This window comes from Ruegeria sp. HKCCD7296, assembly GCF_013110775.1.
Lineage (GTDB): Bacteria > Pseudomonadota > Alphaproteobacteria > Rhodobacterales > Rhodobacteraceae > Ruegeria.
On the sequence record NZ_WVRF01000003.1, the window covers coordinates 112,292 to 169,962 of the forward strand.

The 57,671-nt window shown below is 57.0% G+C and carries 51 protein-coding genes and 3 tRNA genes (2 of these 54 running past the window's edge); 23 read left to right on the plus strand and 31 right to left on the minus strand.

All coding sequences use genetic code 11. The annotated features are described in order from the left end of the window. A protein-coding gene (locus GS632_RS05550; protein WP_171237641.1) for a PA0069 family radical SAM protein crosses the window boundary here: on the minus strand, window positions 1-643 show its 5' portion. 425 nt of this gene lie to the left of the window's left edge; 643 of the gene's 1,068 nt are visible here — the first part of the coding sequence; its start codon is at window positions 641-643; its stop codon lies off the left edge, out of view. Between the two features lie 275 nt (window positions 644-918). On the opposite strand from GS632_RS05550, the gene GS632_RS05555 reads away from it, so the two are divergent. Together GS632_RS05555 and GS632_RS05560 are read left to right on the plus strand one after the other, a co-directional pair. Then, window positions 919-1,617 carry a B12-binding domain-containing protein gene (locus GS632_RS05555; protein ID WP_171237642.1) on the plus strand — a complete coding sequence of 233 codons (699 nt, stop codon included), beginning with the start codon at window positions 919-921 and terminating at the stop codon, window positions 1,615-1,617. Between the two features lie 238 nt (window positions 1,618-1,855). Beyond that, on the plus strand, window positions 1,856-2,515 hold the full coding sequence (locus GS632_RS05560; RefSeq protein ID WP_171237643.1) for a DUF1638 domain-containing protein: 660 nt from the start codon (window positions 1,856-1,858) through the stop codon (window positions 2,513-2,515). Between the two features lie 2 nt (window positions 2,516-2,517). On the opposite strand, the gene GS632_RS05565 is transcribed toward GS632_RS05560, so the two are convergent. Then, the gene (locus GS632_RS05565; RefSeq protein WP_171173799.1) at window positions 2,518-2,928 is read right to left on the minus strand and encodes a SufE family protein; all 411 of its coding nucleotides are present in this window, start codon (window positions 2,926-2,928) and stop codon (window positions 2,518-2,520) included. 139 nt (window positions 2,929-3,067) lie between these two features. Between GS632_RS05565 and GS632_RS05570 the strand changes: the two genes are divergently transcribed. Further along, window positions 3,068-3,598 (plus strand): hypothetical protein, encoded by a 531-nt coding sequence (locus GS632_RS05570; RefSeq protein ID WP_171237645.1) that lies wholly within the window; start codon window positions 3,068-3,070, stop codon window positions 3,596-3,598. Window positions 3,599-3,604: 6 nt separating this feature from the next. Here GS632_RS05570 and rnd read toward each other — a convergent pair whose 3' ends face one another. From rnd to purM, 3 genes are all read right to left on the minus strand, one after another. Further along, on the minus strand, window positions 3,605-4,762 hold the full coding sequence (rnd, locus tag GS632_RS05575) for a ribonuclease D (protein ID WP_171721444.1): 1,158 nt from the start codon (window positions 4,760-4,762) through the stop codon (window positions 3,605-3,607). Window positions 4,763-4,876: 114 nt separating this feature from the next. Beyond that, window positions 4,877-5,473, minus strand: coding sequence for a phosphoribosylglycinamide formyltransferase (gene purN / locus GS632_RS05580; protein WP_171237647.1), 597 nt, complete (start codon window positions 5,471-5,473; stop codon window positions 4,877-4,879). Then, window positions 5,470-6,516 carry a phosphoribosylformylglycinamidine cyclo-ligase gene (purM, locus tag GS632_RS05585; RefSeq protein ID WP_171176150.1) on the minus strand — a complete coding sequence of 349 codons (1,047 nt, stop codon included), beginning with the start codon at window positions 6,514-6,516 and terminating at the stop codon, window positions 5,470-5,472. Before purM ends, purN begins: the two co-directional genes overlap by 4 nt. A gap of 107 nt (window positions 6,517-6,623) precedes the next feature. Between purM and GS632_RS05590 the strand changes: the two genes are divergently transcribed. Continuing rightward, a tRNA-Ile gene (locus GS632_RS05590) sits at window positions 6,624-6,700 on the plus strand. Window positions 6,701-7,051: 351 nt separating this feature from the next. Here the strand turns inward: GS632_RS05590 and GS632_RS05595 are convergent. The 4 genes from GS632_RS05595 to GS632_RS05610 all read right to left on the minus strand — a co-directional run bounded on the left by GS632_RS05595 (window position 7,052) and on the right by GS632_RS05610 (window position 10,893). After that, window positions 7,052-7,839, minus strand: a protein-coding gene (locus GS632_RS05595; protein WP_171237648.1) for an IS5 family transposase whose coding sequence is annotated in 2 segments (ribosomal slippage) — window positions 7,052-7,500 and window positions 7,500-7,839 — 789 coding nt in all. Because the reading frame shifts where the segments join, the coding sequence is not laid out codon by codon here. Between the two features lie 160 nt (window positions 7,840-7,999). Beyond that, the gene (locus GS632_RS05600) at window positions 8,000-8,641 is read right to left on the minus strand and encodes an imm11 family protein (RefSeq protein WP_171173790.1); all 642 of its coding nucleotides are present in this window, start codon (window positions 8,639-8,641) and stop codon (window positions 8,000-8,002) included. Between the two features lie 297 nt (window positions 8,642-8,938). Next, window positions 8,939-9,475, minus strand: coding sequence for a hypothetical protein (locus GS632_RS05605; protein WP_171721445.1), 537 nt, complete (start codon window positions 9,473-9,475; stop codon window positions 8,939-8,941). A 98-nt stretch (window positions 9,476-9,573) separates the two neighbouring features. Next, window positions 9,574-10,893, minus strand: coding sequence for an ATP-binding protein (locus GS632_RS05610; RefSeq protein WP_171237650.1), 1,320 nt, complete (start codon window positions 10,891-10,893; stop codon window positions 9,574-9,576). 44 nt (window positions 10,894-10,937) lie between these two features. Here GS632_RS05610 and GS632_RS05615 point away from each other — a divergent pair, with 44 nt between their 5' ends. Both GS632_RS05615 and GS632_RS05620 read left to right on the plus strand, forming a co-directional pair. Next, on the plus strand, window positions 10,938-11,852 hold the full coding sequence (locus tag GS632_RS05615; protein ID WP_171237651.1) for an MBL fold metallo-hydrolase: 915 nt from the start codon (window positions 10,938-10,940) through the stop codon (window positions 11,850-11,852). A gap of 76 nt (window positions 11,853-11,928) precedes the next feature. After that, window positions 11,929-12,003: transfer RNA gene (locus tag GS632_RS05620), tRNA-Asn, on the plus strand. Between the two features lie 529 nt (window positions 12,004-12,532). Here the strand turns inward: GS632_RS05620 and GS632_RS22330 are convergent. Next, window positions 12,533-12,733 carry a hypothetical protein gene (locus tag GS632_RS22330; RefSeq protein ID WP_371809953.1) on the minus strand — a complete coding sequence of 67 codons (201 nt, stop codon included), beginning with the start codon at window positions 12,731-12,733 and terminating at the stop codon, window positions 12,533-12,535. A 365-nt stretch (window positions 12,734-13,098) separates the two neighbouring features. Between GS632_RS22330 and GS632_RS05630 the strand changes: the two genes are divergently transcribed. Then, a tRNA-Asn gene (locus GS632_RS05630) sits at window positions 13,099-13,173 on the plus strand. Between the two features lie 19 nt (window positions 13,174-13,192). On the opposite strand, the gene GS632_RS05635 is transcribed toward GS632_RS05630, so the two are convergent. The 4 genes from GS632_RS05635 to zwf form a co-directional block, all read right to left on the minus strand. Next, window positions 13,193-14,812 (minus strand): long-chain-fatty-acid--CoA ligase, encoded by a 1,620-nt coding sequence (locus GS632_RS05635; RefSeq protein ID WP_171237661.1) that lies wholly within the window; start codon window positions 14,810-14,812, stop codon window positions 13,193-13,195. A gap of 185 nt (window positions 14,813-14,997) precedes the next feature. Beyond that, the gene (gene pgi, locus GS632_RS05640; protein WP_171721446.1) at window positions 14,998-16,602 is read right to left on the minus strand and encodes a glucose-6-phosphate isomerase; all 1,605 of its coding nucleotides are present in this window, start codon (window positions 16,600-16,602) and stop codon (window positions 14,998-15,000) included. Between the two features lie 4 nt (window positions 16,603-16,606). After that, window positions 16,607-17,278 (minus strand): 6-phosphogluconolactonase, encoded by a 672-nt coding sequence (gene pgl / locus GS632_RS05645; RefSeq protein WP_171234357.1) that lies wholly within the window; start codon window positions 17,276-17,278, stop codon window positions 16,607-16,609. Next, window positions 17,275-18,729: a glucose-6-phosphate dehydrogenase gene (gene zwf, locus GS632_RS05650; RefSeq protein ID WP_171721447.1), complete on the minus strand. Its 1,455-nt coding sequence runs from the start codon at window positions 18,727-18,729 to the stop codon at window positions 17,275-17,277. The genes pgl and zwf overlap by 4 nt, the downstream gene beginning before the upstream one ends. A gap of 165 nt (window positions 18,730-18,894) precedes the next feature. On the opposite strand from zwf, the gene GS632_RS05655 reads away from it, so the two are divergent. Beyond that, on the plus strand, window positions 18,895-19,848 hold the full coding sequence (locus GS632_RS05655) for a radical SAM protein (protein WP_171721448.1): 954 nt from the start codon (window positions 18,895-18,897) through the stop codon (window positions 19,846-19,848). Here GS632_RS05655 and GS632_RS05660 read toward each other — a convergent pair whose 3' ends face one another. Next, window positions 19,849-20,544 (minus strand): hypothetical protein, encoded by a 696-nt coding sequence (locus GS632_RS05660; protein WP_171237664.1) that lies wholly within the window; start codon window positions 20,542-20,544, stop codon window positions 19,849-19,851. A gap of 101 nt (window positions 20,545-20,645) precedes the next feature. Then, a complete protein-coding gene (locus GS632_RS05665; RefSeq protein WP_171180035.1) occupies window positions 20,646-20,915 on the minus strand; it encodes an usg protein in 270 nt (89 codons plus the stop codon). Window positions 20,916-21,107: 192 nt separating this feature from the next. Here GS632_RS05665 and gyrA point away from each other — a divergent pair, with 192 nt between their 5' ends. Continuing rightward, window positions 21,108-23,831 (plus strand): DNA gyrase subunit A, encoded by a 2,724-nt coding sequence (gene gyrA, locus GS632_RS05670; protein ID WP_171237665.1) that lies wholly within the window; start codon window positions 21,108-21,110, stop codon window positions 23,829-23,831. A 107-nt stretch (window positions 23,832-23,938) separates the two neighbouring features. Here the strand turns inward: gyrA and GS632_RS05675 are convergent, their stop codons facing one another. The 4 genes from GS632_RS05675 to GS632_RS05690 all read right to left on the minus strand — a co-directional run bounded on the left by GS632_RS05675 (window position 23,939) and on the right by GS632_RS05690 (window position 28,504). After that, the gene (locus tag GS632_RS05675) at window positions 23,939-24,634 is read right to left on the minus strand and encodes a THxN family PEP-CTERM protein (protein ID WP_171180031.1); all 696 of its coding nucleotides are present in this window, start codon (window positions 24,632-24,634) and stop codon (window positions 23,939-23,941) included. Window positions 24,635-25,081: 447 nt separating this feature from the next. Next, entirely contained in the window at window positions 25,082-26,551 is a 1,470-nt protein-coding gene (locus tag GS632_RS05680) for a carboxypeptidase M32 (protein WP_171237666.1), read from the minus strand. Between the two features lie 4 nt (window positions 26,552-26,555). After that, window positions 26,556-27,701, minus strand: coding sequence for a heme A synthase (gene ctaA / locus GS632_RS05685; protein ID WP_171721449.1), 1,146 nt, complete (start codon window positions 27,699-27,701; stop codon window positions 26,556-26,558). 59 nt (window positions 27,702-27,760) lie between these two features. Next, the gene (locus tag GS632_RS05690) at window positions 27,761-28,504 is read right to left on the minus strand and encodes an RNA methyltransferase (RefSeq protein WP_171237668.1); all 744 of its coding nucleotides are present in this window, start codon (window positions 28,502-28,504) and stop codon (window positions 27,761-27,763) included. Between the two features lie 163 nt (window positions 28,505-28,667). On the opposite strand from GS632_RS05690, the gene GS632_RS05695 reads away from it, so the two are divergent. Next, on the plus strand, window positions 28,668-29,288 hold the full coding sequence (locus GS632_RS05695; protein ID WP_171237669.1) for a thiamine phosphate synthase: 621 nt from the start codon (window positions 28,668-28,670) through the stop codon (window positions 29,286-29,288). A 7-nt stretch (window positions 29,289-29,295) separates the two neighbouring features. Here the strand turns inward: GS632_RS05695 and GS632_RS05700 are convergent, their stop codons facing one another. After that, window positions 29,296-30,438, minus strand: coding sequence for a HupE/UreJ family protein (locus GS632_RS05700; protein WP_171237670.1), 1,143 nt, complete (start codon window positions 30,436-30,438; stop codon window positions 29,296-29,298). A gap of 169 nt (window positions 30,439-30,607) precedes the next feature. Here GS632_RS05700 and GS632_RS05705 point away from each other — a divergent pair, with 169 nt between their 5' ends. The 3 genes from GS632_RS05705 to GS632_RS05715 all read left to right on the plus strand — a co-directional run bounded on the left by GS632_RS05705 (window position 30,608) and on the right by GS632_RS05715 (window position 33,166). Then, window positions 30,608-31,501: a PfkB family carbohydrate kinase gene (locus GS632_RS05705; protein ID WP_171237671.1), complete on the plus strand. Its 894-nt coding sequence runs from the start codon at window positions 30,608-30,610 to the stop codon at window positions 31,499-31,501. After that, window positions 31,498-32,409 (plus strand): pseudouridine-5'-phosphate glycosidase, encoded by a 912-nt coding sequence (locus GS632_RS05710; protein ID WP_171180016.1) that lies wholly within the window; start codon window positions 31,498-31,500, stop codon window positions 32,407-32,409. Before GS632_RS05705 ends, GS632_RS05710 begins: the two co-directional genes overlap by 4 nt. A 79-nt stretch (window positions 32,410-32,488) precedes the next feature. Continuing rightward, a complete protein-coding gene (locus GS632_RS05715) occupies window positions 32,489-33,166 on the plus strand; it encodes a DUF502 domain-containing protein (protein WP_171237672.1) in 678 nt (225 codons plus the stop codon). Here GS632_RS05715 and GS632_RS05720 read toward each other — a convergent pair whose 3' ends face one another. Continuing rightward, window positions 33,167-34,192 (minus strand): patatin-like phospholipase family protein, encoded by a 1,026-nt coding sequence (locus GS632_RS05720; protein WP_171180012.1) that lies wholly within the window; start codon window positions 34,190-34,192, stop codon window positions 33,167-33,169. It lies immediately after the preceding gene. Between the two features lie 64 nt (window positions 34,193-34,256). Beyond that, a complete protein-coding gene (locus GS632_RS05725; protein ID WP_171180010.1) occupies window positions 34,257-35,030 on the minus strand; it encodes a 3-hydroxybutyrate dehydrogenase in 774 nt (257 codons plus the stop codon). 301 nt (window positions 35,031-35,331) lie between these two features. On the opposite strand from GS632_RS05725, the gene GS632_RS05730 reads away from it, so the two are divergent. Both GS632_RS05730 and GS632_RS05735 read left to right on the plus strand, forming a co-directional pair. Beyond that, window positions 35,332-37,161: an extracellular solute-binding protein gene (locus GS632_RS05730; protein WP_171237673.1), complete on the plus strand. Its 1,830-nt coding sequence runs from the start codon at window positions 35,332-35,334 to the stop codon at window positions 37,159-37,161. Window positions 37,162-37,704: 543 nt separating this feature from the next. Further along, a complete protein-coding gene (locus GS632_RS05735; RefSeq protein WP_171237674.1) occupies window positions 37,705-37,944 on the plus strand; it encodes a hypothetical protein in 240 nt (79 codons plus the stop codon). Here the strand turns inward: GS632_RS05735 and GS632_RS05740 are convergent. Beyond that, window positions 37,933-38,556 carry a helix-turn-helix domain-containing protein gene (locus GS632_RS05740; RefSeq protein WP_171180003.1) on the minus strand — a complete coding sequence of 208 codons (624 nt, stop codon included), beginning with the start codon at window positions 38,554-38,556 and terminating at the stop codon, window positions 37,933-37,935. The two genes, GS632_RS05735 and GS632_RS05740, sit on opposite strands and share 12 nt — an antisense overlap. 65 nt (window positions 38,557-38,621) lie before the next feature. On the opposite strand from GS632_RS05740, the gene GS632_RS05745 reads away from it, so the two are divergent. The 4 genes from GS632_RS05745 to GS632_RS05760 all read left to right on the plus strand — a co-directional run bounded on the left by GS632_RS05745 (window position 38,622) and on the right by GS632_RS05760 (window position 43,797). Beyond that, window positions 38,622-40,139 (plus strand): class I adenylate-forming enzyme family protein, encoded by a 1,518-nt coding sequence (locus tag GS632_RS05745; RefSeq protein ID WP_171237675.1) that lies wholly within the window; start codon window positions 38,622-38,624, stop codon window positions 40,137-40,139. Next, window positions 40,136-40,795, plus strand: a complete 660-nt coding sequence (locus GS632_RS05750; protein WP_171179999.1) for a DsbA family oxidoreductase — start codon at window positions 40,136-40,138, stop codon at window positions 40,793-40,795. Before GS632_RS05745 ends, GS632_RS05750 begins: the two co-directional genes overlap by 4 nt. 76 nt (window positions 40,796-40,871) lie before the next feature. Then, on the plus strand, window positions 40,872-42,080 hold the full coding sequence (locus GS632_RS05755) for a multidrug effflux MFS transporter (protein WP_171721450.1): 1,209 nt from the start codon (window positions 40,872-40,874) through the stop codon (window positions 42,078-42,080). A gap of 58 nt (window positions 42,081-42,138) precedes the next feature. Then, complete coding sequence (locus GS632_RS05760) at window positions 42,139-43,797, plus strand: hypothetical protein (RefSeq protein ID WP_171237677.1); 1,659 nt, start codon at window positions 42,139-42,141, stop codon at window positions 43,795-43,797. 145 nt (window positions 43,798-43,942) lie between these two features. Here GS632_RS05760 and mfd read toward each other — a convergent pair whose 3' ends face one another. Both mfd and GS632_RS05770 read right to left on the minus strand, forming a co-directional pair. Further along, window positions 43,943-47,401 carry a transcription-repair coupling factor gene (mfd, locus tag GS632_RS05765; RefSeq protein ID WP_171179992.1) on the minus strand — a complete coding sequence of 1,153 codons (3,459 nt, stop codon included), beginning with the start codon at window positions 47,399-47,401 and terminating at the stop codon, window positions 43,943-43,945. A 21-nt stretch (window positions 47,402-47,422) separates the two neighbouring features. Next, window positions 47,423-47,947 carry a component of SufBCD complex gene (locus GS632_RS05770; protein WP_171179990.1) on the minus strand — a complete coding sequence of 175 codons (525 nt, stop codon included), beginning with the start codon at window positions 47,945-47,947 and terminating at the stop codon, window positions 47,423-47,425. Window positions 47,948-48,066: 119 nt separating this feature from the next. On the opposite strand from GS632_RS05770, the gene hemB reads away from it, so the two are divergent. The 4 genes from hemB (at window position 48,067) to GS632_RS05790 (ending at window position 52,924) form a co-directional block, all read left to right on the plus strand. Then, window positions 48,067-49,065 (plus strand): porphobilinogen synthase, encoded by a 999-nt coding sequence (gene hemB, locus GS632_RS05775; RefSeq protein ID WP_171237679.1) that lies wholly within the window; start codon window positions 48,067-48,069, stop codon window positions 49,063-49,065. Between the two features lie 145 nt (window positions 49,066-49,210). Then, window positions 49,211-49,786 carry a YSC84-related protein gene (locus GS632_RS05780; protein ID WP_171179986.1) on the plus strand — a complete coding sequence of 192 codons (576 nt, stop codon included), beginning with the start codon at window positions 49,211-49,213 and terminating at the stop codon, window positions 49,784-49,786. Window positions 49,787-49,956: 170 nt separating this feature from the next. Further along, window positions 49,957-52,419, plus strand: a complete 2,463-nt coding sequence (locus GS632_RS05785; RefSeq protein WP_171721451.1) for a penicillin acylase family protein — start codon at window positions 49,957-49,959, stop codon at window positions 52,417-52,419. Between the two features lie 109 nt (window positions 52,420-52,528). Further along, complete coding sequence (locus tag GS632_RS05790; RefSeq protein WP_171234378.1) at window positions 52,529-52,924, plus strand: nuclear transport factor 2 family protein; 396 nt, start codon at window positions 52,529-52,531, stop codon at window positions 52,922-52,924. Window position 52,925: 1 nt separating this feature from the next. Here GS632_RS05790 and GS632_RS05795 read toward each other — a convergent pair whose 3' ends face one another. The 5 genes from GS632_RS05795 to trkA form a co-directional block, all read right to left on the minus strand. Then, window positions 52,926-53,234 carry a putative quinol monooxygenase gene (locus tag GS632_RS05795; protein WP_171237681.1) on the minus strand — a complete coding sequence of 103 codons (309 nt, stop codon included), beginning with the start codon at window positions 53,232-53,234 and terminating at the stop codon, window positions 52,926-52,928. A gap of 20 nt (window positions 53,235-53,254) precedes the next feature. Further along, window positions 53,255-54,526 (minus strand): GTPase HflX, encoded by a 1,272-nt coding sequence (gene hflX, locus GS632_RS05800; RefSeq protein ID WP_171237682.1) that lies wholly within the window; start codon window positions 54,524-54,526, stop codon window positions 53,255-53,257. After that, the gene (hfq, locus tag GS632_RS05805; protein ID WP_005982826.1) at window positions 54,526-54,765 is read right to left on the minus strand and encodes an RNA chaperone Hfq; all 240 of its coding nucleotides are present in this window, start codon (window positions 54,763-54,765) and stop codon (window positions 54,526-54,528) included. The genes hflX and hfq overlap by 1 nt, the downstream gene beginning before the upstream one ends. 131 nt (window positions 54,766-54,896) lie before the next feature. After that, entirely contained in the window at window positions 54,897-56,435 is a 1,539-nt protein-coding gene (locus tag GS632_RS05810) for a TrkH family potassium uptake protein (protein ID WP_171237683.1), read from the minus strand. Beyond that, window positions 56,435-57,671, minus strand: partial view of a Trk system potassium transporter TrkA gene (gene trkA, locus GS632_RS05815; RefSeq protein WP_171179974.1) — the 3' portion only. Its footprint extends 140 nt past the window's final position; the window shows 1,237 of its 1,377 coding nt (coding positions 141-1,377); its start codon lies beyond the right edge, outside the window; it ends in the stop codon at window positions 56,435-56,437. Before trkA ends, GS632_RS05810 begins: the two co-directional genes overlap by 1 nt.

Here is a 57,671-nt window from a genome sequence, read left to right on the forward strand (position 1 = left end):
TCATGCGCAGACGCCGCTGCGGTGACGGTGCACGAGGTTCCATCCGACGCGACAAAGCGGGATCCAAAGTGGTCAGCGAGATCCCTACGCGCACCAATCCACGGCTGGCCATTTCAGTCAGAATGTCCAGATCCCGCTCGATCAAAGCGCCCTTGGTGACAATTGCAACCGGATGGTTGAACTCGTGCAACACCTTAAGGCAGGACCTTGTAATCAGGCGATCTTTCTCGATCGGCTGATACGGGTCCGTGTTTGTACCTATAGCCAGCGGAGCGACCTTATAAGACTTGGACGACAATTCATTTCGCAGAACACAGCTCATGTTGGGACGCGCTGTCAGGCGGGTTTCGAAATCCAGCCCTGCGGACAATCCCAGATAGGCATGACTGGGCCGGGCAAAACAATAGACACAGCCATGTTCACAACCGCGATATGGATTGATGGATCGATCAAACGGCAAATCCGGAGACCGATTGTACGTAATCGCACTGCGCGCCACCTCGTCCCTTGTTTCGGTGCGCAAAGGCGGTGGGGATTCGTCAATCTCCCACCCATCATCGGTGGCTACGGTTGCAAAACGCTCGAACCGACCAGTGGCGTTCGAATTAGTTCCTCTGGCCTTTATGGTTGGTACAACAGTCATTTTGGCGCTTTGTTCTATTTTTGTTCCCACTTGGAACATAAACCTGCGCCCGGGTTTGTACAAGTCTCCTCATGAAAGCGCCCCAAACAGCCGCGATCAAACCGAATGCACGATTATCATGCGGATTTTTCATTCGAGCCACGTGATTTTTTGACATATAGGTCGGTCCCGAAACGACCGACGTCGCAATCGTCACAGTCAGAATGCGACGTTTTGGCCAAAACGGAAAAAATGCCACCACGGGCCGATGGCCCGCCCAGCACAGGGAATACCCCATGTCCGACGAAGAAGACATCATCCTGTCCGAACTGAACGACGACGAACTTGTCGAGCAGATGTTCGACGATCTCTACGATGGTCTGAAAGAAGAGATCGAAGAAGGAACCAACATCCTGCTGGAGCGTGGATGGACCCCCTATGACATTCTGACCAAAGCTCTGGTCGGTGGCATGACCATTGTGGGCCATGACTTCCGCGACGGCATCCTGTTTGTACCCGAAGTTCTGCTGGCCGCCAACGCCATGAAGGGTGGCATGGCGATCCTGAAGCCGTTGCTGGCAGAAACCGGCGCGCCACGCGTTGGCAAGATGGTTATTGGCACCGTCAAGGGCGACATTCACGACATCGGCAAGAACCTCGTGTCGATGATGATGGAAGGCGCAGGGTTTGAAGTTGTCGATATCGGCATCAACAACCCGGTCGAGAATTACCTGGAAGCACTTGAAACCGAACAGCCCGACATTCTGGGTATGTCTGCCCTGCTGACCACAACCATGCCTTACATGAAAGTAGTTATCGACACGTTGGTCGAACAAGGTGTGCGCGATGACTATATCGTTCTGGTCGGCGGCGCGCCGCTGAACGAAGAATTTGGCAATGCCATCGGTGCAGATGCTTACTGCCGTGACGCGGCGGTTGCCGTGGAAACTGCGAAGGACTTTGTAGGCCGCAAGCACAACCAGCTGGCTGGCTAATCCGCCTTACATTTTCACAGAAGGGCCGCCCGATTGGGGCGGCCCTTTTTCATTTAGAAGCTCGGGCTCATATCTTTGGAACAAGCGCAACCGCCAAGTTGCGCAGGTCTCTGACCACAACCTATTTTGGCGGGACCAAACCGAAGACGTCGGCAGTTTACGATCAGAGGTCGGAACAAGGCTTGCCGGCAGGTCAAATTCATCCTCTTCTGTGAGCAACCCCAGAGGACGCCATACAATGTCAAACGACGTTCTGCCTGATGATGCCAGCCTAACGACCAAAGGCTACACCGACACCGAATCTGGCCGTATCCTGCTGATCGCATGTGGGGCGTTGGCCAAAGAGATTCTGGATATCAAATCGCGTAACGGCTGGGATCACATGGCGCTGACATGCCTGCCTGCGATTCTTCATGTCCACCCGGAACGGATCACGCAAGCTGTGGAAGACGCTGTGGCCAAGCACCGGGACCAATTCGACAAAATCTATGTGGTCTACGCAGATTGCGGGACCGGCGGCCTGCTTCAACAAGCCTGTGAAAAGCTGGGGGTCGAGATGGTCAAGGGCCCGCATTGTTACTCGTTCTTCGAAGGCAACCAAGCCTTTGAGGCGCGCGGCGAGGATGAGACCACGGCCTTTTACCTGACCGACTTTTTGGCCCGGCAATTTGACGCCTTTGTCTGGAAACCCTTGGGTCTGGATCGACACCCAGAGCTGCGGGATATGTATTTCGGCAACTACACCAAACTGATCTATCAAGCGCAGATCGACGATCCGGACCTCACGGAACGTGCGCGAGAATGCGCGGACAGGATGGGTTTGGAGTTCGAGCGGCGCTTTACCGGCTATGGCGATTTGGAAACCACGCTGTCAGATTGGGCAAACCGTCCGACCTGACCTTACGCGTTTTCCTGGGCCACCTGCCGTATGCGTTCGATCATGGCACGAAGGCCGTTGGACCGTTGTGCAGACAGATGATCATTCAGCCCCAAACGCGCCAGTTCTGCTCCAGCATCAACCTTGGGCACTTCGGCTACGGGCAGACCATTATACAAGGAGCGCAGGACAGCAATGAGCCCTCGCACGATCAGCGCGTCGCTGTCGCCATCGAATTTGAAAACACCGGACTCGATCATCGGATGCAGCCAGACTTGGCTGGCACACCCGTTCACTTTTGTTGCTGGAACTTTGAACGCGTCATCCAATGGGTCCATCGCCTTGCCCTGTTCGATGACATGGCGATACCGGTCTTCCCAGTCCTCCAGAAACTCGAAATCCTCGACAATGTCTTCAAAGGCGGGCGTGGCCATGGTGCGGCGATCCTTTTGGTTTCGGTACCAACTGTGACCTATGCCGACGACCACCTGCTGTCCAGCCCCGCGGTGGCTTTTCAACGCGAGGAATTTGCGCTAACCCATTGCCTGTATTCGTGTGAAAAGCTGTGGGTCCATGCAAAAATCTCTGTCCGTTCTTATCATCGCCACGCTGACCTTGACTGCATGCAGCAGCTGGCGTGATTCTCGGGTGAACCCGTCGAATTGGTTTGGCTCAAGCAGATCGGTAGAAGCTGAAACGCCGCCGGACCCTAACGCAGCTGACGCTTTGGTTCCTCAGCAAAGACAAGGCACGGGCCTGTTTTCGCGCCCGAATATCGCGGACACCAGCATTCCAATCGGTCAGATTGACGAGCTGCGCATCGATCCCACCCCAACCGGTGCCATCATTTATGCGTCGGGAACGGCTGTCCGTCAGGGCGCATACAATGCCCGCCTGGTTCGTGTGAACTCGGAAGAGAACGAGAAAAACGGCACAATGGAATTTGAGTTCCTCGTGAACTATCCCAGCGCGCAAACACCTCAAGGATCCGAACGTACCCGCATGGTGTCGGACGCTGTGAATGTCAGTCGTCAGGATCTTGAAGGCATTCGACTGGTGCGTGTGGTTGGACAGCAGAACGCGTTAGAGTCGCGACGGCGCTAAAACCTTCTAAAGCGACACAACCTTGACCGCCTGCCCTTTAGCAGCCAAAGCGATCTTGCCTTCGCATAGCTTCAGCGCGTCTTCGCCGAATACTTCGAACCGCCAGCCAGACATCGCGGGCAAGTCGCGCTCGCCAGCGGCGATCTGATCCAGTTCAGAGCTGGTGGCGATCAGTTTAGCGGCTACGCCGGAGCTCTCTGTCTTGGATTTCAGAAGAACCCGCAGCAAGTCGGCCAATGCCGGGTTGACCTTCAGCTTATCGCGCGACGTATCGACCTTTGGCAGCATATCCGCCGGGCAATTCACCCCGCGTTTTACAGCCGTCAAAATACCTTCGGCAATCGCGCCCTTTCTTGCCTCGCGCAGCAACAGCCGCGATCCGCCCAGATCCGAGGGCGTTTTGGGTTTGGTTGACGCCAATTCGATCAGTGCATCATCCTTGAAAACCCGATTCCGAGGAACGTTGTTTTCCTGCGCATAAGCTTCGCGGAACTGGGCCAATTCCCGCACCACGGCCAGGAACTTGGCCGAGTTTGTCCGCGTCTTTACCCGTTTCCAAGCCTCTTCCGGGCGGATGTCATAGGTGGTGGGTTGCGTCAACGTCCGCAGTTCTTCCCCTACCCAATGGCTGCGCTTTGTCTTTTCAAGTTCAGCCGCCAGGTGTTCATAAATCTTGCGAAGATGGGTGACATCAGCCAACGCATAAGATTTCTGCGCGTCTGTCAGCGGACGCCTAGACCAGTCCGTAAACCGAGAGGTCTTGTCGACGCCCTGTTTGCAGATTTTGCGCACCAATGTCTCATACCCGACTTGTTCACCAAAGCCGCAAACCATCGCTGCGACTTGTGTGTCGAACAAAGGATTGGGGAACACACCTGCCTCAACCCAGAAAATCTCAAGATCCTGACGAGCGGCGTGGAAAACCTTGACGACATCTTCGTTGCGGAACAGCTCGTACAGCGGTTCCAGCGATAGCTCATCAGCCAAGGGATCCACCAGAACCGCGCTGTCTTCGTCTTCGGAAGGGACCGCCAATTGCACGAGGCAGAGTTTGGAATAATACGTCCGCTCGCGCAGGAATTCAGTGTCGACAGTGATATAAGGATAGCTTGCGGCGGCCTTACAGAAGTCGGCCAGCTCTTGCGTCGTCGTCAGGGTTTTCATGCGCCGTACTAGTATCGCTCTTGGTTTTGTGACTGCCCGTTATTTTCTTCGTCCCGAGCGTTACCGACGACCATAGGCCGAATATCGGGCGGGTGTAAATCACCCAGAGCGGGTTCAGGGCAACAGGACGGGCGACCTGTTGCCTTCTGCGTAACGGCGCAACACTTCGGGGTAGAGCACATGCTCCTGAACCAGGACTCGCGCAGCCAGCGTATCCGGCGTGTCACCCTGCTCAACAGGCACACGAGCCTGGCCTAAAATCGGGCCATCATCCAGCGCTGCGGTGACTTCATGAACCGAGCAACCATGCTCGGCGTCCCCGGCCTCAATTGCACGAGCGTGCGTATGTAAGCCTTTGTACTTCGGCAACAAAGAAGGGTGGATGTTCAGCATCCGCCCCTGAAACCTGGACACAAAATCCCCCGTCAGCACGCGCATGAAACCCGCCAGACACACAATGTCCGGCTGTGCCTCTTGCAAGGGCTTCAAGAGCTCGGCCTCAAACGCGGCGCGGTCCCCTTTGAACGGGCGGTGATCGACCACTGCGGTCGGAATGCCACGGTCTGCAGCTTTTTTCAGCCCGCCCGCCTGCGCATTATTAGACAGCACCAAACAAGGCCGCGCCGGATGATCACCGATCATGCTATCGACCAGCGACACCATGTTCGACCCGCCCCCGGAGATCAGGATCGCGACGCGCTTGTGGCTCACAGCAGTTTGCCCGAATAGGCAACGCCGGGCGTCTCAGTCACGGTGCCGATCCGTGCAACGGTCTCACCGGCGTCTTTTAGCAAGATCGACAGCTCATCCGCTTTGTCTGCTTCGCACACGACAATCAGGCCAACACCGCAATTGAAGGTCTTGAGCATTTCGGCTTCGACAATACCGCCAGTTTCCGCCATCCAGCTGAAGACGGGCGGCAATTGCCAGCTGTCCAGATCGATCTCGGCCCCCAACCCCTCGGGCAACACACGCGGCAGGTTTTCGGTCAGACCACCGCCTGTAATGTGCGCCAGCGCGTGAACACCACCGGCGCGGACAGCAGCCAACGCCGGTTTGACATAGAGGCGTGTGGGCGTGAGCAAAGCCTCACCCAAGGTGCCAGCGCTGAAGGGCGACGGCGCGTCCCAGCCCAGCCCAGACAGCTCAACCAGTTTACGCACCAGCGAATAACCGTTGGAATGGACCCCGTTCGAGGCCAGGCCCAGCAGCACATCACCCGACTGAACACCAGCGGGCAAATCCGCACCACGTTCCATCGCACCAACCGAGAACCCGGCCAGATCAAAGTCACCATCGGGATACATGCCCGGCATCTCAGCCGTCTCGCCCCCGATCAACGCACAGCCGGATTGCGCGCAACCCTCGGCAATGCCTTCGATGATCCGCGCTGCCGTGTCGGTATCCAGCTTTCCGGTGGCGAAATAGTCCAGGAAGAACAGCGGTTCGGCCCCCTGACAGATCAGGTCGTTGACGCACATGGCCACCAAATCAATGCCAACCCCATCCACAACGCCAGTATCAATTGCAATCCGCAGCTTGGTGCCCACGCCATCGGTTGCCCCAACCAGAATGGGATCCTGATACCCCGCTGCTTTCAGATCGAACAATGCGCCAAAGCCACCCAGCCCGCTCATCACGCCGGGGCGGTTGGTCCGTTTGGCGGCGGGCTTGATCCGATCGACCAGAGCATTGCCCGCGTCAATATCCACGCCTGCATCGGCATAGGTGATTCCGTTCTTACCCGCTGTCATGGTCGGTCCCTCATGAATGCTTTGCGGGCGGGTTAGTCGATTGTGCATCATGTTGCAACGGTCAGGCTTGACGCGGGCGTTCACCGTGATAGGCAAGACGCCGTGGCGGGCCTGTAGCTCAATTGGTTAGAGCAGAGCGCTCATAACGCTTTGGTTGCGGGTTCAAGTCCTGCCGGGCCTACCAAGATCACCGCTAAGTTATTGTTTTATATAAATAATACACCGGCGGGGTACGATATGCGGCTCAAAATGAAGCAGCCACATATATAATGTACTACCCAACGAACTCAGTAGTTTTTATCGAATCCACCTCAAACCACCCTGGCCGTTTTTCCAGTGCCGGAATGTCATTTCTCTCCAGCCACTCTTTGATAGCCGCCCTATGGTTTTGGGGTTTCGCCACGCATCGGCGAGAACGCAGATCCACGAGCTGAGCTTTGTAATCTTGAATACCACTGGATTCTTCGATTCAACCCGTGGGCTTTTGCCCAAACATGCGCTGCCGCTTCCCAATCTGGAAGCGACCGTGACTAGGTCATGTTGACAAATGGCGGAGCCATATGCGGATTGACGTGATATCGACGAAGCCGAGGAAGCTTTCAGCAGTTTTGTCGTAACGTGTCGCGACACGGCGGGCATTCTTCAGCTTGTTGAAGCATCTCTCAACCAGGTTCCGTAGTCGATACAGTGGGCGATCAACACCGACGCGCTTCTTTCGCGACTTCCGCATTGGGATCACAGGTTGGATATATCGGCTGCGCATTTGGTCGCGAGTGCTGTCGGCATCGTACCCCTTGTCCGCCAGCAGTACTAAAGGTTCCGGCAGATTGTCGTCCATGATGAGATCGAAGCCAAGATAATCGGACGTCTGGCCAGGTGTGATGTCAGTTCTCATCGGCAGACCGGCCGCATTCACCCGGAGATGGATCTTGGTCGTAAAGCCACCCTTTGAGCGACCAAAACCCTGTCGCGGAGTCCCCCTTTAGCGCCCGCTGCCTGATGATGGGCGCGAACCACGGTACTGTCGACCATTTGTAGGGCATCTGGAACGATCCTGCTCTCGATCAGCGCCTCCAGGATCTGTTCCCAGAGGCCGGCAAGTGTCCAACGCCGGAACTGTTGATAGACACTCGACCATTTCCCGAACTCTTCAGGAAGGTCCCGCCACGGCGCGCCGGTACGTGCTATCCAGAAAACGCCGTCAAGAACAAGGCGGTGGTTGGTAGGTTTTCGCCCATTCGGGGCGCGAACGGAAAGAATGAACTGTTCAAAGAACGCCCACTCCTCGTCCGACATCAAATCTCGTGCCAAGCTGGTCTCCATCGCAGATGTTAGCTTGAATCATGCCCAAAGCCCGATGTGAATCCCTTTTGTCAACACGACCTAAACACTTTGCGGGGAATAATATGATGGACATTAAAAGTGTATTCACCCATGGATAAATGCCTTCTGGTTCAAATATTCTAGAGAATTAAGTCAGATATCAGAGCGTGCCGACACGGCAGCGAACAAGACCCCAGCCCTTGTCGACGCCCGCAGCTTTCAAACCGGCAACGAGATGGTCAGACAAAAACAAGAGCTTGGGTACCAGCGGATCAACCCAAATATCAGGACCATCCATTGCCTCCGGCACAACGACGAGTTCAGATTCGCGACTGCTTCTGGGCAGATACCGGATTCCGTTTCCGATGTTATCGAGAGGCGAACGAATATCACCTTCTGGCCCTAGAGCATCGTAGTTGCCCATGGAGCGTTTGTTGCCCACGTTCAGAAAATAATATGGCTCGGATGTGGTCAGATGGGACTCGGTCGAATCCATCAGCTTCAATGGGTGAAAAACAGTATTGCCCAGATCAAACTGCTCCAATACCGCCTTTGTGAATTCAGACACCAAGGGATAGCCACCGCCACTAATGAACGGTGCGGTGTAATATTCAGCTTTGGAGTTAAAGTACCAAACCTCGCCAACCTGTTCTTTTGTCAGGATATCCCCCCGCTTCCAACCAAGAGCGGACTCCTGAACCATCCTTTTTGACCATTCAACATGGTCCGCCGAGCGCTTTTCCCTCCAGCTTAACCCAAACTCCTTGCGAAGGATGGACTGGATCACACCGCTGCGATTCATTGTCGTCGCAATCCACACACAGGGCTCGCCATCTGTTTGTCTGGTTTAATTTGACATCGTTACCTCACTTTCTGTTGCGTGGTTTTAATTCTCGGACAGCATTATTCTTAAAGAGAATTTCTGAACCGTTGCATCCACGCTGTCACACTCAAACTGCCTATCAAAGCGGCGATCAAGTAGCGACTTCCATACCGTCACGGTTGTGGGGTGTTGGTATGGGTATTAGGTGACACATCCTAAGCCCAGCCCCACAATTCGGAGCAACCTGCGGCCTGTCTGCGAGTTAAACCTCGGGCGCTAGTATTTAAGAAACTCTTCTACACTACCAGCCAGCCACCAAGGACTCTGCGTTTCAAAGAACGCGTGTGTCCCAGCTGAATTTGGCAGGTTTCGGATCGTTACAAGATAGTCTTCAAAGTCGATCGGAACGGACCAATGTGATGCGTCATACAGCATGGCCAAGTATTCGTCCGCAGTTGGTTCGAAATAGTCCTGATCCGGATCTGGCGGGCCATAGACTTTCGCAAACTCGGCCTGGAAGTAATCTAGAACATATGAGCAATAGATCACCTGATTTGCTCTGACCTGGACTGGAATTGGTGCGAATTCGTCTGTGTCTTCTTTGACAAAATGCTTTAACTCAAACGCCATACCCTGGATCACTTCTTCCTGCATCCAATTGCTGCATGTGTCGCCAAGCGCAATGAAGCTGGCCATACGTTCGAATTTTCGGTCTTCGGCTTCCCGCGCGAATTGCGTAATCGGAACAAGAGCAAACAATGAAGTGACGGTAACGACTATTTTCTCGATATTGCTGAGAGCTGCTTTAATCATTTTCTCTGAACCCCACGTCGTTAGAAAACTGGGATCAGAATGACATGCTTATACAAAAGCACAAAATTGCATGCACTTTTTAGCAACAAGGCGTGTTGCTATCGACCTATGATAATATCCGCGCAAAGACCGCCCAAACGCTCGCTTTTTGCCAGGCGCAATGTACCGCCATGTGCACGGGCAATGTCCGCCACAATCGCCAAACCAAGACCTACTCCGCTGCCCTTGTTCTGATTCCGTGCCGGATCAAGCCGCGTGAAAGGCTTGACCGCTTCGGTGCGTTCCTCGACTGGAATACCCGGGCCATCATCTTCGACACGGATACGCATGGACTTGGGATTCAGTGTCAAGCTGACGTCAGCCCGTGATCCATAGCGCACCGCATTTCCGATCAAATTTTCAACGGCCCTGCGAATGGCCATAGGGCGCAGCAGCACTGCCCCCTGCCCCTCAACCCCAATCAGCTCGGCCTGATGCCCGGCGCGTTTGGCATCCTCCACGATCTGGCGAATGAAAACATCTGGCTGCACCTCTTCTGGGGAGCCTTCCGCAGCTCCGCGCGTGAAATCCAGAAACGCGTCAAGCAGGGACTGCATTTCCGTCACATCCTGCTGCAAAGGCGCGGCCTCGTCTTCGGGCAGCATAGACAGTCCAAGTTTTAGTCGCGTCAGCGGTGTGCGCAGATCATGGCTGACACCCGACAGCATTAGCGTCCGCTGTTCGATTTGACGTTCGATCCGGGCGCGCATGTCCAGGAACGCATTTCCTGCCGCACGAACCTCGATGGCGCCGCCGGGTGTATAGGGCACGACCCTTCCACGCCCAAAGGCCTGCGCCGCATCGGCCAGCCGTGTGATCGGCCGCAATTGATTGCGCATATATAGAAAGGAAATGGAAGTCATGATCACGGCGAAAAATACCATTGTCACGATCAACTGATGCGGCGCGACTGGGGACAACCTGCGCCGATCAAAGGTCAGCTGCAATACCCCAAGATGTGTCTGCAAATACACCCGCGCTTCGCGACTTGTCGGCAAGGCGACAGCCACAAGATCGGGCAGGTTTGACTGAAGGTCGGACTGGACCTGTGGCGCGATGAAATCATACCAGCGCCGCGCCCCAATCATCGGTTCTTCGTTCACGTCAAGAAAACGCGCCTGCATTTCAAGGGCCCGCAAATCGGGGCGCACAACGGCCAGAGCGTCCTGCTGCGTTTCGGCATCGGCGATCATCGTCGTGATCAAAGTCACTTCGCGTGACGCCGCGCGGGTCATCTGCCCGGTAACGTCTTCCAGATGCTTTTGGATAAAGGCAATACCCACCACTAGCAGCAGCACGATCACCGGAAGAACCAGAATCAGGGCTGCCCGGGCGTAGAGGCTGCGAGGCAGATAGGGTTTGAGCCATTGCGAAGACATGGGCTAAACCTAGCGGGCCGTCCGGATAAGAGAAAGAGCACAGAATGCAGGCACCTGACGATTTCAACCCACCCGCAGGTGTTGCGGTCGATCTGCAACCCGGGTTGAGACGTATTCTGGCCCCGAATCCCTCAGCCATGACCTATCGTGGCACCAATACCTACTTGCTGGGAGACCGAGACATCGCGGTGATCGACCCCGGCCCCAAAGACGAGGCGCATCTGAACGCTATTCTGGATGCTCTGACTCCTGGGCAGAGAATCAGCCACATCATCGTGACGCACACGCATCTGGATCATTCACCGCTTGCCGCCCCACTGGCGAAGCGGACAGGCGCAGCGATCTATGCCTTCGGCGGACCAGAGGCCGGGCGAAGCGATGTCATGACCCGTTTGGTCGCGCAAGGTATGACAGGGGGCGGCGAAGGGATCGACACCGCGTTTCGTCCTGATGTTGAAGTTGCAGACGGCGAAGTCATTGACGGAAATGACTGGCAGTTGGAGGTCATCCACACCCCGGGTCACTTGGGAAATCATATTGCGCTCGGCTGGCAGGACACCTGTTTCACAGCTGACCACGTGATGGGTTGGGCCAGTTCTTTGGTCTCACCCCCGGACGGAGATTTAACGGACTTCATGGCGGCCTGCGACCGCCTGCGCGCCCGCGCCTGGTCAGTTTTTCATGCAGGGCACGGCGCGCCAATCACAGACCCTGCCGGACGTCTGGATTGGTTGATCCAACACAGACAATCCCGCGAGGCACAGATTCTGACGGCTCTGGAACAGGCAGATGGCACGGCCCGGCAGTTGGCCGAGCGTATCTATACCGAAACACCCGCCGCCCTGCTGCCCGCCGCGGAACGCAACGTCTTTGCGCACCTTGTTGATCTGAATGGGAAAAACAGGGTCCTTTCGCGCGGGAAAATGTCTGCCTCGGCGGTTTTTCATCGCGTCGCATAACAGGTCAAAATTTTTTCATGCTTCGCGCGCTTCCCCTCTGGACGCCGGGAATCCGGGTTGCTATACGCGCCTCAGTTCCGGCGTAGCTCAGCGGTAGAGCAGTTGACTGTTAATCAATTGGTCGTAGGTTCGATCCCTACCGCCGGAGCCAATAATCCTGACAATCCAAGAAGTTGACAAATAGATCGGTCGAGAGCCCGTACTTTCGTCCACTGCTATATCAGTTTCCGTTTTCCGGCGCTCTTTGGATTATCAAATCAATTTCCACTTCAGTCGTCGCTTCAGGGTACCGTTAGCAGGCGAATAACCCGAATAAGGCGATCCGCCGGGATTTGCATGGGCTCTACCCTAAATATAGCCATGCGGCCGACAAGTTCTGGTGCATCCAGAAATTCTTCCGCTGCTTGCATTCGCGGTCGATCTCCATAGTCGTCAAAAAGAAGGGTCACGGGCCGTGTAATATTGAATGCGGTGGCCAAAGCACAGCCGACTCGAAACCGGCCATCGACGAGCACAACATCCGGATGCTTGAACCCCTCGCTCTGCCAGATTGACAAAGGATATCTGGGATACCGTCCTGATTTGTCTTGATTTGCCGGAAACCCCCATTTCTTGGTGTCACCGATATCAACCCAGGATACATTAACTTCGGTCCCGGTGTTGGGTGGGTTTTCGCGAAACTAGCGCCTCATTTTTCGGGTCCAGCTTCGGTCACTTTCTACGCTGAACACAGTTTTGTTTTGCATTTCTGAGGCCAAAACAGTCGATCCGCCAGAGCCGTATTCTAGAATCACAGAGGCCGCTTCGTAGTTTTCGCGCAGCACATTTTGCGCGTCTTCCGGCATGGTTAGAACAGGTTTTTCAAGTTCGTTCACTTTCAATGCGTTCTCCTGTTGAATTCCACGATTCAAGCCTAAAGTCCGACAGTTTCAGCGAGTGGGATCAACCGTACTAAGGCGGATTAACACGTATTCCCGTGCAAGTTTCGCTGTAGCGACCGCAACGAGACCTTTTTCGGGAACATGCTATGCCCAGACAGAAGCCACACCAGATTTTGGCGGCATGGCGCTCTTCAAAACACAAAAACGCGCAATTTGATAGCAGCATTTGCACAGTCTCAGCGCCGCCCTGATCCCTCCTGTTTGACAAGTTTTTGGACCTCGCTTTGTTGCTGCTGAATTTTTCGAAAAAACTTGCGGCCTGCACTGGACGACCGGGAATTCGATTGCTATACGGCGCGAACCGTTCCGGCGTAGCTCAGCGGTAGAGCAGTTGACTGTTAATCAATTGGTCGTAGGTTCGATCCCTACCGCCGGAGCCATCTTCTCCCTTAACTGAAGTTAACCCGTCAGGGCGTCTTCGAAATCCGCGCGCAGGTTGCGTTTCAGGACTTTCCCGGTTGCGTTCAGCGGCAGTGCATCGACAAAGACCACCTTGTCCGGGATTTGCCACTTGGCGATCTTTCCATCGAAGAAGCTCAGCAATTCGTCTTCGCTTGGGTCTGCCCCTTCAGCCTTTACAGCAACCAGCAGCGGCCTTTCGTCCCATTTCGGGTGCGGTACGCCCACCACGGCGGCGGTTGCAAGCTTGGGATGCGCGACTGCGATATTCTCAAGCTCAACGGAGCTGATCCACTCTCCGCCGGATTTGATAATGTCTTTGGATCTGTCGCGGATGGTCATATAGCCATCCGGGTCCAGCGTGGCGACGTCGCCGGTGGCAAACCAGCCATCCTGAAGAAGCTGCTGATCTTGCAGCATAAAATAGCTGTCTAGAACCCAATGCCCCCGCACCATCAGATCGCCCTGAGTTTCGCCGTCATGCGGCAGATCATTGCCATCATCATCGACGATTTTCAGCTCGACCCCAAAGGGCGGCCTGCCCTGACTCAGGCGGATCGCATGTTGTTCTTCCAGTGGTAGCTCAAGATGTTTGGCCAGAGGGTAGTTTGTTGTGCCCAGCGGGCTCATCTCGCTCATGCCCCAGGCATGCACAGTGTCGACCCCATAGGTTTCGCGGAAGGTTTCGATCATCGAAGGCGGACAGGCCGCGCCCCCGATCACAGTTCGATCCAGGCTTTTCAACTCGGTCCCGCACTTGGCGGCATGGGCCAGCAAACCTTGCCAAATGGTCGGCACACCCATGGCCAGGGTCACACCATAGGTGTCGATCAGGTTGACCAGCGCCTCGCCGTGCAAATCCTGTCCCGGCAAGACCATCCGCGACCCCGACATGGCACAGGCATAGGGCGATCCCCAGGCGTTGACGTGGAACATCGGCACGACGGGCATGACGACGTCCATCGCAGAATAACCGATCACATCCTTTGTGTTCGACGCAAAGCTGTGCAGCAGGGTCGACCTGTGGGAATACAGCACGCCCTTGGGATTGCCCGTCGTGCCCGAGGTATAACACAGGCTTGATGCCGTGTTTTCATCCAGATCAGGCCATGTGAAGCCAGCATCTCCTGTTTCGATCAGTTCATCATAGAACACTAAACCGGGGATCTGTGACGCTGCCTCTTCATTGCGTGGGCCCATGAGGACAAAGTGCCTGACTTCGGTAAGCGCATCGTGCAGCGCAGCAACCAACGGGATGAATGTTGCATCAAAGAACAGCACACGATCCTGAGCGTGGTTGATGATATAGGTCAGTTGCTCGGGGAACAGGCGCGGATTGACCGTGTGGCAGACATAGCCGGCGCCGGAGGTTGCATAGTAAATCTCAAGATGCCGCCGGTTGTTCCAGGCCAGGGTTCCGATCCTGTCCTGTGGCTCTAATCCCAGTTTTGTTAGCGCTGATGCCAGGCGTCGGGCGTTCACCGCAATCTCGGACCAGTTGGTCTCGGAAATCGTACCGTCTGTTTCGACCGAGATTATCCCGGTTTGGCCGTGGTAGCGTTCCGCATGATCAATAAGTGACGAAATCAGCAGGGGCTGCGTCATCATCTGTCCCAGCATGGACATCCTCCCGTCGTTGGCAGGGTCTTCGATGTCCCCTGCCTTATCCATCTGACATTAACAGCTAGGGGCGTGCCCCATTGCGTCAATCCAGTCGTTTCCTAGGAAGGAACCCTGCCAAGCATTTAATTGTCTGACAATAAAAGAATGCAGCCCACTAGTGCAGCAGGCTGCGTTTTGAGGCGTTAATCCCGGTGTTTCAACGCATAGGCGACCAACGCAGCGGTGGATGCGTCCTTGCCTTGGGCGCTTTCTTTACCATCCACGATGGGGCCAAGCGACGTGGCCAGCTCCTTACCCAGCTCCACCCCCCATTGATCGAAAGAGTTGATACCCAACAGCACACCTTCGACAAACACCCGGTGCTCATACAGGGCAACGATCTGACCCAGTACGAATGGTGTGAGTTTGGGATAAATCAGAGTGGTGGACGGACGATTACCGGGGAAAACCCGATGTCGCGCCTGCCGCTCCAGTTCCGCACTTGTCAGCCCGTTTGCCGCCATGCGGTCTCGGGCTTCGTCCAGTGACCGGCCGCGCATAAGGGCTTCGGACTGCGCCAGACAATTGGCCAAAAGCAAGCGGTGATGATGGGTCAGCTCGGGTTCGTGCCCTTCGGCCGCAACCATGAATTCGCATGGGATAACGTCCGTACCCTGGTGAATCAGTTGGTAGAAGGCGTGCTGACCGTTCGTGCCCGGTTCCCCCCAGACCACAGGGCCCGACGGAACAGTCAGGGAAGAACCATCCATCGCCACCGATTTGCCGTTCGATTCCATTTCCAACTGTTGGAAATAGGCTGGCAGCCGCAATAGCCGCTGATCATAGGGCAGCACGGCGCGGCTGGCATGGCCCAGAACCTGACGATGCCAGATACCGACCAGCGCCAGCATGACGGGCACGTTCTCAGCCCAATCCGCCGAGCGGAAATGCAGATCCATCGCCTGCCCACCACGCAGAAACGCGTCAAACGCGTTTGAGCCAACAGCGATCATGACCGGCAGGCCCACTGGCCCCCAGACCGAATAGCGCCCACCGACCCAATCGGCGAAACCGAACACATGCGCCTCGGGAATGCCAAACGCCTGCGTCTTGTCCAATGCGCTGGATACGGCGGCAAACTGCCGGGACGGATCGCCTCCGCCTTCGGACATCCAGGCGCGGGCCGTGCGCGCATTGGTCATTGTCTCAATGGTCGTGAAGGTTTTCGAGGCGACAATCACCAAAGTCCGTGTCGGATCCAACTGACGCAGCGTGTCAGCGATATGCGCGCCATCCACGTTCGAAACATAGTGCAGACGCGGCCCATCATGATACGGAGCCAGCGCATGTGTTGCCATGACAGGACCAAGATCCGACCCACCAATGCCGATATTGACCACATCGGTAAAGCTGCCCCCTGCCCCCGCAATCGCACCACCGCGCACTTCCTCGGCAAAAACCCGCATCCGTTGCAGCGTGTCCAGAACCTCGGGCATGACGTCCCGACCATCCACGTCGACCGGCCCACCGTCCAGATTGCGCAAGGCCGTGTGCAGCACCGCGCGCCCTTCAGTTTCGTTGATCTTTTCGCCCGCAAACATCGCATCGCGCCGCGCCGCAAGACCGGCGTCTTCGCACAGTTGGATCAGCCCCGCGCGCACGCTTTCGTCGATCTGCGTCTTGGAGTAATCAAAATGCATATCCCCGGCCGAAGCTGAAAATTCCACAGCCCTGTTCGCGTCCGCCTCAAACAGGTCCAAGATACGGCGGTCCGCGTCTGCCAATGCCTTCAAAGCGTCCAGTTGCATGTGTTCACTCCGACCAATGGACAGTCATACCGCTCAGCACAGCGGCGATTGGTGCGTCTTCCGGTGGCAGCGACATGGCTTTTTCCAACGCGTCGCGCTTGGTCTGACCGTAGATAATCAGGTGCTTGGACAATGCCCCATCCAGGACCGGCGCGGTCAGGGAAATGCGCGCCTCGGGCTGCACCTCGGTGCGCGCGACGGTTAATGTAGGCGCATCACTGCCCAATGCCTGAGCCAGCCCTTCCATACCCGGAAACAACGAAGCCGTATGCATGTCATCACCCATTCCAAGAACCAGAACCGACAACGGCAACACCGGCGCAATCAGAGATTCGATTTCGGGCAACGCCGCCTCGGGTTCCGCACCGGGTACATAGAGCGGAATGTAATGCGCAACAGACGCCCGGTTCGTCAGCAGTCTTTCGCGAATCAGACGCTCGTTGGAACGCTCGTGATCGGCAGGTACACACCGTTCATCTGTTGGCAAAACTCGCACACGGTCCCACGCCACGTCCGCTGCACAAAGGCTGTCAAACACTGGCCCCGGCGTTGTCCCACCGGGAACGGCCAGCGCAACAGTGTCATGATGCAACAATGCAGCCTCCAGATCGCCCGCCAAAGCATTTGCCACGTCGATGGCCAGCATTTCGCGGTCTGCATATTCCTGAATATTCATGGCTTGATTCCTTGCCAACGGCGACCATCTCGTTTCATCAGCAGCTCGGCGTCGCCCGGCCCTGTGCTGCCGCTGTCATAAGGTTTCGGCACGTCGCCGCGCGCCAGCCAGCCAGCGATGATTGGATCGGTCCAGGCCCAGGCGGCCTCGACCTCGTCCCCGCGCATGAACAGCGTCTGGTTGCCCCGGATCACATCCATCACCAACCGTTCGTAAGCATCTGGCGGGTCCTGATTTTCGGGTCCCAAGGCTTCGGCAAAGCTCATGTCCAGTGGGACATCGACCAGACGCATCCCACCCGGCCCCGGTTCCTTGATCGTCACCTTCAGGGTGATCCCTTCATTGGGTTGCAAACGGATCGACAATGCATTGGCGTGCCGTCCGGCTTCTTCCCCGAAGATCGAATGCGGCGCGTCCTTGAACATCACATTGATCACCGAAGACCGCGCCACCAACCGCTTACCCGTGCGCAGATAGAACGGCGTCCCGGCCCACCGCCAGTTGCTGATGTGGGCCTTCAACGCCACATAGCTTTCGGTGGTTGAACGCGGATTGCCAACGCAGTCTCGGTATCCCGGACCCTCGGGCCCTGCAGCGAACTGGCCGCGCACAATGTGATGCGGCTCTACCTGGTCAAGCGCCCGGATTACCTTGAGTTTCTCGTCGCGCACCGCGTCGGGATCAAATTTGGCCGGAGGTTCCATCGCGATCAGGCAGAGCAATTGCATCAGGTGGTTCTGCACCATGTCCCGCATTGCGCCTGCGCGCTCGTAATACTCCTCACGCCCGGAAATCCCCACGGTTTCAGCAACCGTGATTTGAATGTGGTCGACATATTGGCTGTTCCACAAGGGTTCGAACAGCATGTTGCCAAAGCGCACAGCCATCAGGTTCTGCACGGTTTCCTTGCCCAGATAATGGTCGATCCGGTAAATCTGGCTCTCGTCGAAATGCGCAGCCAGCGTGGCATTCAGGGCCCGCGCACTGTCCAGATCATGGCCAAACGGTTTTTCCACCACGATGCGGGTGTCGTCCGTCGCCAGATTATGCGCCCTGACCCGCTCGGCCAGCGGGCCGAACAAACTTGGACCAACCGAGAAGTAGAACGCCCTTATGCGGTCCGATGACAGCTTTTGGCCCAGAACATCCCAGCCTTCTGCTGTCATTGCATCCAGAGGCACATAGTCAACCCGCTGCAGAAACCCGATCAGCGCCCGGCTGTCCTGCGCCCGCTTCGGCGCATGTTGGCTCAAAGAATCGGCAACCATCTCGCGAAACTCTTCCGCAGTATGGTTCGCCCGGGCTGCTGCAAGGATTTTCGTGTCATCATGCCATTGCCCGGCACAGAACCTACGATACAGGGCAGGCAGAATTTTCCGCTGCGCCAGATCACCAGTGCCGCCGAAAATAATCAGATCAAAAGGATCAACAGGGATGACGCGTGAAACCATAAGCTGTCCTTAACCCGACCCAACTTGCATGTCCAATGTTAGCGCAACCAAAAATGAAAACTCAAAGATCATCAAAACTCTGTTAGAACCGCCGCGTCACCCTTACCAAATCCCCGACAACACGCTAGTTCGAACCAAAGATTTCAGCAAAAGCCGGACGCGGGAATGAAAGACAATGCCCCTCAGCTTGCCAATATCGGCAAGTTCCAAGACAAACTGGTGACAGCAGACGGGCAGACCCGCGCAACAGTTTCACTGACCCAGCCAGACACGCTTTGGTTTAACACAGGTACGCTGTGCAACATCGAATGCGTGAACTGCTATATCGCCAGCAGCCCGACCAATGCTGCTTTGGTCTATCTGACCGCGGATGAAATCCGTGATTATCTGGACCAGATCGACGAGCGCAATTGGCCCGTGCGCGAGATCGGCTTTACCGGCGGCGAACCCTTCATGAACCCCGAGATGATCGAGATGACTCGTGCCGCGCTGGAACGTGGGTATGAGGTCTTGATTCTGACCAATGCGATGGCCCCGATGATGCGCCGCAAGATGCGAGAAGGATTGTTGGAGTTGCAGAGCAAATACAACGACAAGCTTACGCTGCGCATCTCAGTCGATCACTACCGCCCCGACCTGCATGATGAAGAGCGCGGCAAGGGCAGTTTCGACAAAACCGTTACCGGGATGGAGTGGTTGCGCGATCACGGTTTCAACATGGCGATCGCAGGCAGGTCGGTGTGGGGAGACACGGATGCAGAAAGCCGCGCTGGTTATGCTGCGTTCTTCGCCCGGCATGACTTTGACATCGACCCGAACAATCCAGCTCAGACCGTTCTATTCCCCGAGATGGACGAATCCGTGGAAGTGCCTGAAATTACGACGGCGTGCTGGGGAATTCTGGACAAATCCCCAAATGCGGTGATGTGTGCCAATTCGCGCATGGTGGTCAAACGCAAAGGTGCGGATCGCCCTGCCGTTCTGGCCTGCACGTTGCTGCCTTATGAGCCCGAATTCGAGATGGGGCACAGCCTGGCCGAAGCCGAGGCGGATGTTCACCTTAACCATCCCCACTGCGCCAAGTTTTGCGTTCTTGGCGGCGCAAGCTGCTCGGGTTGATCAGTTCAATTCGGGCGACTTCCAGAACTTGGTGCCGGACGCACCTGCCGATACGCGCCATCCTTTTTTGCTGAGCACAAAGAAAGAGCGCCCATCGCTAAAGCGCACGGTTTCGCCCTTTTTGTCTTCTCCATACATGGCGCCGGTTTCAGCCGTCGCGTCATAGCCATGGAGAATGAAGTTGTCCAAATCTGAACGGCTTTCGAACAGGATCACAAACTTGGTCTCAAAGCCGCCAATGCCGATGGCCGCGCCCACACCACCCGTGCCCATGTTCATATAGGTGTGCTGACCAGTGTCTTTTGAAACGGCCACACCGCGCCCATACCCTGCCGATACCGGAAACACCGAAATCTTGCGCGAGTCGAAGGCCGCATAACCTGCGCTGACGTCATAGAGTGACTGCGCTTCGGGGTTTTCGGCAAGCAACTGATCAAGGATTTCTCCTGCCATCACGTCCAGCTTGGCACGCGTTTCTTCCGGCGTTGCTTCGTTGGACAGCAAGTCCGACGTGGAATCGATGGTTTCATCGACGACCGCAGCGCCTTTGTTGACAGTATCACCGACGCTTTCCGCGCCGCGACCGATCGCTTCTGCGGTGTTTTCAGCACCCTTCTTTATCTTGTCCAGAACGCCTTCGGCACAAGCGGGACCACTTAGGCAAAGCGCCGCAGCAAAAAGAAAGGCTTTTGTCATGGTTTGTTTTCCTGTGGCAGCAACAGATTGGCCGTCACCTTACCCGACTTGCCTTAAATGAAAACGGGTAATTCAATGGTCAGTCAGGCATTACCGACCACTCAATTCACGCGAAACTCGCCAACCATGTTACGCCACTCACCCGGTGCAATCATCTTGCGGTGGGTGAATTTGACCGAATGCAGCGGACCTTCAATCTCTCGCTGCCAGAAATCGATGAATTCGAACAGTTTCGGATGATCCGGCGCCAGGTCGTAGTCCTGCCAGATGAACGTGTTTAGTACGTGGATATAGTCGGGCATATGGTAGAAGAATTCCGCCGTTGTCAGACCGTACCCCTTTAGCATCAATTCGGTTTCGCTTGGGTTCATGCGGACCTCTGGTTTGTTGCAGGGTCTCTTCAGGCTAGCACAGAAACCTTCTAATTCTTGGATAACAATATGTTACCGGGACGTTACCGTGGTTTTTCGCACTCAATGCGCTGCTTGCTTGCACCTTATGTGCCGGGTCTGATAAGGTGCATCCACAAGATATAGACCCAAGCCAAAGATCGGGCAGTTTACGTGAGCGATACGCCAGAAATTCCTGAAAACATGGACGAAACCCCGCCAGAGCGCCCAGTGTATGACGGCCCGACGGTCTCCATCGAATCCGAAATGCGCACATCCTATCTGGACTACGCCATGTCGGTCATCGTATCCCGCGCGATCCCGGATTTGCGTGACGGCCTGAAGCCGGTGCATCGCCGGATTCTGTATGCGATGCACGAAACCGGGAACACCCATGACAAAGCCTACCGCAAGTCTGCGCGCCCGGTTGGCGACGTAATGGGTAAGTACCACCCGCACGGGGACTCAGCTATCTATGACGCGCTGGTGCGGATGGCGCAGGATTTCTCGATGTCGCTGCCTTTGCTGGACGGTCAGGGCAACTTTGGTTCGATGGACGGCGATAACCCAGCGGCCATGCGTTATACCGAAGTGCGGATGGACAAACCGGCTGCCGCACTGCTGGCTGATATCGAAAAAGAGACGGTTGATTTTCAGGACAACTACGACGGCAAAGACAAAGAGCCAACCGTTCTGCCCGCGCGTTTCCCGAACATGCTGGTCAACGGCGCCGGTGGTATCGCCGTGGGTATGGCGACCAATATTCCGCCTCACAATCTGGGGGAGGTGGTCAACGCCACGCTGGCCCTGATCGACGATCCTGACCTGACCTCAGAGCAGTTGATTGAATACGTCCCCGGCCCCGATTTCCCAACGGGTGGCGTCATGCTGGGCCGATCTGGTGCGCGCAAGGCCTATCTGGAAGGTCGCGGCAGCGTCATCATCCGCGCCAAGACTCGTGTCGAAGAAATCCGCAAGGATCGCTATGCGATTGTCGTGGATGAGATCCCGTATCAGGTAAACAAAGCCTCGATGATCGAAAAGATCGCCGAAGCGGTGCGCGAGAAACGTATTGAAGGCGTCAGCCACGTGCAGGACGAATCCGACCGCAACGGTGTGCGTGTCGTGGTCGAACTGAAGCGCGATGCCACGCCCGAGGTGGTTCTGAACCAGCTTTATCGGTTCTCTCCGATGCAGACTTCCTTTGGCTGCAACATGCTGGCGCTGAACGGCGGCCGACCCGAGCAGTTGACCCTGCGCCGATTCCTGACGTCCTTCATCGACTTCCGCGAGGATGTTGTTGCCCGTCGGACCGCCTACGACTTGCGCAAAGCGCGCGAGCGTAGCCACATTCTGTGTGGTCTGGCCGTGGCCGTGTCGAACGTGGACGAGGTAGTCGCCACGATCCGATCCTCGGCAGACGCCGCCGAAGCGCGCGAAAAGCTGATGACCCGCCGCTGGCCTGCTGCTGAGATCGAAGGTTATCTTCGTCTGATCGACGATCCTCTGTCCAAGATGAACGACGATGGCACCTATAACCTGACCGAGGTTCAAGCCCGCGCAATTCTGGAACTGCGCCTGCAACGTTTGACCCAGTTGGGTGTCAAAGAGGTCACGGACGAGCTGGAAGAACTAGCAGCCAAGATCAAGGAATATCTGGATATTCTTTCCTCGCGCGAACGCATCATGTCGATCATCGGTGATGAGCTGCGCGACGTCCGCGAAAAGTTCGCTGTCGACCGCCGCACCGAGATCGTCGACTGGTCCGGCGACATGGAAGACGAGGACTTGATTGAGCGTGAGGATATGGTCGTGACCGTAACCTCAGGCGGTTACATCAAGCGCACACCGCTGGCCGATTTCCGTGCTCAGAAACGTGGCGGCAAAGGCCTGTCGGGAATGCAGACCAAGGAAGAGGATGTCGTCACCAACCTCTTCGTGGCAAACACGCATACCCAACTGCTGTTCTTCACCACCGAAGGCATGGTCTACAAACTCAAGACTTGGCGTCTGCCGCAGTCCAGCCGGACCGGCAAAGGCAAAGCCATAGTCAATATCCTGCCAATTCCTACCGGTGTATCTATCGCCGCGATCATGCCTGTGGATGTGCCGGATGAAGAGTGGGAAAACCTCCAAATCGTCTTCGCCACCAGCGCGGGTGACGTACGTCGTAACCGACTGTCGGATTTCACCAATGTCCGCCGCAACGGCAAGATCGCCATGAAGCTGCCCGAGGGCGTTGAACTGGTGAATGCCCGCATCTGTTCGGAAGATGAAGACGTTATGCTGGTCACCAATTCAGGCCGTGCAATCCGCTTCCGCACCACCGATGTACGTGTCTTCAACTCACGTGAGTCCACCGGTGTGCGCGGCATCAAACTTACCAATGGCGACCGCGTTGTGTCGATGTCTGTGATCCGGCACTTTGAGGCCGACCCGGATGAACGCGCAGCTTACCTCAAGATGCGCCGCGCCGTGGCTGGCATTGCCGATGACGGTGAGGTGGACGAAGACGAAGCCGCGCCGGGCTCGATTACGCAGGAACGCTATGCTCAGATGTCGGCAGCCGAGAACCTGATCCTGACCATCACCACTGGCGGCGCAGGCAAGCTGAGCTCCAGCCATGACTATCCTGTTCGCGGACGCGGCGGTATGGGCGTCGCCGCCATGGACAAGGCGATGCGCGGCGGTGAGCTTGTGGCGTCCTTCCCGGTCGAGATCGATGACCAGATCATGCTGGCCACGTCCAAAGGTCAGTCGATCCGGGTGCCGGTGGATGGGATTTCCTTCAGATCCCGCAGCGCGGGCGGAGTGCGGGTCTTCAACACCGGTAAGGGCGAAGAGGTTGTCAGCGTGGCTTGGATCGCCGATCAAGGCGAGGACGAGACAGAAGAGTAATCGTTCCAACCTTTGGAAATAGAAAAACCCGAGGTTCGATGACCTCGGGTTTTTTGTATTCGAAAAGTCTACACCGCACGAATGAACGCGTGGTGGAGAAACCTTGCCTAAGCCGCTTTGCGCTTTTGGCGACGTCCGTATGCGAACAGCCCACCAATACCTCCAAGCAGCAGCCACCCGGCTGCTGGCAGCGGAACAGGCGCGATCGTATACTGACCATAAAGCGTTGCGTAGTTCTGCGCCTCTTCCACCGTACTGAATCCAGTGGAAATCGTGTTACCACCGTCCTGTGAAAAGCCAAGCACCGAGAACACATAGTTCTGTCCACCAAAGGTGAAGTTCTGAGAACCAAGTGTGTTGGCAATTGTCACAACATCGTTGCAAGGTGTTGGATCCTGAGGACAATTTGCCGATCGATTCAAGGTCTCATTATGTGTCAGTGAAAAGGTTGATGACACCAGAGGTCCGCCGCCGATCTGAAGATCGACGACAAGATCGACCGAACTCAGTACGTCCCCCGGAATCGGAAAGTTGAGGTGCGTGAACTGTCCCAGGTCAAAAGCTGTGTCCGGCGAAAGATTCAATATTGGTGTTCCCGTCGGCGTAAAATCATAACCACTTGGGTTACTGCCACCGCCCCAACGCAGCGAGATCGTAGAACCAGAACTGCTTTCCGTAATACCAGTCGTTGGATTCACGTTCTGCCATGAAGGAGAAATAGCTGTCACACTCAACGCCGAGGCGGCGCTACCAGCCAACACCCCAACTAAGGCAACCGCGGCCACATTACGTTTCAGTGCCATGTGTTTAACCCCTACCCTTGAAACACTTTTTACAAATTCGCACTCCAACTAGAGTGCTACATAGACTTGAAAATACGTAGTATCCCGGACACAATTTGGCCACCCTTTTTCCTCATTTAGGGCAAATCCCCTCAACATTGTTACCTATGTTGAAACGGTGACGCTGACTGGAAGTATTTTCAGCTTTCTATAATACAATTCCTTACACCCCAAAAATCGATCCGGGCCTATCTTATAAAGGCCTGTCAAGCGTGAACACCAAGTCAATGATGCCTCACGTACTGGATCGCGATATGGTGTCACACGCGCGGTATTGACGTCGCCAACGGCAATCATCTCTGGAACGGTCCGTCTAAGGTGAAATACGAAAAAAATCACCGTTGTCGCGGCCGCATTACCAAAGAAATCCGGCCTTTCTGCACGCAGTCCGGAGACCGAATTCTCAGGTCACAGCCCGTACAAAGCCCCAAACTTCTTTTCCAGATACGCAAGCAAAGGCTCTGGCCCCGGCTCTACACCGCTGGCGCGTGCAATGACATCGCGGGGTGCATAAAGCCCGCCATGTTGTTGAACTTGTTCGCGCAACCAGCCCGTCGCACCCGAGGTGTCACCCTCGGCCAATCGGTCATCCAGCCCTGGCACTGCCGCACGCAGCGCCTGAAACAAGCATCCTGCATAAACGTTGCCCAGCGAATAGGTCGGGAAATACCCGAACAATCCAACCGACCAATGCACGTCCTGCAAACAGCCATTCGAAGGTTTGTCGACCGCATAGCCGAAGTCGGCTTTAAACCTGTCATTCCAGGCGGCCTCGAGCTCGCTCACTTGCAGGTCTCCGGCCATCAGTGCGCGTTCCAGATCAAAGCGCAACATGATGTGAAGGTTGTACTGCACTTCATCAGCCTCGGTCCGAATATAGCCGTTATGAACACGGTTTACCGTAGCGTAAAACGACTCCGCGTCAGCGATACCGAAATCGCCGAATGCCTCAGTCATCTGTCCGAACAGCCACCCAGTAAAGGCACGCGAACGACCCAATTGGTTTTCGTATATGCGGCTTTGACTTTCATGCACGCCCATTGACACGCCGTTCCCAAGCGGGGTCAGCAAATAAGCTTTGTCGATACCCTGTTCATAAGCGGCGTGGCCGACCTCGTGTATCGTGGAATAAAAGCAGTTGAACGGGTCCGTTTCACTGGTTCGCGTGGTGATGCGCACATCCAGCCCACTGCCCGAGCTGAACGGATGCACCGCCTTGTCAACACGGCCATTGTTCAGATCATAACCAAAAGTCGTCGCCAGCTTTTGCGTCAGGCGCATCTGGGTCCGTTCATCAAAACTGCCATTCAGGGCTGCCGGTTCCGGGCGATCCAATACTGCGGCGCGTAGGGCAACCAAACGTGGGCGCATCTCATCAAAAATGGCCGCAATCTGCGTGCCGGTCGTGTAGGGCTCGTAATCTTCGACCATGGCGTCATAGACGTCCCCGCCCTGCGCAAGGGCTTCGCCCTCCTGCCGTTTGAGTGACACGACCTCTTCAAGCACCGGCAGAAAGGCCGAGACGTCTTCATCCGCCCGCGCCTGCGCCCAAGACCCCTGCGCAGCGGATGTCACACGGGCGATCGCTGTTGCCAGATCAGCAGGCACTTTCACCGCACGCTCATAGGCCCGGCGGATTTCACGCAACTGGGCCTTACCCACTTCGTCCTGTGGCGCGGCTTGCTCAAGCCATTCCGCCACACGCGGATCGGAGCGGCGCGCATGCAGCACCGCCTCAATTGCAGCCATTTCTTCGGCCCGTTGTGGGGCAGCCCCTCGCGGCATGACAGTTTCCTGATCCCAACCCAGCCGCCCAGCAATCTGGCCCAAAGCCGAGGTTTCACGCTGAAAGGCCATGAGTTCATTGAAAGCGGTCATTGGATCAAACTCCGCGCAGGGATGTTGCGATGGGATAAGCGGTCAGGAACCGGGCACGCAGGATCAGGGTCCAGACGACAACGGCCATGAATTGGTGGAAGATCGCAATCTGCCAGGGTGCGCCGTAGACCACGGTCACGATGCCGACGACAACCTGCAACGCCAGCGCGGCAAAGGCGGCATTGAAGGCAAAACGTGTCTGCGGATGCGCGCTGGACCCGCCACGACGCCAGACGATGAAAGCGAAGATGAACAGCAGATACCCCGCGCAGCGGTGAATGAACTGAACCAATCCGGGACTTTCAAAGAAGTTCCGCCACATTGGCTCCAGCGCTGTGGCATCGGGTGGGAATACTTGCCCGCCGATCAAGGGCCAGTCGGTGTAAGACCGCCCGGCGTCAATCCCAGCAACCAGCGCGCCGATGAGTATTTGTAAAAAGGCGAAATGCATCAGACCGGTGGACAGTGAGAACAGTTTGGCCTCTTTCGCGCGGCGCGCCTGCATCAGGTCGCGTTCTTCGCGGCCCAATTCAAAGATGTACCACGCCAGAAAGCCCAGGATCACAAAAGCCAGACCCAAATGTGTGGCTAGACGATAACTGGCAACGGCGGTCATGCCCTCACCCTGCGTCACGCCTGAGGCGACCATCCACCAGCCGACCGCACCCTGAACACCGCCTAACAGGCCCGGAATCAACAGCTTACCAGTCCAGCCGGTTGGAATTTTGCGCGCTGCAAGAAAGCCAAAAAAGCCAATGGCCCAGACAAGTCCGATCACGCGGCCCAGTTGACGATGGCCCCATTCCCACCAGTAGATGAACTTGAAATCATTCAACTCCATCCATTGGTTTTGGATGCGCCATTGGTCGATCTGCTTGTATTTATCGAATTCCGCTTGCCAGTCCGCCTCATTCATCGGCGGGATGGCCCCGGTGATCGGACGCCATTCCGTGATCGAAAGGCCGCTGTCGGTCAGGCGTGTCAGGCCACCAACCGCAATCATCACGACGACCAGGGCAAACAGGATCATAAGCCAAACGCGGATCGCTTGACGCGCGCCGCCGCGTCCCCGGTCGATCATTCCCGGTTGCACGGCTTGTTGTTTTTCGGTGTCCGAGACCTCTTCGAAGATGCTGCGCTTACCGCTCATGCTGTCCTCATGTCCTGATTTTGTCGCAAGCTAGGGCTTGGTGGAAGATAGGTCCAGCCTCAGCTTTTGTCTTTCCAGCGGACCATCTGCCGCATGATCCCATGCAGCATCTGCACATCGGCGCGAGTCATCCGCATCCGCGACCACAGGTTGCGCAGGTTTACCTTCATTCCTTCCGCTTTTTCGGGGGGATAGAAGAACCCAGCCTCTTCTAGACGATCCTCATAATGCTCGACCAGTTTTTCCACTTCGATCCCTGTGGCCCAGTCGCCCTTGCCCAGATCGGTGGCCTCATGCACCACGTCTCCGGTCTGGCGCATCCACTCATAGGCGGTCAGCAACACGCATTGCCCCAGGTTCAGCGAGGCGTATTCCGGGTTCACCGGAACCGAGATGATCGCGTTGGCCTTTGCGATGTCCTCATTCTCAAGCCCTGCGCGTTCAGGACCGAACAACACGGCGACTTTTTCACCTGTTGCGACTTTCTCAGCCGCGATCTGCATCGCACGTTCTGGGCTGTAGACCGGCTTGGTTAACCCGCGCTGTCGGGCTGTTGTTGCGAAGACAAACGTGCTGTCAGCCAGCGATCCTGCCAGATCGTCAAAAAGCTGCGCCTCATCCAGCAACCGCCCTGCCCCGCTGGACATGGCCACGGCCTTGGGATTCGGCCAGCCGTCGCGTGGGGCCACGATGCGCATACGGTCCAGACCAAAATTCCACATCGCGCGCGCGGCGGCGCCGATATTTTCGCCCATCTGCGGGCGCACGAGCACGAAGGATGGCTGAGATGTATCGCTGGGCATGGCTGTCTCCGAGAAGTTCCGCCCGCTCTAATCCGACGGCGTCAACAGGGCAACCCGATCCTTTTCTTCTGTTTCCAAATACCGCCTCGGCTGGCATAAAAGTTTGCTTCCCCGCCGCAATCCGCTAAACCGCGCCAAAGACCAAAAACCGAAGGACGCGCCCATGGACACCCCCGAGCAGCCGCAGATTTACCTGATCACGCCTCCGACCATCGAGTTGAGCACCTTCACAAACAAGCTGGCAACGGTACTGGACGGGGCCGACATCGCCTGCATCCGCCTGGCGCTGGCCGGAAGCGACGAAGACACAATCGCCCGCGCGGCCGACGCTTGCCGGGAAGTCGCCCATGCGCGTGATGTGGCCATAGTTATTTCGAACCACGTGCTGCTGGCCCAGCGTCTGGGTCTGGACGGGGTGCATCTGGACGACGCGGCTCGGTCCGTCAGGGCTGCGCGCAAGGAATTGGGCGCAGATGCAATTGTTGGTAGTTTCTGCGGTGCCTCCAGCCATGATGGCATGACAGCAGGTGAAAGCGGGGCTGATTACGTGGCCTTCGGACCTGTTGGCACGGCCACGTTGGGCGATGGTACCCGCGCAGAAAAGGACCTGTTCCAATGGTGGTCCGAGATGATCGAAGTTCCGGTTGTGGCCGAAGGTGGGCTAACGCCCGACCTGATCCGCGACCTTGCCCCCTGCACCGATTTCTTCGGCATTGGGGACGAAATCTGGAACAGCGACGATCCGCTTGGCGCGCTTAACACTCTGACAGCAGGGATGTCCTAACCCTGCATCAACGCAGCATCCAGGGCTCGGCCAGCCAATACACCCCGAGCCCTGCAATCAGGATTGAGGCCAGAACTGCAATCCGGCTGCGGGTCCTGTGCGAACGGCCAGCAAACAACAGCGCCAGTCCAAACGCAGCCGAGGCAGCCAAAACCAGCGGCACCACAACCCCAGACCCAAACCCCAACAACGCTGGAAACTGATGGTCCGGCGGCACGCCGATAGCCCTAAGAGCCCTGGCCAAAGCCAATCCAAACACTGTTCCGCCAGCAAACACCGTCAACAGCCGCGCGACCTGCAACCGTCGTGCCACGAGGTTCCACAACGCCAGCCCGATGAAGAACGCCGTCGGCGCATGTAAACCAACATAGGTCGGCACGTTCAACACGTCGTAGACAGCCAAGCCAAGCCCAACGAACACGCCAACTGACAGAAACACCACCTGCGCCACGACTGCTCGCAAGGACAAGGACAGAAACACAAGAACCAGGGCAAGCAAGCACGGTGTGAACGGCGTGTTTATGACGTGATCGATCCCCAACGCAAAAAACGTCTGTAGTGTCTGTTGCGGCGTCAAGGATGCCCCTCCGCGCAATGGTATGAGAGGGCTGGCTTCACCAGCCGCCAAGTAACTGGTATAGGGGGCGGCAACGCCCTGCTGCCGCAGCACAATCGGCCCGCCATCAACCGGCCAGCGCAGTTTCAGGTTCGAAGCTTGATCCGGAAAAGGTGCTGTTAGCAGCAGTTTGGTAACACGCGCTTCTTCCTGACCACCGCCTTCAGAGACAACCACGCGTTCCAAAGTCAGTTTCAAATGCTCGGGAACCTGGACTTCGACGTCCTGCACCCACGTTTCAACAAACGCTCTGATCTGTGGCTCCAGTTCCGATGCCGCCATCTGCCGCAGTGTCAGATACTGCGGATCCCCGGAAAGAACTTCATGCCGTGTTGGATCAAACCCAAGCAACAGTGCTTCAGCATTCAATCCAACCTCAAGGAACAGCTTTTCATCAGCGATCCAGAAATCAATCAACGTAGGTTGGTCAGATTGCGCCCTCACCGCGCTTGAAGAAAGGAACGCAAAGACGAAACAGCTAAGTACAAAGAGGGCAAAGACACGAAGGATGGCCCGAAATACACGAACGTTCATAAGAAACGCTCCGGAAAAAGAAACAAATCACCAATCATTGTGGTCAATTGTTCCCATGCAGGTCTCGGATCGCAAGCGCAAAAGGCGTAAATGCCGGGTGGTTCGGGAATATCTGACGGTGGTTACGTTCTGACTTGCACGGGCATCACCGCTGCGGCATGACATCCCCATGACTCAGACCAGCAATATCCTATGTATCGGATCGGTCCTTTGGGACGTGATCGGGCGGTCGGCCAGCGCAATGCGGCAAGGTTCCGACGTGCCGGGGCGGATCACGCGCCTGCCTGGCGGCGTTGCTATGAACATCGCCATGACGCTGGTGCGCTTTGGTATGACCCCCACTTTGCTGACAGCCATCGGGCGCGATCCCGAAGGCGATGAACTTGTCCACTCTTGTTCGCGTCTTGGTATGGTGACGGATCACATCTACCGCTCACAGGATTTGCCGACCGACCGCTACATGGCGGTCGAGGGTGCGAACGGGCTGATCGCAGCCATTGCTGATGCGCATTCACTGGAAGCGGCAGGCGCAAAGATCCTGCGCCCTTTGATGCACGGACCTTTGGGCTATGAAAACCAACCATTTGAAGGCCCCATTGCACTGGACGGCAACCTGACGCTGGACCTTTTGGAAGAAATTGCCCAAAGCCCTGCTTTTGCCCGTGCCGATTTGCGCGTGGCCCCGGCCTCACCCGGTAAAGCCGAACGGCTGCTGCCCTTCCTCAAGCACGCCCGCGCCACGCTTTATGTCAACCTCGAAGAGGCTGGCATCCTGTGCCAGCGCGAATTCACCGACTCCGAATCCGCTGCCAAGGGGCTGCTGGATCGCGGTGCGCTACGCGTTCTGGTGACTGACGGCGGAAACTCAGCCACCGTCGGCAGTTCCGACGAAATCCTGACCCAAACACCCCCGTCCGTTCTGGTCACCCGCGTGACCGGTGCAGGGGATACCTTCATGGCGGCCCATATCGCCTCAGAATCCGGTGGCGCATCCAGTGATGAGGCCCTGACCCGCGCTCTGCACGCCGCTGCAACCTATGTTTCCGGAGAAACCCCACTGTGATCGACATTCAATACTCAGCCGAGGTCCGCGCCGCCAAAGACGCAGGCCAACCCATCGTCGCGCTGGAAAGCACCATCATCACCCATGGAATGCCTTATCCGCAAAACGTCGAAGTTGCGGCTCAGGTCGAACAGGACATTCGTGATGCGGGCGCAGTTCCGGCAACCATGGCGGTGATTGAAGGCAAACTGCACGTGGGGCTCGAGCCCGACCAACTGCAATGGCTGGGCCAGGCGCAAGGTGTCGCCAAGATCTCACGTGCGGACATGGCAGCTTGCATTTCGACCGGGGGCACCGGGGCCACCACCGTCGCCGCCACGATGATCGCCGCGCATTACGCCGGGATCGAGGTTTTTGCCACCGGCGGCATCGGTGGCGTGCATCAGGGGGCTGAGACGACGTTCGACATTTCTGCCGACCTGCACGAACTTGGCCATACTCCGGTCACGGTGGTTGCTGCCGGGGCCAAAGCCATCCTTGACCTCGCCAAAACGCTTGAAGTGCTAGAGACTTTGGGCGTGCCTGTCATCGCATTTGGGCAGGATGAATTTCCAGCGTTCTGGTCCGCTAAATCGCTGTTTGCTGCGCCCCTGCGCATGGATAGTGCCGACGCCATCGCCAAAGCCCACGCCATGCGCCGCGCGCTAGGTCTGCCCGGCGGACAACTGGTTGCCAATCCAATCCCTGCCACCGATCAGATTCCGGCCGAGGAACTGGCCCCCATCATCGCCGAGGCTCAGGCCGACGCAGATGCCCACCGCATTACCGGCAAGGCCGTGACCCCATACCTTCTGCAGCGCATTTTCGAAAAAACCGAAGGCCGCTCGTTGACCGCGAACATCGCGCTGGTCCGCAACAATGCACGTCTCGCTGCCAAAATCGCGCAATCGCTGGTGCATCAGGGCTGACGCAGCCCTATTGTACCAAAGCGAGGGATTGACTACCTAAACCACGGAAACCATTCGGAACTGCTCACTCGGACCTGCAATGAACACACCTTTCGACGAAGAGCCCCACCGCCGCCCCGGCCTGCTGTCCCGGCTGCGCGCATCCTTTCTGACGGGCATCGTCGTCATTGCACCTGTCTGGTTGACGGTCTGGCTGATCTGGTCGGTGGTCGGATGGATCGACAGCGCCGTACTGCCGCTTGTGCCGCAACAGTTCCAGCCGGAACAATATGTTGGCATCAACCTGCGCGGCGTGGGTGTGGTGATCTTCCTGATCTTCACTGTGCTCGTAGGCTGGATCGCCAAGGGAATACTGGGCCGTTCACTGATCCATTTCGCCGAAGGTCTGGTCGATCGGATGCCCGTCGTGCGGTCGGTTTATTCCGGGATCAAGCAAATCTCGGAAACGGTCTTTGCTCAGACTGAACGGTCATTTGAAAAAGCCTGCCTGATTCAGTACCCGCGTCGCGGTATTTGGGCCATTGGTTTTGTATCAACAAACGCGCGCGGTGAGGTCAGCAAACGCGCTGAAACCGGGGGCGAACTGCTCAGCGTTTTTGTGCCAACCACGCCCAACCCAACCTCAGGCTTCCTGCTGTTTTTTCCCGCCGAAGACGTAATATTGCTGGATATGAGCATTGAAGATGCCGCGAAACTGGTAATCTCGGCAGGTCTCGTTTACCCCAACGAAAAAGATCCGACGCAGCCGCCCGAGTGATCAGCCAAACATTGCGGGCAGATCAACTGTACTGTTCTGCCCCAAATCCGCTTTGTGTTTGACAAGAAAGTCATCCGCTGCCCTTCGCCCAGCCTCTTTCAACTTGTGCAGGATGACCGGGTTGGGCACGGTTTTGGTTGCTACAGACAAGCTGTTCATCAATTCGTTATCCGCAATCATGTGAACCAGTACACGGTTCATTTCCCCGGGTTTCAGTTTTCCCTCTTTCAGCAACCGCTGCACAAAACTGATCGCCCTGAGTTCGCGAAACAGGGATGAGTTGAAGCTGATCTCATTGATCCGGTTCTGGATCTGCTGCGGTGTGACAGGCACCTCATCGCGTTCCAGCGGATTGATATTAACGATAACCACATCGTCGGGCAGATCGTCATTGAACAACGGGTAAAGCGCTGGGTTCCCTGTATACCCACCGTCCCAATACGCCTCGGTCCGCTCGGTTTCAGGATCGTATATCTCAACGGCCTTGAACAAGGTCGGCAAACAGGCCGAGGCCAGGATGGCGTCGGTTGAAATTTCATCACCCGTAAAGACGCGGATTTTCCCGCTTCGCACGCAAGTGGCACAGACAAACAGGCGCGGGCCTTCATCTGCGCATACTTCGGCGAAATTGAACCGATCAACCACCGCCTCCAACGGATTGCTGTAAAACGGACCATAGGCGTAAGGCGACACCATTCGGGACCACGCCTCGCCTATGGAATAAGGGACTGAATACTCCATAGCTCTGGAAATCGCTGCAGGCTCCACTCCTCGGAACCAATGGGCCATACGCAAATCGCCAATCGCACCCATACGCGCCCACACCGCATCCAGACTTGCGCGTGCGCCGTCGCGCCCGGCGTGCACCATACCCGACTTGAACGCTGCCCCGTTCAACGCCCCCGCTGACGTCCCGGTAATGGCCGCAACCTCGACGTCTTCTTCATCCAGAAACCTGTCGAGCACACCCCAGGTGAACGCCCCATGCGCCCCGCCGCCCTGCAATGCCAGATTGATCCGTTTCATGCCTCGGCCCCTTCATCTTTTCAGAAATACTCCGGGGGTATGGGGGCTGCGCCCCCATGGAACCTCAAAGTGCGGTCCAGCCACCATCGACCGAAATCGTTGTCCCGGTAATCTGAGCCGCCGCGTCCGAGCACAGGAACTGCACGGTGCCGCCCAACTGTTCGACAGTGGCGAATTCCTTCGAGGGCTGACGTTCCAGCAGGATGTTCTTCACAACATCTTCACGGCTCATGTTGTATTCCTTCATCGTATCCGGGATCTGCGCCTCGACCAGAGGTGTCAGAACATAGCCCGGACAGATGGCGTTGCAGGTGATCGGCTCTTGCGCGGTCTCAAGCGCGACGGTCTTGGTCATCCCAACCACACCATGCTTTGCAGCAACATAGGCCGCTTTGTAAGGCGAGGCGGTCAGACCATGAGCCGAGGCAATATTGACGATCCGGCCCCAACCCGCCTTACGCATCATCGGCAGTGCAGCAGCTGTGGTGTGGAAAGCCGAGTTCATATTGATCGCAATAATGGCGTCCCATTTTTCGGTCGGGAACTTGTCGATCGGAGAGACATGCTGAATGCCCGCGTTGTTCACCAGAATATCGCAGGCCCCTGCCTGCTCGATCAGTGCACGGCACTCATCGCCTTTGGACATGTCCGCTTTGATGTAGCGCGCGTTGGTTCCGGTCTCTTTCGCTATCTCTGCGGCCAGCGCATGATCTTCATCCCGATCGGTAAAGGAATTCAAAACCACGTTGGCCCCCGCCTTGGCCAACTCGCGCGCGACCCCCAGACCGATGCCTGAATTTGATCCTGTAATGATTGCCGTTTTGCCGGAAAGGCTCATGACCGATCTCCCTTATGCGATGTCCTGGCGCACCATGCCATGCTGCACCTGCAAAGAAAACGGGGAAACTATGGAAACGATACCCAGGTCCTGGACATCCCGATCTGCTCAAAAAAAAACGCCCGCACGAAGCGGGCGTTAAGTTATTGAGGCAGGTTTCATACAGGCAAGAAACCTATCGAGCAGTAAGACCTTTATAAGCAATTCTATGCCTTCGTCCAAGCTAAAAGTTTGATAATAAGAAAAATCATCACTACGGTGATCCCCAACAAAATAAGGCCAGAGCAGGATTGTTTCCAAAATGAGCCCGGATTTTCTCCGACCGTTTCGACAATTTGCGGCGGGAATCGCCAGCATTTTTCTCACGTCTGTCGCCCATGCAGAATCGTCTCATGGCATAGCTATGTATGGGGAACCGGCCCTACCACCGGATTTTGTGTCTCTCCCCTACGCCAATCCAGATGCGCCCAAAGGCGGCAAAGCGGTGTTCGGAAACACCGGCGGCTATAACAGCTTGAACCCGTTTTTGCAAAAAGGCACCTCTCCGTGGCAATTGCCGTTTTGGACCCATGAAAGCCTGATGGGGCGGTCTTGGGATGAACCTTTCACGCTTTACGGGCTGTTAGCCGAATCAGTTGAGGCAGCACCAGACCGGTCCTGGGTCGAATTCACCCTGCGCGAAGAGGCGCAGTTTTCCGACGGCAGCCCTGTTACGGTCGAAGATGTGATCTGGTCCTATGAGACCCTAGGGACCGAGGGTCATCTGCGCTATCGCGGGCTGTGGGGCAAGATCGACAGCATTGAACAGACCGGACCGCGCTCGGTTCGGATTTCATTCAACGAACCAGACCGGGAACTGGCCTTGCTGGCTGGGATGCGCCCCATCCTGCAAAAGGCGCAATGGGAGGGAAAGGATTTTGCAAACGCCACGTTGCAGGATATTCCAATCGGCACCGGCCCTTATGTGATCGACGATTACGAAGCAGGCCGCTATGTGAACCTGCGTCGAAACCCGAACTATTGGGGTAATGACATCCCGTTTCGCCGCGGCACCATGAACCTCGACGATCTACGGATCGAGTTCTACGGCGACGGCTCTGTCGCATTTGAGGCGTTCAAAGCCGGAGAGCTTTCGGCTGTACGCGAATTCAACGCCGACAAATGGACCAAGCAATACAACTTCCCGGCCGTTCAGCGCGGAGATGTGATCAAGACCGAAATCCCCCATGGCAAACCGTCCGGGATGACCGGCTTTGTGATGAACACTCGCAAACCACCGCTGGACGATTGGCGGGTGCGCGAGGCGCTGACCCTTGCCTTCAATTTCGAATTTATCAACGACACTGTCACAGGTGGCGCGCAGCCGCGTATTTCGTCGTATTTCTCTGGATCTGATCTGGCGATGCAACCCGGACCTGCCCCTGCACCAGTGCAGGCTTTGCTGGCACCTTTCGAAGCAGACCTTACACCCGGCACGCTGGAAGGCTATGAACTGCCGCAAGGTGATGGATCAGAACGGAACAGGCGCAACATTCGCAAGGCCGTCAAGCTTCTGGAAGACGCGGGCTGGACCGTTCAGGATGGTGTGTTGAAAAACGTGGAAGGCCAGCCGTTCAAGATTGAAATGGTGATCAGCCAGGGCAGCCTGAATGTCGTGCAGGACGTCAGCACAATTGCCGAGATTTACGCCCGCGCCTTAGAACGTCTGGGCATCGAGCTGGTGGTCGAAAAAGTCGATGACGCGCAATACACCTCGCGCATGAACGAGCTTGATTTCGACATGACGCCTTTCCGCCGCGCTCTGTCCTTGTCACCAGGAAACGAACAAAGGTTCTATTGGGGCAGTGAATACGTCGACACACCGGGCACGCGCAACCTGATGGGTGTATCCTCGCCTGCCGTTGACGCGATGATCGATGCCATGCTGGCATCTGAAACGCGCGAAGACTTCACAACAGCCACCCGCGCACTGGACCGCGTCTTGGCTGCCGGCCGCCTTGTGATCCCGATCTGGAGCTTTGATGTCGGGCGCATCGCGCATGTCCGCGAGCTCAAGTTTCCCGACACGGTGCCGATCTATGGTGACGGTCCGCAGTACATGCCCGACGTTTGGTGGTACGACGCGAATTAAACACTCTTTAACCAACCGGGGTCAGCTGAACCCGGGTTGGTTCGATTTGCCTGGTGAAAATGCACGGGGTTTGGCAAATTTCTGCTGATCACACCTTGCGGCACCCGGCGCCCATTTGCCGATCGCTGCACACCGGAAGATCGTCACAGTCACACAAGTCTGCCATTTGACGTTCACAAAGCTCGTTGAGGTCTATCAATACTTGGTGAGTAAATCGAGGCGCCGTTCAAAATCCTTTATTTACTGGGCAAAACGTGTATACACCCTGTACTTACCAGGTCAGGTGCAGAACTGGCTTCACGCATTTCGGCACTGCACCTGAACAATCCGGCAATGCCGGACAAAGCATAACCGGGCCCGCCACCACTCACACCAAATGCAGGCCCGTCCGCCCGTTGCGGATGTTTCGCAGCGGGCAACAAACCTCTGATCAATCGCGAAAGATAGGTGCGACATTTTGTCATGTCTTACCTTGCGGCAGCCTTTCCGTACCCTGATGTCGGGGGAGAGCAGTCCTAATGGCTACAAAAGGAAAGCTCATAGATGATGAACTGGACGGATCTTACACAAGACTGGAGCGCGGCCTACGCACGTGCAAAACGGCGCTTTCCGAACTTGCGGGATCAGGACATGATGCGCGTTTCTAAGGATCGAAAGGGGTTCGAAGCCTATCTGGCCGAGCGCCACCAACTCACAATTAACGAAGCGCATGAAGAGGTCGAAGATTTCCTGTTTACCGAAGGCCTGAACCGCGAATTCGCTCACGCGTCTTTAAGCAAGTGATGTGACCCAAAGGATCGTCGCATCTTCGTCACTGACGGAGATCACATTGTGACCCATGCTGCCATCGTAATATGCGCTGTCACCACGGCGCATTTCGACGGGTTCATAAAACTCGGTAAACAACCGCACGACACCGGTGAGGACATACATGAACTCTTCACCGTCGTGACGTACCCAGCCTTCAAATTCCTCCATTGACCGCGCCCGTACACGCGCACGGTAGGGCAGCATGTGTTTCTTGGTCAGCGTCTCGGCCAGCAACTCATGTTCATAGGTGGCAGTTGCATGGGCTGCCCCATCGCCGGATCGTGTCACGGCCATACGGCCAATCACCTGATCGCGTTGTGGCGGCGTAAACAGTTGCGGCACTGATATTTCCAAGCCAATCGCCAACTTCTTGAGCGCATCATAGGTAGGCGACATCTGCCCATTTTCTATCTTGCTGAGGGTCGAACGTGCCAATCCCGCCTGCGTGGCGGCTTGTTCCAAAGTCCAATTCCGCGCTTTGCGCAGCTCGCGCACCCGTGCGCCAAGGTCCAGTGGTTCGACTTCGGTATGATCACCTGTGTCACGGGCAATTCGGATCAGGGATTTGGGATCTTGAGTGCTCATGCCCCTCTCTATAGGCCCGGTCCGCCGCGCTTGCAACGCGGCAGGCTCCGCGATAGCCAAAGGCCATGTTGTCCATCTTTGATAAAGGGGCGCCTGAGCCCTGCCCCACACCTTTCAATCTGGCGGCGCATGTCCTGGGCCAAGCGGATCGCATCCCCGAAAAGGTTGCCCTATCCGTGCTGCGTGAGACGGGCGCTCAGGATTGGAGCTTTCGCGATCTGAAAGCAGCCGTATTGGGAACTGGCGCTGGGTTGTTGCAAGCAGGCTTGAAGCCCGGCGACATTGCGTTGATGCGGCTGGGCAATACAGTGGATTTCCCGATCGCATATCTTGGCGCAATTGCAGTGGGCATCGTTCCTGTGCCGACATCGTCGCAACTGACCGAGCCTGAAACGGCCAAAATGATCGCGGAACTTTCCCCAGCGGCCATTCTGCGCGACCCCGACGTTGCCTGCGCCGCGCACCCCAATCAGATTGGGTTGGATGCGTTGAATTCCATGCGAAGCCTGCCTGCAGCCCATTTTGCCATGGGCGACCCCGAACGAATGGCCTATGTCGTCTACACCTCTGGAACGTCAGGCAAGCCACGTGCGGTGGCCCATGCCCACCGGGCAATCTGGGCGCGGCAGATGATGGTCGATGGCTGGTACGGTCTGCGCGACACCGACCGATTGTGCCACGCGGGCGCGTTCAACTGGACTTATACGCTGGGCACCGGGTTAATGGACCCGTGGACCATTGGTGCAACGGCCCTGATCCCGGAACGCGGCACCAGTATTGACGCGCTGCCAACCTTGTTGCGCCAGCACCGTGCGACGATCTTTGCCGCAGCCCCCGGAGTCTTTCGGAAGATGCTGCAAATGTCCGAACACATGGAATTGCCCGACCTGCGCCATGGCTTATGCGCGGGTGAGAAACTCTCGCGCGCTCTGCATGAGAAATGGGTTTCCAGCACCGGCACCGATCTATTCGAAGCCTACGGCATGTCCGAATGCTCGACCTTTGTTTCCTCAAGCCCGACCCACCCCGCGCGTAGCGACGCGCTGGGGCAGCCGCAACCGGGGCGTCGCGTGGCGATCCTGGGGACGGATGGCCCAGTACCACAAGGACAGGAAGGCACCATCGCCATACACCGCTCGGACCCCGGTTTGATGCTGACCTATCTTAACGCACCCGACGAAGCTGAGGCGCGGATGCAAGGCGACTGGTTTCTGACCGGAGATCAGGGCGCAATGGCAGTGGACGGCCAGATCAGCTATCTGGGCCGCGATGATGACATGATGAACGCAGGCGGCTATCGCGTGTCGCCAGTCGAGGTTGAAGCTGCCCTGTCCCGCTTTCCCGGCATCACGCAGGTCGGCGCAGCGGCAATTGAGGTCAAACCGGACACATTTGTGATAGCAGCCTTCTATACCGGCCCGGAAAAGCTGGACGATGCGGCCCTGCGCGCCTATGTCGAGGCCAATCTGGCGCGCTACAAGCAACCGCGCGCCTTCATCCACCTGCCTGCCCTGCCAACCGGCGGAAATGGCAAACTCCTGCGCCGGGCGTTGCCGGCCTATTTCGAGGCACCAAGCAAATGACCCAGACCGTCAAGCTCGACATCCTGTCCGACCCGATCTGCCCGTGGTGCTATATCGGCAAAACCCATTTGGACAAGGCTTTGGCCAATGTCCCTGATCACCCCTTTGTCATCGAATGGCATCCGTTTCAGCTGAACCCCGAAATGCCGGATGCGGGCATGGACCGGCGTGAGTATCTTGAACGCAAGTTCGGCGGCAAGGACGGTGCGGTACGGGCCTATGCTCCGGTGGTGGAGCATGCAGAGAATGCGGGCCTGAAGATCGACTTCGAAGGCATGAAGCGCACGCCCAACACGTTGGACGCCCATCGCCTGATCCATTGGGCCGGAATCGAAGGCAAACAGAACGCTGTCGTCGATGCCTTGTTCGATGCATATTTCGTGCAAGCCCGTGACATCGGTGACCCCGAAGTGCTGTCTGACATCGCCGACAGCGCCGGTATGGACGCCGCCGTCGTCATGAAATTGCTGAAATCTGACGCCGACCGCGAAGATATTCGCAACCGGGACAGCCATTCGCGTGATATGGGCGTCAGTTCGGTCCCCACCTACATTGTGGCCAATCAACACGCTGTTCCAGGGGCGCAACCCCCTGAGATGTGGGAAAAAGTGATCGCCGAGATCATGTCTCAACTTGAGGCCTCCTCTGCAGAATAGCACAGAGGTCTGTGCGAATTTCCAGTCTGGCTTAACCTGATCCGCCGTGATAGCGCGAACAGGTTAGGAGTTCTTCATGACCAACCGCATGTCGAAGGCGGAATTCATTGCGCTAATCGCAATGATGTTCGCCACTATCGCCTTTTCGATCGATTCAATGCTGCCCGCCCTGCCAGAAATCGGCGCACAGCTCAGCCCCGATGACATCAATCGGGCACAGTTGATCCTGACCTCGTTTGTGCTGGGCATGGGGATTGGCACATTCTTTACCGGTCCGATCTCGGATGCGCTGGGGCGCAAACCTGTAATTTTCGGCGGCGCAGTTCTTTACATTGCGGCATCTGCGGTTGCGTGGGCCAGTTCCTCGCTCGAGCTGGTTCTGATCGCACGTGTTGTGCAAGGTTTAGGCGCAGCTGGTCCGCGGGTCGTGGCTATGGCTATTATCCGAGACCTTTATTCCGGTCGTGAAATGGCCCGAATCGTATCAATAGCCATGATGATCTTCACGCTGGTTCCAGCCATCGCACCAATGCTGGGTGCGGGTGTGATCGCCCTGTTCGGCTGGCGCGGCATCTTCGTCTCTTTCATCCTGTTTGCACTGATCGTTGTCAGTTGGATGGGTGTTCGCCTGCCCGAATCCCTCGCCGCAGAAAACCGTCGCCCCTTCCGCCTGCCCCTGATGATCGCCGCCGTGCAAGAGATGTTTGCCCACCCCACAGTGCGTCTGTCGATCTTTGTTCAGACACTGTGCATGGGGATGCTGTTTACTATTCTTACCATGGTGCAGCCGGTTTATGATGTGATTTATGATCGGGCCGAAAGCTTTCCCTTCTGGTTCGGCTTCGTCGCCCTGATGTCAGGGTCGGCAAGTTTGCTGAACGCTGCATTGGTCGTGCGTGTCGGAATGCGACGTATGGTGACATTTGCCTTTGGCGCTCAGATCGCCATCACATCGCTGGTCATTCTTCTCAACATGACGAACCTGCCGCCAAACGCCTCATTTGCGCTGTTCGTCTTTTGGCAAACCATGGTTTTCTTCATGGCTGGCATGACAATCGGCAACCTGAACGCCATCGCAATGGAGCCTATGGGCCATATTGCAGGCATGGCAGCTTCGGTGATCGGGGCAATTTCGACTGTGCTGGCAGCCGTCATCGCCGCCCCGATCGGATTGCTGTTCGACGGTTCCATCGCACCTTTGACTTTCGGCATCCTGACCATGTGCGTTCTTGCCTTCGGCCTCATGCTGCATATGGGCCGCTTGGAAGAGCGCCTGCCCGCCTGACCTGTGCAAGCCGTTGGAAACGCGCTACCCTCCGCTCAAGCTGAGGGGAGGGTTTTCAATGAGCGACTACTACGATCTAGGTACATACACCTGCCCAGTTTCCACTTCGAACCCCGAAGCACAACGGTGGTTCGACCGGGGCCTGAACTGGACCTACGGTTATAATCACGAAGAAGCCGTCGCCTGTTTTCAACGCGCGGTCGAGCATGACCCCCAATGCGCCATGGCTCATTGGGGTGTGGCCTATGCGGCGGGTCCGAATTACAACCTGCCCTGGGACTTACAGGACGACCGAGGACGCAAAAAGGCACTGACGCTGGCCCATGACGCAATGCAGAAGGCTTTGGAAAATGCCGATAACTGCACGCCTGTTGAGCAGGCTCTGATCCACGCTCTGCCCGCACGTTACCCGCAATCCGATCCAATCGAGGACATGCACCAGTGGGATCATGACTTTGCTGACGCAATGCGCGCGGCATTTGCAACGCACCAAGATCACCTCGACCTTCGTACAATCTATGTCGAAGCGTTGCTGAACCTAACACCATGGCAGATGTGGGATCTGAATACCGGCCAACCCGCAGAAGGCGCAGCCACACTTGAAGCACAAGAGGTGCTTGAATGGGCCATAGCCAACGATCCCGACGCAATGTCCCATCCTGGCTTGTTGCATCTTTACGTCCACCTGATGGAGATGTCGCCAACGCCAGAAAAGGCACTGAAAGCCGGGGATGTTTTGCGCACATTGGTACCGGATGCGGGCCATCTCGTGCATATGCCGACGCATATCGATGTGCTGTGCGGCCATTACCAAAATGTGGTGCACTGGAATGAAAAAGCCTCGGAAGCTGACTTGAAGTATTACGAACGTGAAGGCGCGTTCAACATCTACACTGGCTATCGTCAACACAACTATCACTTCGCGATTTACGGTGCCCTGTTTCTGGGACAGATCGAACCCGCCCTGCGCGCCAATCAGGGCCTTTGGGATACAACGCCCGAAGAGATGCTGCGTATCGAAAGCCCGCCCATGGCTGATTTCTTCGAAAGCTACATGTCCATGGGGCCGCACATCCTGATCCGGTTTGGCCGCTGGGAAGAGGCCAAGGCGCTGGACCTTCCCTCCGATCCGGACCTTTACCGCACCCTGACAGCCACGACCCACTACGCCCGCGCCATCGCTCATGCCGCAACCGGCGATGTCGTCCACGCCGAAGCTGAAGAGAACCTGTTTCTCGCAGCCAAGGAATGCGTCCCCGAAACCCGCAGACTGCACAACAATCGTGTGGTCGATCTGCTCGAGATCGCGCAGGAAATGCTGCGGGGTGAGATCGAATATCGCAAGGGCAACTTTGAAATCGCCTTTGCTCATCTACGCCGCTCGGTCGAGTTGGACGACACCTTGCCCTATGACGAACCCTGGGGCTGGATGCAGCCCACCCGCCACGCGCTTGGGGCATTGCTGTTTGAACAAGGCCATATGGCCGAAGCCGAAGATGTATATCGCGAAGATCTGGGCTTGTGCGGTGCGCTAAGCCGCGCCTCTATCCACCCCGACAACGTGTGGAGTCTGAAGGGGTTGCACGATTGCCTCGCGGCTAGGCAGGAAACGACAGAAATCCGCCAAATCAAACAGCGGCTCGACCTGGCCTTGGCACGGGCCGACCAGATGGTGGCGGCCTCTTGCTTCTGTGCGCAGGCCGCGATGCGTGATTAGTGGGATAGATCGCGCTGCAGCGCGATGCCTCCGGCGGAGGTATTTTTAGCCAGATGAAGCGGGGATCCGTCTCTTCATCTGGCCGCAAATACCTCGGGGGAGATGCGCGGAACGCGCAGCGGGGGCAGCGCCCCCTGCCCACAGTTCAACCGGCTTTGGCCTTTTTCTTTTGCGCGACCACTTTTTCAGCAAGGTCGCGGGCGATCGCAAAGGCACCTTTGATCTTGTCACTGTCTTTCTTCCAATCGCGCCGCACAACGATCTTGTTGTCCTTGACCTTGGCCATACCACGCTGATTCTGGATGAATTCGACCAGCCCCTGAGGCGAAGCAAACTTGTCGTTGTGAAACTGAATGGTTGCGCCCTTTGGGCCGCCATCCAGCTTGGCAATCCCGGCGCGCTTGCACATAGCCTTGATGCGAACGACCAGCATCAGAGTGTTGACCTCTTTTGGCAGTTTTCCGAACCGGTCGATCAGTTCGGCGGCGAACCCTTCTAGCTCCACCTTGGTCGACAGCGAGGACAGGCGGCGATACAAGCCCAAGCGCACATCCAGATCGGGCACGTAATCCTCCGGGATCAGAACCGGCACGCCCAAATTGATCTGCGGGGCCCATTGATCGTCGGCATCCGACAGCCCCTCCATCTCACCTGCCTTGATCTTGGCAATCGCCTCTTCCAGCATGGATTGGTAGAGCTCGTACCCCACGTCGCGCATCTGGCCGGACTGTTCCTCACCCAGAAGGTTACCTGCTCCGCGAATGTCCAGGTCTTGCGACGCTAGTGTGAACCCCGCCCCCAGCGTATCCAACGAGCCCAAAACGCGCAGGCGTTTTTCAGCCGTGGCGGTCAGCTTCTGACGCGGCTTGGTAGTCAGGTAAGCATAGGCACGAGTCTTCGACCGCCCTACCCGCCCCCGTATCTGATAGAGTTGCGCAAGACCGAACATATCCGCGCGGTGAACAACCATTGTGTTTGCGGTCGGAATATCGAGCCCGCTTTCGACAATGGTCGTGGCCAGCAGCACGTCATATTTGCCGTCGTAAAACGCATTCATTCGGTCGTCGAGTTCACCCGCTGCCATCTGACCATGCGCCACCACATAAGTCAGTTCGGGCAGTTGGTCCTTCAGGAACTCTTCAATCTCCGGCAGGTCCGAAATACGGGGTACCACATAGAAACTCTGACCGCCGCGATAGTGTTCACGCAGCAGCGCCTCTCGGATCGTGACGGCATCGAACTCGCTGACATATGTTCGGATGGCTAAGCGGTCGATGGGAGGCGTTCCGATGATCGACAGATCGCGCACGCCGGTCAGCGATAATTGCAGCGTCCGAGGTATCGGAGTCGCGGTTAGGGTCAGCACGTGAATGTCGCTGCGCAGTTGCTTCAGACGTTCCTTGTGACCTACGCCGAAATGCTGTTCCTCATCGATGATCAGCAAGCCCAGATTGTTAAACCGAATGGTCTTGGCCAGCAGAGCATGGGTGCCGATCACAATATCCACCGTTCCGCGTGCCAGCCCATCACGGGTTTGCTGAGCTTCTTTCGCGGACACAAACCGCGACAGCTGCCGCACTTCCAGCGGAAAACCGCGGAACCGTTCCTTGAAACTGGCCGCGTGTTGGCGGGCTAACAGGGTTGTTGGTGCCACGACGGCCACCTGTACGCCGGACATGGCCGCCACAAAGGCGGCCCGCATGGCGACCTCGGTTTTGCCAAAGCCCACGTCGCCACAGATCAGGCGATCCATTGGGGCACCAGAATGCATGTCTTCCATCACATCCGAAATGGCCCGCAGCTGGTCATCGGTCTCCTGATACGGGAAGCGTGCGCTGAACTCCTCCCACGCGTGCGGCGGCGGGTCCATCACCGGAGCCTTGCGCAGGGCACGTTCAGCGGCGATGCGGATCAGTTTGTCCGCCATCTCGCGAATGCGTTCTTTCAGCTTGGCCTTCTTGGCCTGCCAAGCGCCACCACCAAGACGGTCCAGCAAACCTTCGTCATGGCCGTATTTCGACAGAAGTTCGATGTTTTCGACCGGCAGGTACAGCTTGGCTTGCTCGGCGTATTCCAGCAGCAGGCATTCGTGCGCGGCGCCTGCGGCTGTAACGACCTCCATCCCCATATAGCGACCGATCCCGTGGTCCACATGCACCACCAGATCACCGGGGCTAAGAGATTGGGTCTCGGTCAGGAAGTTCTCGGCCTTGCGCCGCTTCTTGGGCTGGCGGATCAGGCGGTCACCCAATACGTCCTGTTCGGCGATGACTGTCAGGCCAGGGGTTTCAAACCCGTGCTCCAGTGCCCAAACAGCAAGATGCAAACCGCGTTTACCGATGCGGGTGCCGTTCGTCACCGGGATGGCCTCGGCCAGACCTTCATCTTCGATCAAACCGGTCAGACGTTCGCGCGCACCTTCTGAATAAGAGGCGATCAACACAGGGCCTTTGTCGAGCTTGGCTGTGATATGGCTGGCCAAAGCGCCAAACAGGCTGATGTTCTCCTGCTGACGTTCCGGGGCAAAGTTGCGCCCAATTCGCCCGCCTGCGTCAATGACACCGGGCCCAGATGCCTGCGGCAAAGGACTGAACTGCATCACCCTGCGATCTGCAACTGCGGCCTCCCACGCGGCATCGTCAAGGTACAGCAGCCCCGGAGGCGTCGGTTTATAAACCGTGTCCATGCGGGACCGGTTTTCCAGCGCCAGACGCCGGGTTTCGTATTGATCGGCAATCGTATCCCACCGCGCCAGACGCGCTGGTGTGACCTGATCATCCAAGGTGATTGTGGCGTTCGGCAGATAGTTAAACAGCGTCTCAAGCTTGTCGTGAAAAAACGGCAGCCAATGCTCGATGCCCTGATGTTTGCGACCGGCACTGACCGCTTCGTAAAGCGGATCATCTGTACCTGCCGCGCCAAATTCGATGCGATAATTCTGACGGAACCGGGTGATAGCGGCCTCGTCCAAAATGACCTCGGATACAGGCGCAAGTTCCACTACATCCAGCTTTTCAGTGGTGCGCTGAGACACCGGATCAAAGCGACGCGCACCGTCCAGAACGTCTCCGAAAAGATCCAGACGGACAGGACCGGATTCGCCCGGCGGGAAGATGTCGATGATGCCGCCGCGAATGGCATAGTCGCCGGGCTCCATCACCGTTGGGCTTTGGGTGAATCCCATACGCACCAGAAAATTCCTGAGCGCGGTCTCGTCGATGCGCTGATCAACACGCGCGGTAAACGCCGCTTCGCGCAGCACCTCGCGCGCGGGTACGCGCTGGGTCGCGGCATTCAGCGTGGTCAGCAGTACGAATTTCTGCGGCATCTGATGGACCAGTGCCGCCAAAGTGGCCACTCGTGCCGCTGAAATATCCGCGTTCGGCGACACACGGTCGTAAGGAAGACAATCCCAGCCGGGAAACACAAAAACCGGAATGTCGGGGGCAAAGAAGGCCAACGCGGCGCGCATCGCCTCCATCCGTTTGTCATCTCGTGCGACATGGGCCACCGGCCCGTTGCTGCGGGCGATTTCGTTCAGTACGAGCTGCGCGTCAAACCCTTCGGGGGCACCGCCAACTGTCACGTGGTTCGGAGCCTTCATCGCCTCGCCTTTCAGATTTTTCTACCCAAGAACGCCGATCGAGATGTTCTGATACATGCCCCAGAAAGAAGTGACCAGTATCGAGATCATGCCGATGATCTGCGTGTACAGCCTGCAGCGTGAAATGGTCTTGGAAACAGTTTCCAGCGTCAGTTCCTGCCGGCGCAAACGTCTAGCTTGCGATATGTTCACAAGCAACACCAAAGTCATTGGAAACGCCAACAAAAACACCGCCTGTGCAAACTCTACGTCATAGTAGAAACCCAGCATGGCCAAACCTGTGAGCATAAAGCACGCAAGCGCCAGGAGGATCGCACCCGACATATCTACGATCAGCAAAATCCGGTTCGTGTGGATGCGCACAATGTCCAGAAGGTCGATTTCAACCTGCCCGCCAATCCGACGCGCACGAACAACCAAATCATACGGAATGCCCATCACCCAATGACTGGCGGATGACCAAAATACCGCCAGCACAATCCAATACCACAGATTCGAAAAGCTGCGCATGTCAATGAGTTCAAAGATCGAAGAGTACCAGTCCAAACCCAACCCTTTATTCAAACCACTCAGGGGGGTTCATCGCGGTGGCGCGTCCATTGATACCCTTGAGACCTTTGTGAATTCATGCCACCCAATGCACGAATGTTCAAGGAGAACGCGCCATGAAGCTGACTATTGCCCCCTACCCTATGACCCGCTTTCGACGGGCGCGTCAGTCTGAGGCAATTCGCGGGCTGGTGCGAGAGAACACGCTGACCACAGATGACCTGATCTGGCCGGTCTTTGTGCGCGATGGCGACGGAATTGAAGAACCGGTGCCCTCGATGCCGGGTGTGGTGCGCCGGTCGGTTGACTTGATTGCCAAGGCTGCGGTCGAAGCCCAAGCGCTTGGGATACCTGCGATTTGCATCTTTCCCTACACAGATTCCGCACTGAAGACTGAAGACTGTGCCGAAGCCTGGAACCCGGACAACCTGTCCAATCGCGCCATCCGCGCAATCAAAGCTGCTGCCCCCGACATCGCCGTGATGACCGATGTTGCGCTGGACCCCTACAACATCAATGGCCATGACGGGTACGTTGTCGACGGTGAGATTGTCAACGATCAGACCGTAGAGGCATTGGTCAAAATGACTCTCTCTCAGGCCGAAGCCGGTGCTGACATCATCGGCCCATCAGACATGATGGACGGTCGGATCGGAGAAATGCGCCGCGCGCTGGAAGGTGCGGGCCATCACAACGTAATGATCCTTAGCTATGCAGCAAAATACGCCAGTGCCTTTTACGGGCCTTTCCGAGATGCCGTTGGGGCCTCGGGCGCGCTGACGGGTGACAAGAAGACCTATCAGATGGACCCGGCCAATTCGGACGAGGCTCTACGTTTGATCGAGCGTGACCTGTCTGAGGGCGCGGACATGGTGATGATCAAGCCCGGCATGCCTTATCTGGACATCTGCCGCCGTGTGAAAGACGGCTTTGGCGCGCCGACATATGCTTACCAGGTATCCGGTGAATACGCGATGATTCAGGCGGCCGCGCAGAATGGCTGGATTGATGGCGAGAAGGTGATGCTGGAAAGCTTGCTGGCCTTCAAGCGGGCCGGATGCGATGGAATTCTGACCTATTTCTCGCCGCAGGTTGCGCGCATCCTTCAGGGCTAAAACCCCAAGGACTCGCAATTTTTCGCCGACGAACTGGCGTTGGCGAGCAGCTTTCCCGTGACACATGGGGCCAATCGGCGTATCCTTGCCCACAAGATCGGGTTCACCCGACAACATCAGGCACAGTTACAGAGATATAAAAACCATGAGCAGTTCCCCTTCCCCCCGACTGAGCCGTCGCGGCTTTGCCTTTGGCATGGCAGGTCTGACCCTGACGGCTGCCTGCGGCAACGGCGTCGGCAATTCGAACGCGGCAACAATCGACGCCCGCGTGGACGCCACGCTGACCGAGATGTACGCGAAATATCCCAACACGGTTGAGATTGCGAACAAAGCCAACGGTATGTTGGTCATGCCCCTGATAACTGACGCCGGGTTGATCATTTTTGGCGGTGCCTACGGGCAAGGCGCGCTGCGCATCAACGGGGCGACGGTCGATTACTATTCCGCAATTTCCGGAACCGCCGGCCTGCAATTTGGTGCGCAGCAATATGCGCATGTCCTGTTCTTTATGACCGAAGCTGCACTGAACGATTTCCGCCGTTCCAGCGGATGGACAGCCGGCGCCGATATTGGCTATGTGGTTGACTCAACTGGGAATTCTTTGTCCACGGACACAACTACACTGCGTACGCCAGTGCTGGCGGCGGTCTTTGGTCAGGCCGGTCTGAAATTCGGCGCGACCATCGAAGGCACGAAATACACGCGCATTATTCCATAACCCAAATTACCACTTCCCCCACACATGGCACCCGTCGCAGCACAACACTGCGGCGGGGCAATTATTTATAAGCGTTTCCAAGCAGGTTCTTGCCGCGTTCCTCTTTCGGTCAGACCGACCATCCTCTAATCTCTGCGCAACCTTATTCCAAAAGATAATATGGGGCAGTAATGGGTCTTGTTTTCCGCTGGCTGGTGCGCATCGCGTCGGGTCTGATTATTCTGATCCTCGCCGCGATAGGCCTTGTCTATTTCCTGGCAAGCCAGTCCCTGCCGGATTACGACCAGACCCTTGAAGTTGATGGTCTTACCGCCCCTGTCGAGATCGTTCGCGACACCGCCAACGTGCCGCATATTCTGGGCCAAACCGATCCGGATGTGTTCTTTGGACTGGGATATGCCCACGCACAAGACCGGCTGTGGCAAATGACTGTGATGCGCAGGACTGCGCAAGGCCGTTTGTCCGAAGTCTTCGGGACACGCACGCTGCGCATCGACAAGTTGCTGCGGCGGCTGGATCTCTATGGCCTCGCCCATCGCTCGGTCGAGGTGCAGGATGACTATACCAAAGCCGCCTTGCGGGCTTATGCCGCCGGGGTCAATGCAAGGCTGACCGAAATCAATGAGGAGGCTTTGGGTCGCGGTGCACCGGAAATGTTCCTGTTCAACGCCCCCGTCTCGCCCTGGCAACCGGGCGACAGCATTGCGGTCATCAAGCTGATGGCTTTGCAACTTTCAGGCCACCTGAGTGATGAGGTTCTGCGCGCCCGCACCTCTTTGATATTGAACAACCCCGAGCGTCTGGCCGACATCCTGCCTGACGTCCCCGGTCCTGGCATCGCGGCCCTTCCGGAATATGCGTCCCTGTTTCCCAATCTGCCGCGCTACGCCGCCGGCACTGAAATACCCGAAACACCTCTCTCACCGCTTCCCAAACGCGGCTTGGCCGGAGCGTCCAATGCTTGGACCGCCGCCCCATCGCGGTCGGCAAGTGGAGGCACTTTGCTGGCAAACGACCCGCATCTGGGTTTCACAGCCCCCGGTGTGTGGTATCTGACCCATCTTGATCTTAAAAAAGGTGGTGTGATCGGAGCCTCGATACCCGGTGTTCCTGCCATTATGACCGGACGCAGTGACAGGTTGGGATGGGGGCTGACCTCATCTTATCTGGATGATCAGGACCTGCACATAGAACAGCTGAACCCGGACAACCCAGAGGAATATCTGACCCCCGATGGCTACAAAGAATTTCTGACCCGCCCATCGATCATCTCCATCAAAGACGAGGCGCCAGTCACACTAACGCTGCGCTGGACAGATAACGGCCCGGTGCTGCCCGGCACGGATTACAAGCTGGAGACCATCACTCCGCCCGGCCATGTGGCGTCTCTGTCCTGGACGGCGCTCAGCCCGCGCGACACTTCGATGACCGCTTCTATGGCGCTCATGAATGCGGACAACGTGCGTCAGGCCATACAAGCGGGCGAGCAGTTCATCGCCCCATCCCAGAACCTGTCTCTGGTAGACCGGACTACAATTGGGATGAAGTTGATCGGTGCCATGCCCAGCCGGGATCTGCAAAACCAAAGCCGCGGGCGCATCCCAACGCCCGGCTGGATCGAGGCAAACCGCTGGCAGGGCCGCCTGCCCTATGCGGACAATCCGGAATTTGTTGCCCCGGTCGGTGGCATTCTGGGTAATACGAACAACAAGATTATCGACCGTCCTTTCCCCAACCATGTCTCCTACGAATGGGGCGATACACAGCGTGTGCATCGCTGGGATCGCCTGATGCAATCGCGTGAGGTGCATACCCGTGACAGCTTTGTCGAAGCGCAACTTGATACCGTCAGCTTCACGGCGCGGTCCCTGCTACCGCTCATCGGCGCAGACCTGTGGTTCACCGGTGCCTCGGCCCCCGAGGGCACACCGGAACGTCAGCGCCAGATCGCCTTGTCACTGCTGGCAGACTGGAATGGTGAGATGAATGAACACCTGCCCGAGCCGTTGATCTATGCGGCATGGTTGCGCGCTCTTCAGATCCGCCTGATCGCGGATGAGCTTGGGCCACTGGCCAGCGAATACAAACACGTCGAGCCGCTGTTCATCGAACGCGTTTATCGTGACATCGACGGAGCAAGCGTCTGGTGCGATGTACGACAAAGCGCCCCGGTTGAGACGTGTACCGAAATGGCCCGACTGGCGCTGGACGACGCCCTGATCTGGATTTCTGAGCGCTATGGCAGCGCGTTGGAATCCCTGCGCTGGGGCGATGCGCATCAAGCCACGCATGATCACCCGGTCCTGGGCGACGTGCCTGTCCTGCGCTATTTCGTGAACATCCGCCAATCGACCAGCGGTGGCGACAATACGCTGCTACGCGGGCGCACGTCAGGCGAAGGCCCGGATCCGTTCCAGAACGTACACGGTGCCGGGTATCGCGGGGTGTACGATTTTGCTGATCCCAACAGCTCGGTCTTTATCACAGCAACCGGTCAATCGGGTCATTTCCTGTCGCGCTACTACGACGATCAGGCGCAGCTATGGCGGCGTGGCGAATATATCCCGATGTCATTGGACCTTGATCTGGCCCGCGCTGCAGCGGTTGGCGTGACCAATCTGATCCCGCGATAATCCGCCTAATCGGCAACTCCTCGCCCCGGTTTCTGGGGCATCGTGGCACCTTGAACCTTTTTCGCCTATGATCATTCCACCGATTATGTGGGACCAAAGGGGGGCGAATATGGCCAGTATTCGGGATACATTGAACAATCTTGCGCGGGATTACGCAATTGCCTGGAGTTCCGGTGACCCCGATGCAGTTGCCGGTTTCTTTGCACCTGATGGACAAATCACGATCAATCGGGGCGACCCCATAGAAGGGCGCGCAGCGATTGCCGATATGGCTCGTGGCTTTTACGCCGACTTTCCTGATCTAGAGGTCCGCTGCGATATGATGCGATGGGCCGGATCTCACGCTATTTTTGTTTGGACTCTAGAGGGGAACCACGCCGAAACCGGCAATCACGTTGTGGCACGCGGTTGGGAAGAGTGGGAATTGACGTCAGACTATCTTGTAAAGTCTTCGCTAGGCTGGTTCGACGCAGATGACTATCAACGGCAGATTGACGGCAAATAGCTTAACGTGTCCGATCCGCAGCCGTTTCTATCGTGTAGTTCCTGGGTATTCCCTGCGTGACCTGAAACCAGTCTGACGCCTTGGTTCGCACCTGATGGGCGTCAAAGGCCGCTTGCGTTGCAAACACTTCCGACACCATGAACCGCCCGGGCGTTGTCTGATCTTCCACAACTTCGAAAGACATACAGCCCTCTTCCGCGCGTGTAAGAGCGATATGGAGCGGCAAAGCTGCCCGCACGTCTTCAAGCCGGTCCTGCGGTACATCGATAAGGCCGTTCAAGAACACTCTTTGATCTGAATTTTCCGTCATAGCTGACCTTTCCACCTTGTTCAAAGCGACGCAAACCGCGCGGCTTGCTTGTCTGTCCACAAAACGGTCAGGCGGAACCCTTCTTCGGTTTGATCCTCACCCTGGACAACGTCCTGACGGAACAGCCACGCCCGCTTGTCCCCCTCGGCATAAGACAGGTCCAAGACAACCTCGTGCCGTGCACCCTGAAGCAGTGTGGCGATCTCGGCCAACAGCGGGTTAACGCCTTCGCCCGTTACTGCCGAGATTGAGAATATCGCCGGGTCCCGTCCAGCCCGCGCCAAAGCGGCGTCTTTGTCCTCGGGGTTGAGCAGGTCGATCTTGTTCCAAACTTCAAGCCGTGGACGTTCTTCATCGACACCCAATGAGGTCAGGATAGTCTCAACATCCTGGGCCTGCGCATCCGTTTCTTCGTGGCTGATGTCACGCACATGAACGATCAGGTCCGCGCCCAGCACTTCCTCGAGGGTTGCGCGGAAGGCCGCCACAAGCTCGGTCGGCAAATTCGAGATAAAGCCCACCGTGTCCGACAGGATCACCTCAGGGCCATCAGGAAGCTGGACGCGACGCATGGTTGGGTCAAGCGTTGCAAACAGCATGTCCTTGGCCATCACTTCGGCCCCGGTCAAGCGGTTGAACAGGGTCGACTTGCCCGCGTTTGTATACCCCACAAGGGCAACGATTGGATACGGCACCTTGGCGCGCGCAGCCCTGTGCAGGGTACGGGTCTTGACCACTTTCTGCAGCTGACGCCTTAGTCTGACTAATTGTTCGTCAATGGCGCGGCGGTCGGCTTCGATCTGGGTTTCACCGGGTCCGCCAACGAATCCCAACCCGCCGCGTTGCCGTTCAAGGTGGGTCCAGGCCCGCACCAATCGCGTGCGTTGATAGCTGAGAGCCGCCATCTCGACCTGCAGCACCCCTTCACGGGTGCGCGCGCGATCGCTGAAAATTTCAAGGATCAGCCCGGTTCGGTCGAGTATCTTAACCTTCCATGCCTTTTCCAGATTGCGTTGCTGCACGGGCGTGACCGGCCCGTCGATCAAAACCAACTCGATTTCACTGTCATGCAGCCGTTCGGTCAGTTCCTCGATCTTGCCACTGCCGAACAAAAGCCCCGGTTGGGCACGTTGCAGGCGCACAATCTCGGACCCAATCACATCCAGATCGGGTAGTGCAGCGGCCAGTCCAACCGCCTCAGCCAGCGCCGGTTCGGGAACACGGCGCTGTTCATCTGATTTGATTTCGGGATGCAGCACCCAGGCTCGGGTGCGCCTCCGGTCATGTTCCATCAAGAGGCGTCTTCGCCCTCATACAGATTGATCGGCTGTGATGGCATGATGGTCGAAATCGCGTGTTTATAGACCAACTGCGACTGTCCGTCGCGGCGCAACAATACGCAGAAATTGTCGAACCAGGTGATCACACCTTGCAGTTTCACGCCATTGATCAGGAAGATCGTTACCGGAACCTTAGCTTTCCGTACATTGTTCAGGAAGGCATCCTGAAGATTCTGTCTGTCCGAAGCCATATTTTTATAATCTCGCCATTGTTCTTGCTACGCGCTGCGGACCAACGCGCTCCCTCCGGGCGAGTATGGAGTGCCGCGCAGAGATATTCCAGATGAAAAATAAGGCGGTAACGTTGGCCGGGCGTTGTGGTTCAATCCCGCCACAGCGACGGTGTGATCAATGCAATAATTGCAAGCGTTTCCAGACGACCAATCACCATCGCTGCACAGAGCGTAAGTTTTGCCCCTGCGGACAAATCAATCAGCCGGATCGGGACATCCGTCGCCAGCTCGATCAATGGACCTGTCGTCGTCAGGGTGGCAACGCTCAGCACCATTGCCTGTTCAAATCCGGCCCCCATCGCCGCCAGCAAAAGATTGAACACCGCCAGCGTCAGAGCGAAAAGCATCAAAAAGATCCAGGCGATAAAGGCTCCGTCGCTCTGAATACGCCGGTTGCCGCCCCCGACACCGCTGACGGATGAGGGATAGATCAATCGGTCGATCTCGCGCGCACCGTTCAGGTACAACGCAAAAACCCGCAACAGCTTGACGCCTCCGGCCGTGGTGGCGACCCCACCGCCAATCAGCGCAAGTCCCATCAGCAACAACCCCGGCGTGCCAAGACCCGACAATTGCTGCGCATCGTTCCAGTTCGCACTTTCGAACCCGGCAGTGGTCAGGAAGGCCAGCACGGTGAACAGCATACCCCAAATCACCTGCAACGCCTGAAGTGGAGCGATTTGCCCACCGATCTCGGTGACGCCGGCCACCACCCGGAAAAACAATAAAAGTGCAACCGCCAGAACGATCATCAGGCCGATGCGAAACTCGGGGTCTCTGTCCAAACGAGAAAACCCTGTGGCGGCAGTATCGGTCGAGAAAGTCAGGCGCGAAAGGGCAAAGAACAGGAACAAAAATAGGATCGCTTCACCGGTAAACCCGGCCTGCGCCCCCTCCATACCACCAACCGGAGAGATACCGGACGTGGCCATCACCGACATTGCGTGGCAAACGGCGGTCAAACCGGCCTCGCCCGCGATCATCAGAAGAACCCAGATCACTACAGTCAGCCCGGCGTATACCGGTGCCAGCGCCCGCGCTACACGCAGCAAACGGCCGCGCGGGTCCACGCGTTCGCTTTGCGCAACACCTGACACCGGCCGACCGGGCTGCCCCTTGGCTGTTACCTCGAACCCGCCAAGGGACAGCGGCGCCAGAATCGCAGCGGCCGCAATCCACATCAGCAAGCCACCCATCCAACCGACCAGTGCACGCCAAAGATGCAGCGGCGCGCTTAGCCGGTTGTAATCAGGAAACAGATCAGCCCCGGTCGTTGTCAGCGCGCTGACCATATCGAAATAGGCGTTCAGAAATGTGGTCGTGCCAAGCGCATCATGGAGCGGTATCGCCAGAAAGATCGGCAGGATGGTGAAACAGCCCAGCATCACCGCTAACTGCCCCAAAGTCCCCCGCCGTGGAATGCGATTGGAAGAGGCCATTGCAATTATTGCGACCAGAAACAGGCCCAGAAGGCCCGAGTAAAGAAAGGACCGCGATGTATCGTGATCATCCAGCACCAGAGCATAGACTGCCGGAATCCACATGGCCAGCGACACGATAGCCCAGATCAGCAGGAACAACGGTAAACGCCGCAGAATCCCAACCTGTTGTGTCCCTGCGCGCGCCATCAGAAGAAATCGATTGAGACCTGCATCAGACGTTCGACCTCGGGCACGTCCTTGGCCATGGCAAAGATTGCGACCACGTCCTTTTCATCAATCCGCAGACTGCCCGTCGGACGCAGAACCTCGTCTCCTTTGCGCACGGCACCAACCAGCACACCCTCGGGGAAATCGATATCGCGCAGTTTCTGCCCCGCCATCGGAGAGGTCGACAGAACCTCGGCCTCGATCACCTCGGCCTCGGCGTCACCGATGGAATAGACCTGTCTAACACGCCCATGCCGGATATGGCGCAGGATCGAGCTGACGGTGGTAGCGCGCGGGTTAATATAAGCATCAATGCCCAACGGTCCCATAAGGGCAACCATGCTGGGATCGTTGATCAGCGCAATCGCAAGCGCACAGCCTTCGGCCTTGGCACGCACGGCAGCCAGCATGTTCGTGCGGTCGTCATCCGTGACGGCCAGCATCGCATCGGCCCGGTCGATCCCGGCCTCGCTCAGCAAGCCGGAATCCAAACCGTCCCCATGCAAAACAATCGTCCGCTCCAGCGCTTCGGCGGCGATCTCGGCGCATTGGCGGTCGCGTTCGATGACCTTTGCGCGCACGCGGCTTTCGCGCTCCTCCAGCGTTCTGGCCACCTCCAAACCGACATTGCCGCCGCCAACGATCACAACCCGATCCTGTCGCTTTTGGGCTTTTCCGAACACTTCCATGGTGCGGTTCACGTCGTTCACATTGGTAAAGACGTAACACTCGTCGCCTACGAACAGCTGATCCTCGGATTCAGGCGCGAACAGCGTACCCTCGCGCCGAACACCAACCACAATCGAACTGAGTGTGGAAAACAGATCAGTCAGTTGCCGGAGCGGCGTATTCACAATCGGGCAATCCTCTTCCACCCTGATGCCCAGTAGCTGCGCCTTGCCATCCATGAAAATCTCGGTGTCAAAGGCCGACGGCGCCGACAGGCGACGCATCGCTGCAGCAGCCACTTCGCGTTCGGGGCTGATCACCACATCGATGGGCAAGTGATCGCGGCGGTAAAGGTCCGAATGAATGGCTTCCAGATAGGACTTGGAGCGCAAGCGCGCGATCTTACGCTGGATCGAGAACACCGAATGCGCCATCTGACAGGTAACCATGTTCACCTCGTCAGAATGGGTCGCAGCAATTATCATATCGGCGTCGCGGGCCCCTGCCCGTTCCAGCACGTCAGGATAGCTTGCAAACCCTGCAATG

Bases quoted from the DNA above. Each gene is read 5' to 3' on its own strand.
- GS632_RS05555 (WP_171237642.1), top strand. From the start codon at position 919: ATGTCCGACGAAGAAGACATCATCCTGTCCGAACTGAACGACGACGAA.
- GS632_RS05560 (WP_171237643.1), top strand. From the start codon at position 1,856: ATGTCAAACGACGTTCTGCCTGATGATGCCAGCCTAACGACCAAAGGC.
- GS632_RS05565 (WP_171173799.1), bottom strand. From the start codon at position 2,928: ATGGCCACGCCCGCCTTTGAAGACATTGTCGAGGATTTCGAGTTTCTG.
- GS632_RS05570 (WP_171237645.1), top strand. From the start codon at position 3,068: ATGCAAAAATCTCTGTCCGTTCTTATCATCGCCACGCTGACCTTGACT.
- rnd (WP_171721444.1), bottom strand. From the start codon at position 4,762: ATGAAAACCCTGACGACGACGCAAGAGCTGGCCGACTTCTGTAAGGCC.
- purM (WP_171176150.1), bottom strand. From the start codon at position 6,516: ATGACAGCGGGTAAGAACGGAATCACCTATGCCGATGCAGGCGTGGAT.
- GS632_RS05600 (WP_171173790.1), bottom strand. From the start codon at position 8,641: ATGAATCGCAGCGGTGTGATCCAGTCCATCCTTCGCAAGGAGTTTGGG.
- GS632_RS05605 (WP_171721445.1), bottom strand. From the start codon at position 9,475: ATGATTAAAGCAGCTCTCAGCAATATCGAGAAAATAGTCGTTACCGTC.
- GS632_RS05610 (WP_171237650.1), bottom strand. From the start codon at position 10,893: ATGTCTTCGCAATGGCTCAAACCCTATCTGCCTCGCAGCCTCTACGCC.
- GS632_RS05615 (WP_171237651.1), top strand. From the start codon at position 10,938: ATGCAGGCACCTGACGATTTCAACCCACCCGCAGGTGTTGCGGTCGAT.
- GS632_RS05635 (WP_171237661.1), bottom strand. From the start codon at position 14,812: ATGCTGGGACAGATGATGACGCAGCCCCTGCTGATTTCGTCACTTATT.
- pgi (WP_171721446.1), bottom strand. From the start codon at position 16,602: ATGCAACTGGACGCTTTGAAGGCATTGGCAGACGCGGACCGCCGTATC.
- pgl (WP_171234357.1), bottom strand. From the start codon at position 17,278: ATGAATATTCAGGAATATGCAGACCGCGAAATGCTGGCCATCGACGTG.
- zwf (WP_171721447.1), bottom strand. From the start codon at position 18,729: ATGGTTTCACGCGTCATCCCTGTTGATCCTTTTGATCTGATTATTTTC.
- GS632_RS05655 (WP_171721448.1), top strand. From the start codon at position 18,895: ATGAAAGACAATGCCCCTCAGCTTGCCAATATCGGCAAGTTCCAAGAC.
- GS632_RS05660 (WP_171237664.1), bottom strand. From the start codon at position 20,544: ATGACAAAAGCCTTTCTTTTTGCTGCGGCGCTTTGCCTAAGTGGTCCC.
- GS632_RS05665 (WP_171180035.1), bottom strand. From the start codon at position 20,915: ATGAACCCAAGCGAAACCGAATTGATGCTAAAGGGGTACGGTCTGACA.
- GS632_RS05675 (WP_171180031.1), bottom strand. From the start codon at position 24,634: ATGGCACTGAAACGTAATGTGGCCGCGGTTGCCTTAGTTGGGGTGTTG.
- GS632_RS05680 (WP_171237666.1), bottom strand. From the start codon at position 26,551: ATGACCGCTTTCAATGAACTCATGGCCTTTCAGCGTGAAACCTCGGCT.
- ctaA (WP_171721449.1), bottom strand. From the start codon at position 27,701: ATGAGCGGTAAGCGCAGCATCTTCGAAGAGGTCTCGGACACCGAAAAA.
- GS632_RS05690 (WP_171237668.1), bottom strand. From the start codon at position 28,504: ATGCCCAGCGATACATCTCAGCCATCCTTCGTGCTCGTGCGCCCGCAG.
- GS632_RS05695 (WP_171237669.1), top strand. From the start codon at position 28,668: ATGGACACCCCCGAGCAGCCGCAGATTTACCTGATCACGCCTCCGACC.
- GS632_RS05700 (WP_171237670.1), bottom strand. From the start codon at position 30,438: ATGAACGTTCGTGTATTTCGGGCCATCCTTCGTGTCTTTGCCCTCTTT.
- GS632_RS05705 (WP_171237671.1), top strand. From the start codon at position 30,608: ATGACTCAGACCAGCAATATCCTATGTATCGGATCGGTCCTTTGGGAC.
- GS632_RS05715 (WP_171237672.1), top strand. From the start codon at position 32,489: ATGAACACACCTTTCGACGAAGAGCCCCACCGCCGCCCCGGCCTGCTG.
- GS632_RS05720 (WP_171180012.1), bottom strand. From the start codon at position 34,192: ATGAAACGGATCAATCTGGCATTGCAGGGCGGCGGGGCGCATGGGGCG.
- GS632_RS05725 (WP_171180010.1), bottom strand. From the start codon at position 35,030: ATGAGCCTTTCCGGCAAAACGGCAATCATTACAGGATCAAATTCAGGC.
- GS632_RS05730 (WP_171237673.1), top strand. From the start codon at position 35,332: ATGAGCCCGGATTTTCTCCGACCGTTTCGACAATTTGCGGCGGGAATC.
- GS632_RS05735 (WP_171237674.1), top strand. From the start codon at position 37,705: ATGATGAACTGGACGGATCTTACACAAGACTGGAGCGCGGCCTACGCA.
- GS632_RS05740 (WP_171180003.1), bottom strand. From the start codon at position 38,556: ATGAGCACTCAAGATCCCAAATCCCTGATCCGAATTGCCCGTGACACA.
- GS632_RS05745 (WP_171237675.1), top strand. From the start codon at position 38,622: ATGTTGTCCATCTTTGATAAAGGGGCGCCTGAGCCCTGCCCCACACCT.
- GS632_RS05750 (WP_171179999.1), top strand. From the start codon at position 40,136: ATGACCCAGACCGTCAAGCTCGACATCCTGTCCGACCCGATCTGCCCG.
- GS632_RS05755 (WP_171721450.1), top strand. From the start codon at position 40,872: ATGACCAACCGCATGTCGAAGGCGGAATTCATTGCGCTAATCGCAATG.
- GS632_RS05760 (WP_171237677.1), top strand. From the start codon at position 42,139: ATGAGCGACTACTACGATCTAGGTACATACACCTGCCCAGTTTCCACT.
- mfd (WP_171179992.1), bottom strand. From the start codon at position 47,401: ATGAAGGCTCCGAACCACGTGACAGTTGGCGGTGCCCCCGAAGGGTTT.
- hemB (WP_171237679.1), top strand. From the start codon at position 48,067: ATGAAGCTGACTATTGCCCCCTACCCTATGACCCGCTTTCGACGGGCG.
- GS632_RS05780 (WP_171179986.1), top strand. From the start codon at position 49,211: ATGAGCAGTTCCCCTTCCCCCCGACTGAGCCGTCGCGGCTTTGCCTTT.
- GS632_RS05785 (WP_171721451.1), top strand. From the start codon at position 49,957: ATGGGTCTTGTTTTCCGCTGGCTGGTGCGCATCGCGTCGGGTCTGATT.
- GS632_RS05790 (WP_171234378.1), top strand. From the start codon at position 52,529: ATGGCCAGTATTCGGGATACATTGAACAATCTTGCGCGGGATTACGCA.
- GS632_RS05795 (WP_171237681.1), bottom strand. From the start codon at position 53,234: ATGACGGAAAATTCAGATCAAAGAGTGTTCTTGAACGGCCTTATCGAT.
- hflX (WP_171237682.1), bottom strand. From the start codon at position 54,526: ATGGAACATGACCGGAGGCGCACCCGAGCCTGGGTGCTGCATCCCGAA.
- hfq (WP_005982826.1), bottom strand. From the start codon at position 54,765: ATGGCTTCGGACAGACAGAATCTTCAGGATGCCTTCCTGAACAATGTA.
- GS632_RS05810 (WP_171237683.1), bottom strand. From the start codon at position 56,435: ATGGCGCGCGCAGGGACACAACAGGTTGGGATTCTGCGGCGTTTACCG.